This is a genomic window from Kitasatospora sp. NPDC098652 (assembly GCF_044760155.1).
Taxonomy (GTDB): domain Bacteria; phylum Actinomycetota; class Actinomycetes; order Streptomycetales; family Streptomycetaceae; genus Kitasatospora.
In genome coordinates this window covers 227,575-283,278 of record NZ_JBIWAQ010000008.1, presented here as the reverse complement: position 1 = coordinate 283,278, position 55,704 = coordinate 227,575, and the positions used below count along the sequence as shown (strand labels likewise).

50 protein-coding genes (1 of these 50 only partly in view) are annotated in these 55,704 nt (G+C 74.0%); 18 read left to right on the top strand and 32 right to left on the bottom strand.

The window, feature by feature from the left end:
- Positions 1-832: the 3' portion of a methyltransferase gene (locus ACIQWA_RS20100; RefSeq protein ID WP_360237107.1), read on the top strand. It extends 203 nt beyond the left edge of the window; only the last 832 of its 1,035 coding nucleotides appear in the window; the start codon falls outside the window, past its left edge; it ends in the stop codon at positions 830-832.
- A gap of 63 nt (positions 833-895) precedes the next feature.
- Here ACIQWA_RS20100 and ACIQWA_RS20095 read toward each other — a convergent pair whose 3' ends face one another.
- From ACIQWA_RS20095 to ACIQWA_RS20055, 9 genes are all read right to left on the bottom strand, one after another.
- Complete coding sequence (locus tag ACIQWA_RS20095; protein ID WP_402484192.1) at positions 896-1,597, bottom strand: class F sortase; 702 nt, start codon at positions 1,595-1,597, stop codon at positions 896-898.
- Between the two features lie 110 nt (positions 1,598-1,707).
- The gene (locus ACIQWA_RS20090) at positions 1,708-2,157 is read right to left on the bottom strand and encodes a hypothetical protein (protein WP_402484190.1); all 450 of its coding nucleotides are present in this window, start codon (positions 2,155-2,157) and stop codon (positions 1,708-1,710) included.
- A 359-nt stretch (positions 2,158-2,516) separates the two neighbouring features.
- Positions 2,517-2,846 carry a TcmI family type II polyketide cyclase gene (locus tag ACIQWA_RS20085; RefSeq protein ID WP_223885896.1) on the bottom strand — a complete coding sequence of 110 codons (330 nt, stop codon included), beginning with the start codon at positions 2,844-2,846 and terminating at the stop codon, positions 2,517-2,519.
- Entirely contained in the window at positions 2,843-3,298 is a 456-nt protein-coding gene (locus tag ACIQWA_RS20080) for an SRPBCC family protein (protein WP_402484189.1), read from the bottom strand. The genes ACIQWA_RS20085 and ACIQWA_RS20080 overlap by 4 nt, the downstream gene beginning before the upstream one ends.
- Before the next feature lies 1 nt (position 3,299).
- Positions 3,300-3,560: an acyl carrier protein gene (locus ACIQWA_RS20075; protein ID WP_402484188.1), complete on the bottom strand. Its 261-nt coding sequence runs from the start codon at positions 3,558-3,560 to the stop codon at positions 3,300-3,302.
- 44 nt (positions 3,561-3,604) lie between these two features.
- Positions 3,605-4,846 (bottom strand): ketosynthase chain-length factor, encoded by a 1,242-nt coding sequence (locus ACIQWA_RS20070; protein ID WP_402484186.1) that lies wholly within the window; start codon positions 4,844-4,846, stop codon positions 3,605-3,607.
- 5 nt (positions 4,847-4,851) lie between these two features.
- Positions 4,852-6,108: a beta-ketoacyl-[acyl-carrier-protein] synthase family protein gene (locus ACIQWA_RS20065; RefSeq protein WP_360237095.1), complete on the bottom strand. Its 1,257-nt coding sequence runs from the start codon at positions 6,106-6,108 to the stop codon at positions 4,852-4,854.
- Complete coding sequence (locus tag ACIQWA_RS20060) at positions 6,105-6,548, bottom strand: cupin domain-containing protein (RefSeq protein ID WP_402484184.1); 444 nt, start codon at positions 6,546-6,548, stop codon at positions 6,105-6,107. Before ACIQWA_RS20060 ends, ACIQWA_RS20065 begins: the two co-directional genes overlap by 4 nt.
- 32 nt (positions 6,549-6,580) lie before the next feature.
- On the bottom strand, positions 6,581-7,747 hold the full coding sequence (locus ACIQWA_RS20055; protein WP_402484182.1) for a SchA/CurD-like domain-containing protein: 1,167 nt from the start codon (positions 7,745-7,747) through the stop codon (positions 6,581-6,583).
- 302 nt (positions 7,748-8,049) lie between these two features.
- Between ACIQWA_RS20055 and ACIQWA_RS20050 the strand changes: the two genes are divergently transcribed.
- Entirely contained in the window at positions 8,050-9,675 is a 1,626-nt protein-coding gene (locus ACIQWA_RS20050) for an FAD-dependent oxidoreductase (protein ID WP_402484181.1), read from the top strand.
- Positions 9,676-9,793: 118 nt separating this feature from the next.
- On the opposite strand, the gene ACIQWA_RS20045 is transcribed toward ACIQWA_RS20050, so the two are convergent.
- Positions 9,794-11,353, bottom strand: a complete 1,560-nt coding sequence (locus ACIQWA_RS20045; RefSeq protein ID WP_402484297.1) for an APC family permease — start codon at positions 11,351-11,353, stop codon at positions 9,794-9,796.
- A 487-nt stretch (positions 11,354-11,840) separates the two neighbouring features.
- On the opposite strand from ACIQWA_RS20045, the gene ACIQWA_RS20040 reads away from it, so the two are divergent.
- Entirely contained in the window at positions 11,841-12,200 is a 360-nt protein-coding gene (locus ACIQWA_RS20040; protein WP_402484295.1) for an EamA family transporter, read from the top strand.
- A gap of 78 nt (positions 12,201-12,278) precedes the next feature.
- A complete protein-coding gene (locus tag ACIQWA_RS20035; RefSeq protein ID WP_360237083.1) occupies positions 12,279-12,530 on the top strand; it encodes a hypothetical protein in 252 nt (83 codons plus the stop codon).
- Between the two features lie 24 nt (positions 12,531-12,554).
- Here ACIQWA_RS20035 and ACIQWA_RS20030 read toward each other — a convergent pair whose 3' ends face one another.
- Together ACIQWA_RS20030 and ACIQWA_RS20025 are read right to left on the bottom strand one after the other, a co-directional pair.
- Positions 12,555-12,884, bottom strand: a complete 330-nt coding sequence (locus ACIQWA_RS20030) for a hypothetical protein (RefSeq protein WP_402484180.1) — start codon at positions 12,882-12,884, stop codon at positions 12,555-12,557.
- Positions 12,881-13,231 (bottom strand): SAV_915 family protein, encoded by a 351-nt coding sequence (locus tag ACIQWA_RS20025; RefSeq protein WP_402484178.1) that lies wholly within the window; start codon positions 13,229-13,231, stop codon positions 12,881-12,883. Before ACIQWA_RS20025 ends, ACIQWA_RS20030 begins: the two co-directional genes overlap by 4 nt.
- A gap of 413 nt (positions 13,232-13,644) precedes the next feature.
- Here ACIQWA_RS20025 and ACIQWA_RS20020 point away from each other — a divergent pair, with 413 nt between their 5' ends.
- The gene (locus tag ACIQWA_RS20020) at positions 13,645-15,864 is read left to right on the top strand and encodes an NADP-dependent isocitrate dehydrogenase (RefSeq protein ID WP_402484177.1); all 2,220 of its coding nucleotides are present in this window, start codon (positions 13,645-13,647) and stop codon (positions 15,862-15,864) included.
- 69 nt (positions 15,865-15,933) lie between these two features.
- Here the strand turns inward: ACIQWA_RS20020 and ACIQWA_RS20015 are convergent, their stop codons facing one another.
- Together ACIQWA_RS20015 and ACIQWA_RS20010 are read right to left on the bottom strand one after the other, a co-directional pair.
- Positions 15,934-16,572 (bottom strand): YdcF family protein, encoded by a 639-nt coding sequence (locus tag ACIQWA_RS20015; RefSeq protein WP_402484175.1) that lies wholly within the window; start codon positions 16,570-16,572, stop codon positions 15,934-15,936.
- A gap of 121 nt (positions 16,573-16,693) precedes the next feature.
- On the bottom strand, positions 16,694-17,722 hold the full coding sequence (locus tag ACIQWA_RS20010) for a cytochrome c oxidase assembly protein (RefSeq protein WP_402484173.1): 1,029 nt from the start codon (positions 17,720-17,722) through the stop codon (positions 16,694-16,696).
- A gap of 224 nt (positions 17,723-17,946) precedes the next feature.
- Here ACIQWA_RS20010 and ACIQWA_RS20005 point away from each other — a divergent pair, with 224 nt between their 5' ends.
- Complete coding sequence (locus tag ACIQWA_RS20005) at positions 17,947-18,900, top strand: NAD-dependent epimerase/dehydratase family protein (protein ID WP_402484172.1); 954 nt, start codon at positions 17,947-17,949, stop codon at positions 18,898-18,900.
- Positions 18,901-18,916: 16 nt separating this feature from the next.
- Here ACIQWA_RS20005 and ACIQWA_RS20000 read toward each other — a convergent pair whose 3' ends face one another.
- Entirely contained in the window at positions 18,917-20,131 is a 1,215-nt protein-coding gene (locus ACIQWA_RS20000; protein WP_402484170.1) for an RNA polymerase sigma factor, read from the bottom strand.
- Positions 20,128-20,499, bottom strand: coding sequence for a YciI family protein (locus ACIQWA_RS19995; RefSeq protein WP_360237061.1), 372 nt, complete (start codon positions 20,497-20,499; stop codon positions 20,128-20,130). Before ACIQWA_RS19995 ends, ACIQWA_RS20000 begins: the two co-directional genes overlap by 4 nt.
- A gap of 220 nt (positions 20,500-20,719) precedes the next feature.
- Here ACIQWA_RS19995 and ACIQWA_RS19990 point away from each other — a divergent pair, with 220 nt between their 5' ends.
- Positions 20,720-22,231: an MFS transporter gene (locus ACIQWA_RS19990; protein ID WP_402484168.1), complete on the top strand. Its 1,512-nt coding sequence runs from the start codon at positions 20,720-20,722 to the stop codon at positions 22,229-22,231.
- A 134-nt stretch (positions 22,232-22,365) separates the two neighbouring features.
- Positions 22,366-23,268, top strand: coding sequence for a UTP--glucose-1-phosphate uridylyltransferase (locus ACIQWA_RS19985; RefSeq protein WP_360237213.1), 903 nt, complete (start codon positions 22,366-22,368; stop codon positions 23,266-23,268).
- A 37-nt stretch (positions 23,269-23,305) separates the two neighbouring features.
- Here ACIQWA_RS19985 and ACIQWA_RS19980 read toward each other — a convergent pair whose 3' ends face one another.
- The 6 genes from ACIQWA_RS19980 to ACIQWA_RS19955 form a co-directional block, all read right to left on the bottom strand.
- A complete protein-coding gene (locus ACIQWA_RS19980; protein WP_402484167.1) occupies positions 23,306-23,809 on the bottom strand; it encodes a DinB family protein in 504 nt (167 codons plus the stop codon).
- A gap of 65 nt (positions 23,810-23,874) precedes the next feature.
- Complete coding sequence (locus tag ACIQWA_RS19975; RefSeq protein ID WP_402484166.1) at positions 23,875-24,870, bottom strand: 2-hydroxyacid dehydrogenase; 996 nt, start codon at positions 24,868-24,870, stop codon at positions 23,875-23,877.
- 171 nt (positions 24,871-25,041) lie between these two features.
- Positions 25,042-26,067 (bottom strand): 6-phosphofructokinase, encoded by a 1,026-nt coding sequence (locus ACIQWA_RS19970; protein ID WP_360237049.1) that lies wholly within the window; start codon positions 26,065-26,067, stop codon positions 25,042-25,044.
- Positions 26,068-26,480: 413 nt separating this feature from the next.
- Complete coding sequence (locus ACIQWA_RS19965) at positions 26,481-27,209, bottom strand: glutamine amidotransferase (RefSeq protein ID WP_360237046.1); 729 nt, start codon at positions 27,207-27,209, stop codon at positions 26,481-26,483.
- A gap of 46 nt (positions 27,210-27,255) precedes the next feature.
- Positions 27,256-28,518 (bottom strand): MurT ligase domain-containing protein, encoded by a 1,263-nt coding sequence (locus ACIQWA_RS19960; RefSeq protein ID WP_360237043.1) that lies wholly within the window; start codon positions 28,516-28,518, stop codon positions 27,256-27,258.
- Positions 28,519-28,780: 262 nt separating this feature from the next.
- Positions 28,781-29,527 carry a GNAT family N-acetyltransferase gene (locus ACIQWA_RS19955; RefSeq protein ID WP_402484163.1) on the bottom strand — a complete coding sequence of 249 codons (747 nt, stop codon included), beginning with the start codon at positions 29,525-29,527 and terminating at the stop codon, positions 28,781-28,783.
- Positions 29,528-29,749: 222 nt separating this feature from the next.
- On the opposite strand from ACIQWA_RS19955, the gene ACIQWA_RS19950 reads away from it, so the two are divergent.
- The 3 genes from ACIQWA_RS19950 (at position 29,750) to ACIQWA_RS19940 (ending at position 34,931) form a co-directional block, all read left to right on the top strand.
- Positions 29,750-33,706 (top strand): amino acid adenylation domain-containing protein, encoded by a 3,957-nt coding sequence (locus ACIQWA_RS19950; protein WP_402484161.1) that lies wholly within the window; start codon positions 29,750-29,752, stop codon positions 33,704-33,706.
- 121 nt (positions 33,707-33,827) lie between these two features.
- Positions 33,828-34,082: a hypothetical protein gene (locus ACIQWA_RS19945; protein ID WP_402484159.1), complete on the top strand. Its 255-nt coding sequence runs from the start codon at positions 33,828-33,830 to the stop codon at positions 34,080-34,082.
- A gap of 156 nt (positions 34,083-34,238) precedes the next feature.
- Positions 34,239-34,931, top strand: coding sequence for a hypothetical protein (locus ACIQWA_RS19940; protein WP_402484157.1), 693 nt, complete (start codon positions 34,239-34,241; stop codon positions 34,929-34,931).
- Positions 34,932-34,946: 15 nt separating this feature from the next.
- Here ACIQWA_RS19940 and ACIQWA_RS19935 read toward each other — a convergent pair whose 3' ends face one another.
- From ACIQWA_RS19935 to asnB, 4 genes are all read right to left on the bottom strand, one after another.
- On the bottom strand, positions 34,947-35,372 hold the full coding sequence (locus ACIQWA_RS19935) for a hypothetical protein (RefSeq protein WP_360237028.1): 426 nt from the start codon (positions 35,370-35,372) through the stop codon (positions 34,947-34,949).
- Positions 35,373-35,449: 77 nt separating this feature from the next.
- On the bottom strand, positions 35,450-36,880 hold the full coding sequence (locus ACIQWA_RS19930; RefSeq protein WP_402484155.1) for a pyridoxal phosphate-dependent decarboxylase family protein: 1,431 nt from the start codon (positions 36,878-36,880) through the stop codon (positions 35,450-35,452).
- A 140-nt stretch (positions 36,881-37,020) separates the two neighbouring features.
- Positions 37,021-38,160 carry a hypothetical protein gene (locus ACIQWA_RS19925; RefSeq protein WP_402484154.1) on the bottom strand — a complete coding sequence of 380 codons (1,140 nt, stop codon included), beginning with the start codon at positions 38,158-38,160 and terminating at the stop codon, positions 37,021-37,023.
- A gap of 237 nt (positions 38,161-38,397) precedes the next feature.
- A complete protein-coding gene (gene asnB / locus ACIQWA_RS19920) occupies positions 38,398-40,254 on the bottom strand; it encodes an asparagine synthase (glutamine-hydrolyzing) (protein WP_402484152.1) in 1,857 nt (618 codons plus the stop codon).
- 239 nt (positions 40,255-40,493) lie between these two features.
- Here asnB and ACIQWA_RS19915 point away from each other — a divergent pair, with 239 nt between their 5' ends.
- Positions 40,494-40,769 carry a hypothetical protein gene (locus ACIQWA_RS19915; RefSeq protein WP_360237016.1) on the top strand — a complete coding sequence of 92 codons (276 nt, stop codon included), beginning with the start codon at positions 40,494-40,496 and terminating at the stop codon, positions 40,767-40,769.
- Positions 40,770-40,806: 37 nt separating this feature from the next.
- A complete protein-coding gene (glmS, locus tag ACIQWA_RS19910) occupies positions 40,807-42,633 on the top strand; it encodes a glutamine--fructose-6-phosphate transaminase (isomerizing) (RefSeq protein ID WP_360237013.1) in 1,827 nt (608 codons plus the stop codon).
- Between the two features lie 3 nt (positions 42,634-42,636).
- Here the strand turns inward: glmS and ACIQWA_RS19905 are convergent, their stop codons facing one another.
- Together ACIQWA_RS19905 and ACIQWA_RS19900 are read right to left on the bottom strand one after the other, a co-directional pair.
- Positions 42,637-44,220 (bottom strand): serine/threonine-protein kinase, encoded by a 1,584-nt coding sequence (locus ACIQWA_RS19905; RefSeq protein ID WP_402484149.1) that lies wholly within the window; start codon positions 44,218-44,220, stop codon positions 42,637-42,639.
- Between the two features lie 435 nt (positions 44,221-44,655).
- Entirely contained in the window at positions 44,656-46,002 is a 1,347-nt protein-coding gene (locus ACIQWA_RS19900; protein WP_402484147.1) for a DUF2254 domain-containing protein, read from the bottom strand.
- Positions 46,003-46,190: 188 nt separating this feature from the next.
- Between ACIQWA_RS19900 and ACIQWA_RS19895 the strand changes: the two genes are divergently transcribed.
- The gene (locus tag ACIQWA_RS19895) at positions 46,191-46,859 is read left to right on the top strand and encodes a HEAT repeat domain-containing protein (protein WP_402484146.1); all 669 of its coding nucleotides are present in this window, start codon (positions 46,191-46,193) and stop codon (positions 46,857-46,859) included.
- A 26-nt stretch (positions 46,860-46,885) separates the two neighbouring features.
- Positions 46,886-47,908, top strand: coding sequence for a MerR family transcriptional regulator (locus tag ACIQWA_RS19890; protein ID WP_402484144.1), 1,023 nt, complete (start codon positions 46,886-46,888; stop codon positions 47,906-47,908).
- Between the two features lie 60 nt (positions 47,909-47,968).
- On the opposite strand, the gene ACIQWA_RS19885 is transcribed toward ACIQWA_RS19890, so the two are convergent.
- From ACIQWA_RS19885 to ACIQWA_RS19875, 3 genes are all read right to left on the bottom strand, one after another.
- Positions 47,969-49,474, bottom strand: coding sequence for a hypothetical protein (locus ACIQWA_RS19885; protein WP_402484142.1), 1,506 nt, complete (start codon positions 49,472-49,474; stop codon positions 47,969-47,971).
- Positions 49,475-49,759: 285 nt separating this feature from the next.
- Positions 49,760-50,680, bottom strand: a complete 921-nt coding sequence (locus ACIQWA_RS19880) for a glutaminase (RefSeq protein WP_402484294.1) — start codon at positions 50,678-50,680, stop codon at positions 49,760-49,762.
- A 188-nt stretch (positions 50,681-50,868) separates the two neighbouring features.
- Positions 50,869-52,716 carry a TIGR03619 family F420-dependent LLM class oxidoreductase gene (locus ACIQWA_RS19875; RefSeq protein ID WP_402484140.1) on the bottom strand — a complete coding sequence of 616 codons (1,848 nt, stop codon included), beginning with the start codon at positions 52,714-52,716 and terminating at the stop codon, positions 50,869-50,871.
- A gap of 304 nt (positions 52,717-53,020) precedes the next feature.
- On the opposite strand from ACIQWA_RS19875, the gene ACIQWA_RS19870 reads away from it, so the two are divergent.
- Positions 53,021-53,236: a heavy-metal-associated domain-containing protein gene (locus ACIQWA_RS19870; protein WP_402484138.1), complete on the top strand. Its 216-nt coding sequence runs from the start codon at positions 53,021-53,023 to the stop codon at positions 53,234-53,236.
- 98 nt (positions 53,237-53,334) lie between these two features.
- On the opposite strand, the gene ACIQWA_RS19865 is transcribed toward ACIQWA_RS19870, so the two are convergent.
- Positions 53,335-53,895 carry a DinB family protein gene (locus ACIQWA_RS19865; protein ID WP_402484136.1) on the bottom strand — a complete coding sequence of 187 codons (561 nt, stop codon included), beginning with the start codon at positions 53,893-53,895 and terminating at the stop codon, positions 53,335-53,337.
- Between the two features lie 134 nt (positions 53,896-54,029).
- Between ACIQWA_RS19865 and ACIQWA_RS19860 the strand changes: the two genes are divergently transcribed.
- Together ACIQWA_RS19860 and ACIQWA_RS19855 are read left to right on the top strand one after the other, a co-directional pair.
- Entirely contained in the window at positions 54,030-55,004 is a 975-nt protein-coding gene (locus tag ACIQWA_RS19860) for a helix-turn-helix transcriptional regulator (protein ID WP_402484135.1), read from the top strand.
- Positions 55,005-55,152: 148 nt separating this feature from the next.
- On the top strand, positions 55,153-55,632 hold the full coding sequence (locus tag ACIQWA_RS19855) for a DUF4240 domain-containing protein (RefSeq protein ID WP_402484133.1): 480 nt from the start codon (positions 55,153-55,155) through the stop codon (positions 55,630-55,632).
- Positions 55,633-55,704 lie beyond the last annotated feature (72 nt).

Here is a 55,704-nt window from a genome sequence, read left to right as displayed (position 1 = left end):
GCTCACCTGCTACGGGATCTTCGCGGAGACCGGCGACGACCGCTTCGAGCACACCGAGATGTCCCGTCTGCTGCGCGACGACGCCCCCAACTCCCTGCGCCACATCGCCCTCTGGTGCACCGAGCCGTGGACGTGGGAGGCCTGGCCGAAGCTCGACGAGGCGGTGCGCTCCGGCCGCAACGTGTTCCCCGAGCTGTTCGGCAAGGAGTTCTTCGACTACCTGCACAGCGACGCCGGTGACTCGGCGAAGGTCTTCGACAAGGCGATGACCACCTCCAGCCGGCAGTCCGCCCGGGACTTCGCCGACTACCTGGACCTCACCGGCATCGACTCGGTCGCCGACATCGGCGGCGGCCAGGGCCACGTCCTCGCCAGCCTGCTGGAGAAGCACCCGGCCCTCCACGGCACCCTGCTCGACCTGCCCAAGGTGGTCGCCGGCGCCGACCCCCGCCTCCAGGACGGCGGCGCCTTCTCGGCCCGCGCCCGCCTCGTCCCCGGCGACTGCCGGGTGGAGATCCCGGTGCGCGCCGACCTCTACATCATCAAGAACATCCTGGAGTGGGACGACGACAGCACCCGCCGCACCCTCGCCAACGTGGTCGCCGTGGCCCGCCCCGGCGCCCGGGTCGTGGTGGTCGAGAACCTCGTCGACAACAGCCCCTCGATGCGCTTCACCACCGCGATGGACCTGATGCTGATGCTCAACGTCGGCGGCGCCAAGCACTCCGAGGAGAGCATGGTCCACCTCATGGAGGAGGCCGGCCTCGACGTCGCCGCCGTCCGCCCCGTCAACCCCTACCTCCACGCCTTCGAGTCCACCGTCCGCGGCTGACCCCCCGTAGACGCCCGACGGCCGCTGCTCCCCGACCCGGGGGAGCAGCGGCCGTCGGGGTGTTCAGGCCTTGTGGGAGGACTCCAGGTGGGCGAAGACCACCACGTTGTCCAGGTAGTCCCGGCGCTTCTTGTCGTAGGTGCCGCCGCAGGTGATCAGCCGGAGCTGGGCGTCCGGGGTCTTGCCGTAGACCTTCTGGTCGGGGAAGGCGTTCTTGGCGAAGGTCTCCACGTTGTCGACCGAGAAGACGGCGACGGTGCCGTCGGCGCGGCTCACCTCGACCTTGTTGCCGGGCAGCAGCAGGCTCAGCAGCAGGAAGACCGCCGGGCCCTTGGTGGTGTCGACGTGGCCGGCGACGACCGAGCTGCCGCGCTCGCCCGGGGTGACGCCGTCGCGGTACCAGCCGACCAGGTTCTTGTCGTCCGGCGGGGGCGCGTTGAGCTGTCCGGCCGGGCCCAGGGTGAGCTCCGTGAACGGGGCGTCGACGGCGATCTGCGGGATCCGCAGCCGGGTCGGCTTGGACCGCTTGAGCGCCGGTGCGCCCGGCGCGCCTGCTGCGGTGGGCGGTGCCGTGGCGCCGTTGGTGGCCGCCGCCGGGCCGGGGACGGCGGGGGCGGCCGCGGCCGGGGGAGCGGCCTGGCCGGCCGCCTGGCCCTCGCCGGGCCCGGTGTCCACCGAGTTGTAGATCAGCAGCAGGCCGACCGCTGCCGCGCCCATCCCGCCGCGCAGCAGCCGGGGCATTCCGTACCCGGGACCGCCGGTCATTCCTGTCCTCCGCTCGAAGTCCTTCGTCGGGAGCCTGTTCCGCAACGGTCCGCCGCCCCCGTGCGCCCCGCCCGGGAAGGGGGAGCGCCCAGAGGCGGCGGTGGCGGACGTCAGACGGCTGCGGCGCCGGAGGTGCGACGGCCGCGGCGCAGCGCGAACGCGCCGGCCCCGAGACCGCCGAGCAGCAGCACCGCGCCGGAGGCGAGGCCGCCGCCGGACAGGGCCAGGCCGCCGCCGCCGGTGTGCACGCCGCCGTGCGGGGTGTGCTCCTCCTCCCGGCCCTCGGAGCCCTTGCCCTCGTAGCCCTTGTGCTCGTCGGAGCCCTTGCTGTCGGAGCCCTTGTGCTCGCTGGAGCCCTTGTGCTCCTCGGAGGAGCCGCCGGACTTCTTGTCGTCGTAACCCTTCGAGCTGTCGGAGCCGCCCTTCTCGGGCTGCTTCTCCTGCCAGGTGAGGTTCTTGCCCTGGTCCGAGGAGGAGCCGTCGGCGAAGGCCATCGGGGTACCGACGGTGAGGACGGCGGCGACGGCCGCTCCGGCGAGCAGCGTGCGTGCAGAACGCATGAGGATGATCCTTTCGGCGCGGGTCGCGACCGCCGGCACGGTGCCGGTCAGGGGACTCGCGAACAAGTGGCGCCTGATCCACCGTCAACCACGGTGGGGCGGCCTGCCACCCGAGCGTGGCAGCGCGGGCACGGAGAGTGCGCTCTTCGGGTGGAGTCCGGGGCGTGTTCACCCGGGTGGCCCGGCGATCCGGGTGATTCGGATTCGGGACGGGGTGGTAGGGGCCGCGCGCACGGGCCCGTCCCCGGCGCGCGCATGGGCCCGCCCCCGATGCGCGCATGGGCCCGCCCCCGATGCGCGCATGGGCCCGCCCCCGGCGCGGTGCCGGGGGCGGGCCCAGAACGGAGCGGGGACGCGGCTCAGCGGTCCCAGCGGTAGAACTCGCGCGCCATGGCGTCCTTCGGCTCGCGCCAGGTGGCCGGGTCGTAGGCCTGGACGAAGGCGGTCAGGCGGTCGCTGACGGTCCGGAACTCCGGGTGGCCGAGGACCTTGGCGACGGCCGGGCCCGGCGGGCGGTCGGCCTCGATCAGGTGCAGGTAGACGTCGCCGAACTGGAAGAGGCTGCGCCCGGTGACGCCGATCAGGTGCGGCAGCTCGCCGCGGTCGGAGTCGGCGAACACCTCGGCGATGTCCGGGGCGGCCTCGGGCTTCATCCGCGCCACGATCAGTGCGCGGTGGGTGCCGGTCACTGCTCCGCCGCCCGCTTCTCGACCTTCTCGCGGATCAGCTGCATCTGGATCCGGGAGTTCTTGTTGATGTGGTTGACCATGCCGTCGTCGTCGACCGGCGCGGTGGGCTTCATCGCGAAGTCCTGGATCCAGCGCATCCGGGTGCTGGCCGGGACCTCGGCGTACTCCCAGCGGATCTCCATGAACTCGAACGGTCCGGGCTCGACCCGGCGCGCGTTGACCTCCAGCGACGACCGGTCGGTGGTGCGCTCGGAGACCCAGCTCCACACCTGGCCGTTCTCGTCCGGGTGCATGGTGAGCCGGAACTGCACCCGGTCGCCGTCGCGCTCCAGCACCTCGACCGAGGCGTACTCGCTGAAGAGGTCCGGCCAGTTCTCCAGGTCGTTGGTCATCTCCCAGACCAGGTCGAGCGGGGCGTTGATGACGATCTCGTTGTCGGTGTGTCCGGGCATCTCAGGCACCGGCCTTCGCGGAGAGGGAGGTGTTGACCAGCTCCAGGAACTCGGCCGGGGTCTTGGCGGACTCGGCGCCGGAGGTGACCTTGAGGCTGTGCCGGTTCTCCAACTCGCCGACGACGCCGAGGAGTCCGAGCGAGTCGACGCCGAAGTCGTCGAACTGAGCGCCCGGCTGCTCCAGGTCGCCCGGGGTGACGGTGACGCCGGCCCGGGCCTGGAGCAGGGCGGCCAGTTCGGGATAGCTGAGGGTGTTGCTCACGGGGTTCCCTTCGAAGGAGGTCCAGTGGATCGGGGGTGCGGGGGTCAGGTCGGCTCCCCGCGGCGGAGCACCAGCGCGGAGTTGGAGCCCATCAGCCCGCGGCTGAGCACCAGGGCGGTGCGCAGTTCGGCCGGGCGGGCGCGGTCGGTCACCAGGGCGAGGTCGTGGCAGACCTCGGTGACGTTGGGGGTGGGCGGCAGCACGCCGTCCTCCATGGCGAGCACGGCGGCCGTGACGTCCAGCATCGGGGCGCCGCAGTAGGCCCGTCCGGTGCCGGACTTGGGGGCGGTGACCGGGACGCGCTCGGCGGCCGGACCGAGTGCGTCGGCCAGCGCCAGGGCCTCGGCCCGGTCGGCGGCGGGGACGCCGAGCGCGTCCGCGAAGACCACGTCGACCTCCTCGGGCGCGATCCGGGCCTCGTCCAGTGCGATCCGGATCGCCGCGGCCAGTCCCTCCCGGGACTCCTCCCAGCGGGAGGCCCCGGTGAAGGTGGCGCCGTGTCCGGCCAGGTGGGCCCGGACGGTGGCGCCGCGCCGGCGGGCCGCCGACTCCTCCTCCAGCAGCAGCATCGCGCCGCCCTCGGCGGGGGAGAAGCCGCAGGCCCGCGCGGTGAACGGCAGGTAGGCGGCGTCCGGCCGGTCGGCCAGGCTCAGCTCGGGGTAGCCGAGCTGGCAGACCATGGAGTACGGCGCGAGCGGGGCCTCGGCGGCGCCGACCACCACGGCGTCGGTGCCGCGCTCGACCGAGCGGGCGGCGTGCGCGAGCGCGTCCAGGCCACCGGCCTCGTCGCTGGCGACCACCCCGCACGGGCCCTTGTAGCCGCCGCGGATCGAGATCTGGCCGGTGCTGGCCGCGTAGAACCAGGCGATGGACTGGTACGGGCCGACGAACCGCGGTCCCTGGCCCCAGAGTTGCTGGAGCTCGCGCTGCCCGAACTCGCCGCCGCCGGAGCCGGCCGCGGTCACCACTCCGACCGCGAAGGGCCGTTCGGGGTCGGGCCGGAACCCCGCGTCCTCCACCGCCAGGTCGGCGGCGGCCATCGCGTAGTGGGTGAAGCGGTCGGTCTGCACGAGGTAGCGGCTGTCGATCAGCGACTGCGGCTCGAAGTCCCGCACCTCGCCCGCGACCTTGAGCGGCAGCTCCGTGCAGCCCTCACGGGATATCCGGTCGAGGACGCTCACGCCCTGCCTGGTGGCCTTCCAGAAGGCGTCGGCCCCGACACCGTTCGGCGCCACCACGCCGAGACCGGTGATGACCGCCCGGCGGCCCTGCTGACGTGACGTCATGGAACTCACCCCGTTCTGTTGAGCACGACGGCGGACTGGAATCCGCCGAATCCGCTGCCGACCGAGAGGATGTGGCTCAGCGGCAGCTCGCGCGCGGTGCGCGGCACGTAGTCGAGGTCGCACTCCGGGTCCGGAGTCTCGTAGTTGGCGGTCGGCGGCACCACGCCGTGGGCCAGTGCCAGGGTGCAGGCGACCACCTCGATCGCGCCGATCGCGCCCAGTGAGTGGCCGACCATCGACTTGATCGAGCTCATCGGCGTCTCGAAGGCGTGGCTGCCCAGCGAGCGCTTGACCGCGGCGGTCTCGTGCCGGTCGTTCTGCTTGGTGCCCGAGCCGTGCGCGTTGACGTAGTCGACGTCGCCGCGGTCGACCTTGGCGTGGTCGAGCGCGTGGTCGATCGCCCGGGACATCTCCAGCCCCTCCTTGGTGAGGCCGGTCATGTGGTAGGCGTTGCCGAAGGTGGCGAAGCCGCCGATCTCGCCGTAGATCCGGGCGCCGCGGCGGCGGGCGTGCTCCAACTCCTCCAGCACCAGGACGGCGCCGCCCTCGCCGAGGACGAAGCCGTCCCGGTGGGCGTCGAAGGGGCGGGAGGCGTGCTCCGGGTCGTCGTTGCGCTCGCTGGTGGCCTTGATGGCGTCGAAGCAGGCGACGGTGATCGGCGAGATCGGGGAGTCGGAGGCACCGGCGACGCAGATGTCGGCGCGTCCCTCCTCGACCGCCTGGAAGCCGTAGCCGATCGCGTCCAGACCGGAGGTGCAGCCGGTGGAGACGGTCTGCACCGGGCCGTGCGCGCCGACCCGCTCGGCCACCGCGGAGGCCAGGGTGCTGGGCGCGAAGGCCCGGTGCAGCTGGGGCTCGGCGTGCCGGTGGTCCACGTCCCAGCGTGCGCCGGAGGCGCTGACCAGGGCGTAGTCGTGCTCCAGCCGGGTGGTGCCGCCGACGGCGGTGCCGAGCGAGACGGCGATCCGCCACGGGTCCTCGGCGGCCAGGTCCAGTCCGGCGTCGGCGACCGCTTCGGCGGCCGCGACCATCGCGAACTGCACGTAGCGGTCGGCCCGTTGGACCTCCTCGGGGCTCAGCCCGTGGGCGGCCGGGTCGAAGTCGCACTCGGCCGCGATCCGGGAGCGGAACCCGGCCGGGTCGAAGAGCGTGATGCCCCGGGTGGCGGTGCGGCCGGCCGTCAGGAGGTCCCAGAACGCGGGGATCCCGATCCCCCCGGGCGCGACCACACCGATCCCCGTGACGGCGACGCGCCGTGTCACGAGGCCACCTTGGCGTGTTCCGGGGGGCCGGCGGCGGCGGACTCCCCGGCGCCGGCGGTCTCCTCGGTGCTCACGTGGCCCAGGTCGGGGCGCGGCGCGAGCGGGCCGCAGTGGAAGACCATCCGGGCCTCGGTGTCGCCGACGTTGCGGAAGCGGTGGCGCATGTTGATCGGGATCATCAGGCCCTGGTCGGGCTTGAGCGGCCGGGTCTCCCCGTCCAGGTCGACCTCCAGGTCGCCGGAGACGACGAACACGAACTCCTCGGAGTACGGGTGGTAGTGCTCGTTGATCCGTTCCCCGGGCTCGATGATGGCCAGGCCCATGAAGCCGCTGGTCGCCCCGCAGCTGGGAGGGGTGAGCATGGTGCGCAACAGGGCGCCGTGGCGGCGGTTCTCCGGGGCGTCGTCGACGTTGATGATCGGCGGGAACTGCGTGGTCATGATGGCTTTCCTCCGGGAGGGCTGGCCGGGTGTCAGTCGTTCTGCGAGCTGCGGTCGGTGACCGGGCTCATGGCGCGGGCGGCGAGGAACGCGCCCAGGCCCGCGGCGGTGCGCAGGTCCCCGGCGGGGCCGAGGTCCAGCAGGGCGGCCAGCTCGGCGGCCTCCTGGTCGCCGGCCACGCCGAGCGCGGCGGCGGGCTCGGCCTCGGCCGGTACCCGCAGGTCCACCAGGCGCACCACGGTGTCCTCGCGCTGGAAGACGGTGGCCGCGGCGACCGGACCGGTCGGGTCGGCGGTGGCGAGGTTGTCGTGGTCGAAGAGCAGCTCGGCGACGGCCGGCCCCCGGCCCGGACGCACCGGGTAGAGCACGGCGTGCCGGTGCAGCCGCCCGGAGGACGGGGCGCTGGCGATCGCCTGGTGCCGGGCGGGCAGCGCGGCCTTGGCGAAGAAGGCGCGGGCCGACTGCGGGTCGCCCAGTTGCCGGGCCTCCTCCAGGTGCGGGTTGAGCTCCTCCTCGACCGCCCGCACCTCGGGCTGCATCGCCACGTGGCGCAGCGCGTCGCCGAGGTTGCCGACCACCTCGACCGCGCGCACCACCCGGTTGCCGTGCATGAACAGCGAGGTGCGGCGCAGCCGGGTGTGCTCGTCCACCTCGGCCCGGGGCGAGGCGTAGCCGGACAGGATGCGGGCCACCTCGGCCTCGCTGCCGGGCTTGACGGTGAAGGTCAGCGCGTGGCGCACCACGCCGTCCGGGCCGGGGTCGGCCCGGGGCGGGCCGACGTGCCCGGCGGGCTCGCTGGGCGGCAGGCCGGGCGGCACCTCCATCGGGGCCCTGGTGCCGGTGGACCCGGCCGCCGAGGTCTCGCGCAGCACCGCGTAGCGCAGCGAGCGGAAGTTGTCGCTGACGCAGCCGTGCATCGGCTTGACCATCTCGCGGTGGGCGGGGCTGTCGACCCACTGCAGGAAGGTCTCCTGGTCCTGCCACTCGCTGGTGATCAGCCACTGGCGGGGGTCGTTGATGGACTGGCACAGCTGGTCGCTGACATGGCCGGGTACCGAGGCCACCTGGTGGCGCAGTTGCTCGTAGACGTCGAGGAAACGCTGCTGGGCGCCGTCCTGGATCTCCAGCATCAGCACCACCCTCAGCCGGGTGTCGGATTCCTCGTGCTGCTTCGGCTGCGGTTCGGACAGAGTCGTCATGATCCACTTTCTGCTCTTGGCCGCACGCGGCGGGCCGTGGCGGCCGCGTCCGGCGGGTGCTCCCGGCTGGGGGGAGGGCGGTGCGGTGGCGGGCGGCCCGGGCGCTCGGCGCCAGGCCTGAGGTCGATCGTGAGCGGGCGACCGGGCGCGGCGCGAGATTTGCGGGCCATCCGGGCGAAGGGGCGGCACAGACCCCCTCGGGCGGGGGATGGAAGAGCGGGGCCCGGCTGAGCGGGCCCGCCCAGGGCGGCGCCGAGTCCAGTCGCCGGGCCGCGGAATCCCCTTACAGGGTGGAGCAATTGATGAATCCGAAGGTGGACGAACGGGTGCCGGTCCTGATCGTGGGCGGCTCCCTGGTCGGGCTGTCGGCCTCGCTGTTCCTCGGTCGGCTGGGTGTCCGGCACCTGCTGGTCGAGAAGCACGCCGACACCTCGCACCATCCGCGCGGGCGCGGCAACAACGTCCGCACGATGGAGCTGTACCGGGTGGCCGGGATCGAGCCGGCGATCCGTGAGGCGGCCTCGGTGCTGGCCCCGAACCACGGCATCCTGCAGGCGCCTTCGCTGACCGGCGAGGAGCAGGAGTGGCTGTTCCGGGAGATCGACCCGGGCGGGCGGCTGGCCCGGTTCAGCCCCAGCTCCTGGTGCCTGTGCAGCCAGAACGACCTGGAGCCGGTGCTGCTGCGCTCGGCCCGCGACCTCGGCGCGGACCTGCGGTTCAGCACCGAGCTGATGTCCTTCGAGCAGGACGCCGACGGCGTCACCTCGGTGCTGCGCAGCCGGGAGACCGGCGAGGAGCGGGTGGTGCGCTCGGAGTACCTGGTCGCCGCGGACGGCCCACGCAGCCCGGTCCGGACCGGCCTGGGCATCGGCCAGACCGGCAAGGGCGAGCTGTTCCACAACGTCAGCATCACCTTCCGGTCCAAGCGGCTGGCCGACGTGGTCGGCGACCGGCACTTCATCGCGTGCTACCTGACCGACCCGGAGGCGGACGGCGCGCTGCTGCCGGTGGACAACCAGTCCGAGTGGGTCTTCCACGCGCCCTGGCACCCCGAGCACGGCGAGCCCCTGGAGGCCTTCACCGACGAGCGCTGCGAGCGGCACATCCGCACCGCCGTCGGCCTGCCCGAACTGGACGTCGAGGTCACCGGCAAGGCGCCCTGGCACGCCGCCGAACGGGTCGCCGAGCGGTACGGCGTGGGCCGGGTCCTGCTCGCCGGGGACTCCGCCCACGAGATGTCCCCGACCGGCGCGTTCGGCTCCAACACCGGCATCCAGGACGCCCACAACCTGGCCTGGAAGCTGGCCGCGGTGCTCTGCGGCTGGGCCGGGCCCGGCCTGCTGGAGACGTACGGGCAGGAGCGCCGCCCGGTCGCCCAGGTCACCGGCGAGCGCGCCTCGGCCCGCTCCGCCGAGCACAGCCACCCCGGCTACGCGGTCGTCCCGGGCGTCGGGCGGCAGGCCGGGGTGCTGGCGGTGGCGCTCGGCTACCGCTACCCGCGGGGCGCGGTGGTCGGCACCGACCCGCAGGGCCCGGTCGTCCCGGAGCAGTTCGAGTCGGCGGGCGAGCCGGGCAGCCGGGCCCCGCACCAGTGGCTGCTGTGCGCGGGCGTGCGGCTGTCCACGCTGGACCTGTACGAGCAGGCGATGGTGCTGCTCACCGGCCCCGAGGGCGCGGCCTGGCAGCAGGGCGCCCGGCGGGCGGCGGACCGGCTGGCCGTCCCGCTGGACGCGTACCGGATCGGCGACGGCGCCGAGGACGACCTGGCGCCGGAGCCCGGCGGCGACTTCGCCGCCCTGCACGGGGTGGGCCCGGGCGGTGCGCTGCTGGTGCGCCCGGACGGCTTCGTCGCCTGGCGCTCGCCGGGGCCGGTGGCGGACCCGGAGGCCGAGGTGGAGGCCGTGCTGCGGGCGGTGCTGGACCTCTGACGCACGCGGACGGGCCCGCCGGTCGTCACGACCGGCGGGCCCGTCCTGTCACGTCCCGGGTGTCAGGTCCCGGGTGTCATGCGTCAGGAGTCTCGAGGGTCAGGGGGTGCTCAGGCGGTCAGTGACCGCCCGCGTCGACCACCTCGACGTCGGCCACCTCCCGTTCGATCTCCTCGGCGGGCAGCGCCACCCGGATCGCCCAGTAGTAGATGACCAGCGAGAACGCCGTGACCAGCCCGATGTCGTACCACATCGGGATCCGGCCGGTGCCGTTGCCGAAGCCGCCCTGCCAGGAGATCAGGCCGAGGCCCAGCAGGTAGACCGGCAGCCACTGGGCGGCCTTCCAGTTGAGCCGCGGTGCGTTCGGCAGGCGGTTCTTGATCGCGTACGCCGCGTAGCCGCCGAGCAGGGCGTAGCCGAGCACGATGGCGATGCCCAGGCGGGACAGGGTCTGCCAGCCGGCCCAGTAGATGATCAGGCTGGCGACCACGAAGGCGGCCGGGGAGACCACGCCGCCGAGCGGCAGCCGGTAGGAACGCTCACGGTCGGGCAGCCGGCGGCGCAGGGCGCCGAAGGCCAGCGGTGCGCCGGCGTACATCAGCACGCTGGCGGAGGTGATGAAGCCGACCAGCTGCTGCCAGCTCGGGAAGGGCAGGAAGCAGATCACGCCGGTCACGAAGGACAGGATCAGGCCGAACCAGGGCACGCCGTTGCGGTCCAGCTGCTCGAACTTCTGCGGTGCGTAGCCGTTGCGGCTCAGGCCGTAGGAGATGCGCGAGGTGGAGGTGGTGTAGATCAGGCCGGTGCCGGCGGGGGAGATCACCGCGTCGACCTTGAGCACGTAGTAGAGCCAGCCGAGGCCGACCAGGGTGGCCAGGCCGGCGAACGGGCCGTCGATGCCGGGGAAGTCCAGCTTCGCCCAGCCGTTGGCGAAGGCGGTGACCGGCAGGGCGCCGATGAAGACGACCTGCAGCAGGGTGTAGATCAGGGTGCCGATGGCGACCGAGCCCAGCACGGCGCGGGGGATGTCGCGCTTGGGGTTGCGGCTCTCGCCGGCGATCTGGATGGCCTGCTCGAAGCCGAGCAGGGCGAAGATGATGCCGCTGGTGCTGATCGCGGCGAGCACGCCCTTGGCACCGAAGGGGGCGAATCCGTGCGAGGTGAAGTTGGAGGCGTGGAAGCTGGTGATCGCCAGCATGAAGATCGTGAGCAGAGGAACGAAGATCTTCAACCAGGTGGCGATGCTGTTGGTCCGGGCGAGGACCTTCACACCGAGGAAGTTGACCGCGACGAATACCGCCATCAGCAGGGTCGCGACAATGAATCCGCTGGTGGTCAGGGTGCCGTTGGCGTTCTGCAGTCCGCTGGCCCAGGGCACGTCCTTGGCGTACCCGATCATGGCCTCCACCTCGATCGGTGCCACGGTGGCCGCCTGGAGCCAGGAGAACCAGCCGAAGGACATGCCGGCCAGGCCGCCGAAGGCGTAGTGCGGGTAGCGCGCGGTGCCGCCCGAGACCGGGAAGAGCCCGCCGAGCTCGGCGTGCACGAGTGCGAGCAGCACGATCCCGACGGCGCCGATGCCCCAGGAGATGACGGCCGCCGGTCCGGCGGCGGTGACGGCGCTCTTCGCGCCGAAGAGCCAGCCGGAGCCGATGATCGAGCCGACCGAGGCCCACATGAGGCCGACGAGTCCGACGTGGCGCTTGAGCGACCGGTGTGCGGTCCCGGTGGTGCCGGAGCTCTGGCCGGGCGGCGAGATCTGGTTGAGGGAAGCCATGGATGATCTCTCTGTGTGTGGGGGCTCCGGGGTGGGCGGAGCGCGGAGAGTTGCCACACAGTAGGGCTATTCATAGACCTCTGCACAGATTCCATTGCTGAATGTTTACTTTCTTTGCCAGATATCCGTGCAGGTAGGGGGCTGTCTGTTCATGAGCGTGTTACGTGACTCGCGAGTAGGTTCAGTATTTGAGCGTGAATTGAGCTACGCCCTCCGGTCCGGCAATATGGACCGCCCCACTCATTCATGGGAATGACCTGAACCGCATAGCCATGCCGCCGGAGGCGCGTCGCGGCGCTCTGCCTGGCCCTGCTGCCCTCGGGGGCCGGGCGGGCCTCCGGCGGCGGGCGCGGCGCCGCCGTGCTGACCGGCCTCGGGCCAGAGCGGGCTGACCCTGTGGGCCCGGGCCGGTGGTTCGGCCCGGGCCGGGCGGGGCGCCTTCGCCACCGGCCTGCTCTGCCTGCTGCCGTTCGCGGCGCTCCAGGGCGTGCTGCCCAGCACCGGGCGGCCGGCGCTGACCGGGGGAGCCCTGCTGTTCCTCGGGACGGTGCCCACGCTGCTCGCCTACCGGTGGTACTTCTCCGGGCTGACGGCCGTACCGGGCACCACCGCCTCGGTGCTGGTGCTGCTGGAGCCGGCCACGGCGGCGGTGATCGGCGTGCTCTTCCTCGGCGAGCCGGTCACCGCGGGCCTGGTGGCCGGTTCGGCGCTGCTGCTGGCCGCGATCGCGGCCCTGGCCCGGACGTAGGGCGTCGGCGCGGCGGCGTGCACCCGGGCGGGCGAGCTGTGGTCGCCGGGGGCGCGCCGCCGTGCTGTCGTGGGCCGCATGATGACCTCACGCGCGGCCCGGGTGGCCGTCACGACCGCCACCGCCGTCCTGCTCGCCGCCGGGGCCGCGGCCCCCACCGCCTCGGCGGCGGGGGCCGCCCGGCGCGACGTCACCGCCGCCACCTGCCGGGCCGCGGGCGGGCACGTCGAGGGCAGCGGCTACTGCGTGGACGCCGGCGGGGTGGACGCCTGGGGGGCGGAGATCGACGGCCAGGCGGTCAACCCCAACCCGCGCCCCGGGTTCGAGTGAGCCGGTCCGCCGCTGCCGCACCTCTCAGGGCACCGGCCGGAGCGCCACCGGTGCCGGGGTGAGCGACCGCAGCACCAGGTCGATCCGGACCTTGGCGGCGCCCGACCGGTGCAGCGCGGCGGCCACCGCCCGCAGCTCCTCCGGGCCCGTGCAGGCGAGCCGCAGCTCCAGGTCGGCGTCCCCGGCGAGGGCGAGGCCGCTCTGGACCGCCGGGAACTCCGCCGCCAGCCGGTCGAAGTCCAGCGGCACCGGCCCGTGGCTGATCCGGGCGATGGCGTGCAGTGCCCGGGCCTGCTCCGGGCGGCCCGGAGCAGGGTCGAAGCCGTCCGGGACGAGTTGGAGCGGGGCCGTCACCGGTGCTGGAGGCGGGCGGTCGGGGTCGAGGCCGGAGCCGTGGCGGTGGCGGCCCCGAGGGGGGCGGGGGTGGCGGACCCGACGGTGGCGGGGGTGGTGACCGGCGGCGCGACCAGTCCCGGGTCGAGCACCAGGGTGTCGACGCCGAGCGGCCTGGTGAGGTTGCGCAGCGCGGCCTCGCCGAGTTCGGTGTAGGCCTGGTCCGGCCCCAGGAGGGCGGCGAGGGCCTCGGGGCTGGAGAAGCCGACGGCGCAGCGGACGCCGTTGCGCATGCGGAAGAGGCGGAGGGCGGCGGTGCTTCCGGTGCCGGTGGTGGTGACCGGAACGTGCCAGACGACGCAGGCCATGCGGATGCTCCCGAGTGGGGTGGTGGTGACTGCCGGAACTGCTCGTCCCGACGCTAGGCCGGGTCCGGCCGGACGGCGCCGGTCCTGACGCAGCGTTGACCGAATGGGGTGGTGCGTTGACGCACTCCTGACACCCGGCTCACCCGATTGGACTACACCAGTTCCGCATCGGCCCGAATTCGGCCCGAACGGTGTCGTACGACCGCCCCAACCCCGCCCGTCCCGTACGGCTCCGGAGCGCTCCGCTTGCCGTGCGCCGCGCACCGGACCACGGTGGATCGGGCCCCCGGTCGCGCCCCGCGCGGGCTCCCCGATCCGACCGGCGCGCGCTCCGGGGCGGGGGGAGGTGGAGAGCGGGGCCCGGGACGAGATATCTTGACGTCAAGACGTTGGAGACGTGAAGCGGAGTTTCGATGACTGACTCGACCATCATCTATACGCACACCGACGAGGCTCCGGCCCTGGCGACCTACTCGTTCCTGCCGGTGGTCCAGGCGTACGCCTCGACGGCGGGCGTCCGGGTGGAGACCCGTGACATCTCCCTGGCCGGGCGGATCATCGCCAGCTTCCCGGAGCGTCTGACCGAGGCCCAGCGGATCGGCGACGCCCTGGCCGAGCTCGGCGAGCTCGCCAAGACCCCGAGCGCCAACATCATCAAGCTGCCGAACATCTCGGCCTCCGTGCCGCAGCTCAAGGCCGCCATCGCCGAGCTCCAGGCCCAGGGCTACGCCCTGCCGGACTACCCGGACGAGCCGCGCACGGCCGAGGACGAGGACGTCCGCGCCCGCTACGACAAGATCAAGGGCAGCGCCGTCAACCCGGTCCTGCGCGAGGGCAACTCGGACCGCCGGGCCCCGCTGTCGGTCAAGAACTACGCCAAGACCCACCCGCACCGGATGGGCGCCTGGACCGCCGAGTCCAGGACCAACGTCGCCACCATGGGCGAGAACGACTTCCGCTCCACCGAGAAGTCCACCGTGATCGCCGCCGACGGCGCCCTGCGCATCGAGCTGGTCGGCCAGGACGGCACCACCACGGTGCTGCGCGAGAAGGTCCCGGTGCTGGCCGGCGAGGTCGTCGACGCCTCGGTGATGCGCGCCGCCGCCCTGAACGACTTCCTGGCCGCCCAGGTCGCCCGCGCCAAGGCCGAGGGCGTGCTGTTCTCGGTGCACCTCAAGGCCACCATGATGAAGGTCTCCGACCCGATCATCTTCGGCCACGTCGTCCGCGCCTTCTTCCCGCAGACATTCGCCCGCTTCGGCGACGCGCTGGCCGCCGCGGGCCTGAACCCGAACAACGGCCTCGGCGGCATCCTGGCCGGCCTGGACGCGCTGGAGAACGGCGCTGAGATCAAGGCCTCCTTCGAGGCCGAGCTGGCCGAGGGCCCGGCCCTGGCCATGGTCGACTCCGACAAGGGCATCACCAACCTGCACGTGCCGAGCGACGTCATCGTCGACGCCTCGATGCCGGCCATGATCCGCACCTCCGGCCACATGTGGGGCCCGGACGGCCAGGAGGCCGACACCCTCGCGGTGCTGCCGGACAGCAGCTACTCCGGCGTGTACCAGGCCGTCATCGACGACTGCCGCGCCCACGGCGCCCTGGACCCGGCCACCATCGGCTCGGTCCCGAACGTCGGCCTGATGGCCCAGAAGGCCGAGGAGTACGGCTCCCACGACAAGACCTTCGAGGTCGCGGCCGCCGGCACCGTCCGCCTGGTCGACGCCGAGGGCAACGTGGTGCTGGAGCAGGCCGTCCAGCCCGGCGACATCTTCCGCGCCTGCCAGACCAAGGACCTGCCGATCCAGGACTGGGTCAAGCTGGCCGTCACCCGCGCCCGCGCCACCGGCGACCCGGCCGTGTTCTGGCTGGACGCCGAGCGCGCCCACGACGCCGTGCTGATCGAGAAGGTCAAGGCGTACCTGCCGCAGCACGACACCACCGGCCTGCAGATCGAGATCATGTCCCCGGTCGAGGCCACCAAGTTCTCGCTGGAGCGCATCCGCCGCGGCGAGAACACCATCTCGGTCACCGGCAACGTGCTGCGCGACTACCTGACCGACCTGTTCCCGATCCTGGAGCTGGGCACCAGCGCCAAGATGCTGTCGGTCGTCCCGCTGATGGCGGGCGGCGGCCTGTTCGAGACCGGCGCCGGCGGCTCCGCCCCGAAGCACGTCCAGCAGCTGGTCAAGGAGAACTACCTGCGCTGGGACAGCCTGGGCGAGTTCTTCGCGCTGGCCGCCAGCTTCGAGCACCTGGCCACCAGCACCGGCAACGCCCGCGCGAAGGTGCTGGCCGACACCCTGGACCGCGCCACCGGCACCTTCCTCAACGAGGACAAGTCGCCGAGCCGCCGCCTCGGTGGCATCGACAACCGCGGCAGCCACTTCTACCTGGCCATGTACTGGGCCCAGGAGCTGGCCAAGCAGACCGCCGACGCCGAGCTGGCCCAGGCCTTCGACGCGCTGGCCAAGGCGCTCACCGAGCAGGAGAAGGCCATCGTGGACGAGCTGATCGCCGTCCAGGGCTCGGCCGTCGACCTCGGTGGCTACTACCAGCCGGACCCGGCCAAGGCCGCGGCCGTGATGCGCCCGTCGAAGACCTTCAACGAGGCGATCGCCAACCTCGGCTGACACCGGCCGGGTTGACGCACCGGGAGGCCCCCGGGACCGCTGTGGCGGGCCCGGGGGCCTCCTCGCGTCTCAGGCCAGGCCGAGCACCACTCCCGCCCCGGTCAGCAGCAGGAGGGCGGCGCCGTTGGCCCGCGGCAGGGCGAGCGCGGTGCCGACCGCCTCGCGCAGCAGCTGGTACGGGCCATGGGCGAGCGGGCCGTCCGCGCCGAGCACCCGGGCGGGGGCGCCGGCCCGGCGGGCCGCCAGGGCGGAGCGGACGGTGTGGAAGCCGCTGGTGATGACGGCGCAGCGGTAGCCGGGGCGCTCGGCGGCCATCAGGGCGGCGCTGAACCGCAGGTTCTCGGCGGTGTTCACGGCCCGCTCCTCGCGCCGGATCCGCTCGGCCGGGACGCCCCGGGCGAGCAGGTACCGGGCCATCGCACCGGCCTCGGTGCACTCCTCGTGCGGGCCCTTGCCGCCCGTCACCAGCAGCAGCGGCGCGTGCCCGGCGGCCTCCTCGGCGGCGAATCGTTCCAGCGCGGCGTCCAGCCGGGCCGCCAGGGTCGGCGCGGGCTCGCAGCCGTCCAGCGCGGCCCCCAGGACCACCAGGTAGTCGGCCCCGGCGGGCACCGGGCGGCGGCGCTGGAACAGCGCGCAGCCGAGGAAGCCGAGCAGCCAGAGCAGGACGTACCCGCCGAGCAGGACGGCGGGGAGCAACAGGGCGGGCATACCCCTCGAACGCGCCCGGTGGAACGGCCGTTCCACGACATGACGGAGCCCACGTCCTCCGGGGGCGTGGGCTCCGGGGAGGGCGTGGGCTCCGGGGGCTCCGGGCGGGCGGGCCGGGGGCTCAGCCGGCGTCGGCCGCCGGGGTGGGGGCCGGGGTGGCGGTGGGCGCGGCGGCCGGGGCGGCGGCCGGGGCGGCGGCCGGGCGCTGGCCCTTCCTGTGCAGCGAGGCCAGGTAGGCGTTGTACGCCTCCAGCTCGGCGTCGCCGGTGCGCTCCTCGGAGCGGTCCCGGCGGCGGGCCTGCCGCTGCTCGGAGCCCATCCACTGGTAGACCAGCGCGATCAGCACGAGCGCGGTCGGGATCTCGCCGAACGCCCAGGTGATGCCGCCGGCCAGCTTCTGGTCCTCCAGCAGGTCCGTCCCGGGTGGTGCGCCCTGGACGGTGAAGGTGGTCACCAGCGGGTGGCCGGCCATCATCACCGCCACGCCGAAGAAGGCGTGGAACGGCATCCCCATGAACAGCTCGATGATCCGCATCACGTGGCCGGGGCGGTGCGGGCCCGGGTCGACGCCCATGATCGGCCAGAAGAAGGTCAGACCGGTCATGAGGAAGTGCACCATCATGAAGATGTGCCCGAGGCGGTACTGCATCAGGAAGTCGAACGCGGGGGTGAAGTAGACCCCGTACAGGCTGGCGATGAACATCGGGATGGTGAACGCCGGGTGCGAGATCACCCGGACGTACCGGCTGTGCAGCAGTGCCACCAGCAGCTCGCGCGGACCGCGCGGCCGGCCCTTGCCCGCCGGGCGCAGCGCGCGCAGCGAGAGCGTGATCGGGGCGCCGAGCAGCAGCAGGATCGGCGTCAGCATGGACAGCACCATGTGCTGGATCATGTGCGCGCTGAACAGCACCATGCCGTAGTCGTTCAGCCCGCTGCAGGTGACCAGCAGCATGCTGGCGACGCCCGCGACCCAGCCGACGACCCGGGCGATCGGCCAGCGGTCGCCGCGCCGGTACAGCCGGACCACGCCGGTCAGGTACAGCGCCAGCGCGACCAGGCCGCCGAGCAGGAACACCCAGTCGGGGGACCAGGTCCAGACGTTGGAGAGGGTGAACGGGCCCAGCGGGGTCATCCCGCCGTGGTGGTGCATTCCTGACATTCCGTCGCCCATCGGCGGGTCCCGCTTTCCGTCATTGTGGTCCCCGCTGGGGGTCCGGTTCGCCCGTTTTGCTTGGCATACAGCCTAGGTGGGCCTTACCCCGGGCGTGCCGCCGCCCCCTCCGTACGGGTGCGCGGGGCGGTGGTGGGCGGGGCGGCCGGTGAGGGGTGGAGCGTCGCTAGACTGACCGGCCGGTCGGCAGGGAGGAGCCAGGCATGGCGGCGGCACAGCGGCCCGGGGCGCGGCCCGTGGTCGCGCTCACCGGGGCCACCGGATTCATCGGCTCGGCCGTGCGGGAGGCCCTCGCGGCCCGCGGCGTGCCGGTACGGGCCCTGGTGCGCGGCGAGCCCGTCGCGGACGGGCACACCGCCTGGGTGCCCGGCGGCCTCGCCGACCGCTCCGCACTGGACGGGCTGTGCGCGGGCGCGGGGGTGCTGCTCCACCTCGCCTCCCGGGTCGCCGGCGGCGAGGAGGAGTGCGCGGCCGTGAACGACCGGGGCACGGCGGCCGTGATGGCGGCGGCCACCCGGGCCGGGGTCGGGCGGATCGTCCACCTGTCGACCACGGCGGTGTACGGCGAGGGCCCGCACACGGACCTCGGGGTCGGCGGGGCGCCGGCCGCGCCGCTGTCGGCGGCCAGCCGCACCCGGCTGCTCGGCGAGGGGCACGCCCTGGCCGCCGGTGCCGCGGTGCTGCGCCCGGCCCTGGTCACCGGGACGGGCGACCGCTGGGTGGTGCCCGCCCTGGCCGAGCTGGCCCGCAGGGTCCCGGGCCGCTGGGCGGGCGGCACGGCCCGGCTCTCCCTGGTGGACCGGACCGACTTGGCCCGGCTGATCACCGGGCTCGCCCTGGACGCCCCGGACCGGGTGACGGGCGTCCACCACGCGGCCCACCCGGAGCCGGTCCGCAGCGGCGACCTGCTCGACGCCCTCGCCGGGCTCGGCCTGCTGCCCGCCCAGGACGGCCCGGCGCTGCCCTGGGCGGAGTGCCGCCGACGGCTCGCCGCCGCGCCCGGCCTGGTCTCCGAACGGCAGTTCGCCATGGTCGCCCGGGACCACTGGTACCGCAGCGACGCGATCTGGCGCCTCGCCGCCTGCCCGCCCGGCCCGGGCCCGCTGGCCCGCCTCGCCGGGGCGGCGCCCTGGTACCGGACGGCGCTGGGGCTGTAGGGCCGCGTAGGGCCCGTCAGGGCTGCAGCCGGCGGGCCCGGGCCTCCAGGAAGCGCTGCTCGGCGAGGCTCGCGGTGGCCCTGGCCGCGCGGCGGTAGTGGTCGTAGGCGGCCGTCCGGTCGCCGGCGCGTTCCAGCAGGTGGGCCCGGACGGAGAGCAGCCGGTGGTGGTCGGCCAGGCGCCGGTCGGCGTCCAGGGTGGCGAGCAGGTCGAGGCCGGCCCGTGGGCCGTTCAGCTCGGCGAGGGCGACGGCGCGGTTGAGGGTGACCATCGGGTTGGGGGCGATCCGCTCCAGGATCAGGTAGAGCGCGTGCACCTGGGCCCAGTCGGTCCGGTCCGCGGTGGCGGCGTCGGCGTGGGTGGCGGCGATGGCGGCCTGGAGCTGGTACGGGCCCAGGGCCGGGCCGGCCAGGGCGGCCTTGGCGAGGTCGGTGCCCTCGTCGAGCAGCGGGCGGTCCCAGGCGGTGCGGTCCTGTTCGGCCAGCGGGACCAGGTCGCCGGTGGCGGTGGTGCGGGCGGCCCGGCGGGCGTGGGTGAGCAGCATCAGGGCGAGCAGCCCGGTCACCTCGGAGTCCCCCGGCAGCTGGGCGTGCACGATCCGGGCCAGCCGGACGGCCTCCTGGGCGAGGTCGGTGCGGTGCAGTTCGCTGCCCGAGGAGGCGGTGTACCCCTCGTTGAAGATCAGGTAGAGCACGTGCAGGACGACCCGCAGCCGTTCCTCGCGCTCGGTGCCCTCGGGGAGGGCGAAGGAGCTGCCGGCGGCCCGGATCCTCTGCTTGGCCCGGCTGATCCGGGCCGCCATGGTGGCTTCCGGCACCAGGAAGGCGCGCGCGATCTCGGCGGTGGTCAGGCCGCCGACGGCGCGCAGGGTGAGCGCGGTCTGGGAGGCGGCGGTCAGCGCCGGGTGGCAGCACAGGAACAGCAGGACCAGGCTGTCGTCGGTGTCCGGCACGTCCTCGGGCAGCACCTCGGTGGCCGTGGTCGCGTACTCGCGCTCGCGGCGGGCGCGGTCGCTGCGGATCCGGTCGACCAGCCGCCGGGAGGCGACCGTCACCAGCCAGCCGCGCGGGTTGTCCGGTACGCCCTCCTCGGGCCACTGCACGGCGGCGGCGAGGACGGCCTCCTGAACGGCGTCCTCGCAGCCCTCGAAGCGCTCGTACCGTCGTACCAAGGTGCCGAGGACCTGCGGCGTGAGCTCCCGCAGCAGGTCCTCGAAGTCCGGTGCTGTCATGCCTCCAAGTGTCCGTCGGAGAACATCACCTGGCGCACCTCGACGCCCAGCCCCTCGATCGCGGCGTCCGGGATCCGCGCGGCCAGCTCGATGGCCCGCTCCTTGTCCTCGCAGTCGAGCAGGTAGAAGCCGCCCAGGAACTCCTTGGCCTCCAGGAACGGGCCGTCGGTCACCACCGGCTGGCCGTCCCGGACGGTGACCACGGCCGCCTGCGACGGGTCCACCAGCGCCTGGGTGACGATCAGTTCGCCGGAGGCCTTCAACTCCTCGATGAACGCGCCGTGCCCGGCGCCGATCGCCGCCTTCTCCTCGTCGGTCAGCGCGTCCAGCACGGCCGGGTTGATGTGCAGGCTGATCAGGAACTTCATCGCGTACTCCTCGTGGTGGGCGGGCCCCGTGCGGGCCCCTCGACCGTGTGGTCGGAGCCGGGGCCGCCGTCTTGACATCCCCGTCGGAGAAATCTCCCACGGGTTCCGTCCCGGCCCTCGGGTCTCCTCAGGCCCTCGGTGCTCCGATGTCGAGAAGTCCCCGGCCGCTCCGACCGACCGGTGTGCGGAACCCGATCCGAGAGACGATGAGGAGCACGCGATGAGAGCGAACCGGGCCCGGCTGGGGCTGGCCCTGCTGATGCTGCCGACCCTGGTGGTCGCGATGGACGTGACGGCGCTGCTGCTCGCCCTGCCGAGGCTGAGCGCGGACCTGGGCGCCTCCGCCGTCGAACAGCTGTGGATCAGCGACGGCTACGGGCTGATGGTGGCCGGGCTGGTGATCACCATGGGCACGCTGGGCGACCGGATCGGCCGTCGACGCCTGCTGCTGACCGGCGCGGCGGCCTTCGCGGTGCTGTCGGTGGTCGCCGCCCTCGCGGTCGACCCGCTGATGCTGATCGTGGTCCGGGCCCTGCTGGGCGTGGCCGGGGCGACGCTGGCGCCGTCCACGCTGGCGCTGATCACCAACATGTTCCGGGACGAGCGCGAACGCGGGCGGGCCGTCGCCGTCTGGGCGACCTGCCAGTTCGCCGGCGGCGCGCTGGGGCCGGTGCTGGCCGGGCTGCTGCTCCAGCACTTCTGGTGGGGGTCGGTGTTCCTGGCCGCCGTCCCGGCGATGGCGCTGCTGCTGGCGGCCGGGCCGTGGCTGCTGCCCGAGTTCCGCGGCGGGGCGGCCGGGCGGCCGGACCTGGCCGGGGTCGGGTTGTCGCTGGCCGCGGTGCTGCTGGTGCTGTACGGGGTCAAGCAGCTGCCGGCCGGGGGCGCGACCGGTATCCCGGTGGCCGCCCTGCTGCTCGGCACCGGCCTCGGCTACCTCTTCGTCCGGCGTCAACTGGGCATGGAGCAGCCGTTGTTGGACCTGCGGCTGCTGCGCAACCGGCCGTTCGCGGCGGTGCTGGTCTCGCTGGTCCTGGCCGGGACGGCGATGGCCGGCACCGGGCTGCTGGTCACCCAGTACCTGCAGAGCGTGCTGGGCCACTCGCCGTTCGCCTCGGCCGTGCTGTTCGCGCCGATGGGCCTGGCGGTGGCGGCCGGCACCCTGGCCGCGCCGCGGCTGGTCGGCCGGGTGCGGCCGAACAGCGCGATCGCCGGCGGGCTGGCGCTCTCGGCGCTGGGCGCCCTGCTGCTGGTCGCCGTGGACGGGGACGCGGGCTCGCTGCCGCTGGTGATGACCGGCATCGCGCTGCTGGCGCTGGGCACCGGGCCGCTGTTCGCCCTGGGAACCGGGCTGGTCCTCGACGCGGTGCCGCCGGAGCGGGCGGGCTCGGCGGCGGCGATGTCGGAGACCGGCAACTACTTCGGCGGCTCGCTCGGCTTCGCGGTGCTCGGCACCGTCGCCGCGGCGGTCTACCGCGACCGTACCGGCGGCGGCTCCGACTCGCCGGCCGCCGCGGTCGAGGCGGCCCGGCACCTGCCCGCCGAGCAGGGCGCCGAGCTGCTGCGCGGCGCGCGTTCGGCGTTCACGGCCGGGCTGCAGGTCAACGGGCTGATCGCCGCCGCGCTGTTCGCCGGGCTCGCGCTGCTGACCCTGGCGGTGCGGCGGACCGGGGGAGCGGCCGGGGAGACGGTCGCGGAAACGACCGGAGAGGCGGCCTTTACCCGGTCCGGGTGAACGGCCGGTGCGGGGGGCGGCGGTGGCGTCCGCCGCCCCCGACGGGCGGTGATGATCATGGAGTGATCCTTGGTAGCGTCGGTCGCGGCGCCGCTCAACTGCGGCTCAGCACCATCGACATGAGAGAGCATCACATGGCCCCCAGGACCATCCGCCGTGCCGTCATCCCCGCCGCCGGGCTGGGCTCCCGCCTGCTGCCGCTGACCAAGGCCACCCCGAAGGAGATGCTGCCGGTCGGCGACAAGCCGGTGATCGAGCACACCGTGCGCGAGCTGATCGAGAGCGGCATCACCGACATCACCATCGTCGTCAACGGCGACAAGGGCCTGATCCAGGAGCACTTCCGCCCCAACCCGGTGCTGGTCGAGCAGCTGCGCCGGGACGGCAAGGCGGCGTTCGCGGACGCGGTCGAGGAGGTCGGGGAGCTGTCCCGCAAGGGGCACATCAGCTACCTCTACCAGCACGGCCCGTACGGCAACGGCACCCCGGTGCTCAACGCCGCCCGGCACTTCGGCGACGAGCCCTGTCTGGTGCTGTGGCCGGACGACGTGTTCGTCGCCGAGGTGCCCCGCGCGCAGCAGCTGATCCGGGCCTTCGAGCAGACCAACGCGCCGGTGCTCGCGCTGATGCCGATGGCGCCCGAAGACTCCTACCGTTACGGCGTCCCGGTGGTGAAGGAGGACCTCGGCGGCGGGTCGCTGCGGATCACCGGCCTGGTCGAGAAGCCCAAGCCGGTCGACGCCCCCTCCGGGTACGCCGCCATCGGCGGGTACGTCATCACCCCCGGCATCGTCGACGAGCTGCGCGAACTCACCCGCCGCTGGCACGAGAAGCCCGAGGACGAGGTCTACCTGACCGACGCCATCAACGCCTACGCGGCCCGCCGGGCCGTCTACGGGCAGGTCATCGCCGGCACCTGGTACGACACCGGCAACCCCGCCGCCTACCTGCGGGCGCAGTTCGCGGCGGCCCTCGCCAACCCGGAGTACGGGCCCGAACTGCGGCAGTTGGCGGCGGAGTTGGCCCCGACCGAGTAGCCGTCGGCCGAGTAGCCGTCGGCCGAGGCCCCCCGGGTCAGCTCCGGTCGTGGTCCCCGGTGGCGCCGTCGGTGAGTTCGCGCAGGATGTCCAGGTGCCCGGCGTGCCGGGCGGTCTCGGTGGCCATGTGGATGAGCACCCAGCGCAGCGAGACCGTCCGGCCCGACCAGGAGGTGCCGGTGGACTCCAGGTCGAGTTCCGCGATCACCTCGTCGGCGGCGGCCCGGGCGCGGGCGTAGAAGGCCAGCACCTCCGCCGTCGACTCGTGCGGCTCGATCCGCATGTCGGAGCTCTCGTCCGCGTCGAGGTCGAACGGCAGCGGCCCGGTCTCCCGGCCGAAGGTCTCCCGGAACCAGCCGAGTTCGGCGCCGGCCAGGTGCTTGACCAGGCCCAGCAGACTCGTCCCCGAGGGCGTCATCGGCCGCCGCAACTGCTCGTCGTCCAGGCCCTGGACCTTCCACACCACCACGTCCCGGTGCCGGTCCAGGGCCGTGTGCAGGCTTTCCTTCTCGCCGCCGGTGAACGGCACGGTCTTGATCATGTGCGGGACGCTAGCAGATCGCCGGGCCGACCGTCCCGGCCCGGCGAACGACCTCGTCCGCCGGGTCAGCCGCGCGGGACGAGGGTGTTCTCGTTGGTGCGGCCGGCGGCGAAGTCGTCGATGTTGCGGGCGGTTGCGTCGATGATCTGGCCGACGGCGGTCCGGGTGAAGTAGGCCTGGTGGCTGGTGACCAGGACCTGGGGGAAGGTGACGAGGCGGGCGAGGACGTCGTCGGTGATGCCCTGGATGGAGCGGTCGGTGAAGAAGACGCCGGTCTCCTCCTCGTAGACGTCCAGGCCGACGCCGGAGAGGCGGCCGGCGCGCAGGGTCTCGACCAGGGCGGCGCTGTCGACGAGGCCGCCGCGGCTGGAGTTGACGAGGATGGCGTCGTCCTTCATCCGGGCGAGGGCGGCGGTGTCGATCAGGTGGTGGGTGGCCGGGACCAGCGGGACGTGCAGGCTGATCAGGTCGGCGCGGGTGAGGAGTTCGGGCAACTCGGTGTAGTGCATGGCGAGTTCGCGGCAGGCCGGGTTCTCGGCGATGTCCCAGCCGAGGAGTTCGGTGCCGAAGCCGGCCGCGATCCGGGCGAAGCACTCGCCGATCTTGCCGGTGCCGATCACGCCGACGGTCATGCCGTGGACGTCCCGGCCGAGCAGCCCGTCGAGGCGGAAGTCGAACTCCCGGGTCCGGCCGGCGGCGCGGACGATCCGCCGGTTGACGGCCATCGCCAGGGCCCAGGCGTGTTCGGCGACGGCGTACGGGCTGTAGTGGGAGACCCGGGCGACGGTGAGGCCGAGGTCGGCGGCGGCGTCGAGGTCGATGTTGTTGAAGCCGGTGGAGCGCTGGGCGATCAGCCGGGTGCCGCCGGCGGCGAGGACGGCCAGGGTCTCGGCGTCGAGGACGGCGTTGACGCTGCTGCTGACGGCGGGGTGGCCGGCGGCGAGCGGGGCGGTGTCGCGGTTGAGGAACACGTCCAGGCAGCGCAGTTCGTGCCGGCCGGCGAAGGCCCGTTCCAGCAGCGGCCGTTCGTCGGCCTGCACTCCGTACGCCAGGATCTCCATGCGACGTCCTTCCGGGGAGGGCTCCTGCGGCCCACGCTAACGGGGCGGCCGCGGATGTGCCCGTCAACCGCACGACGGGCGCACGCCAGCCGCACGACGGCCCCCGGAGCCGCGGGGTGCGGTCCGGGGGCCGGGGGTCCGGTTGTCGAGCCGGGGGAGGGGCGGCGGCGGTCAGAGGACCGTCTCGGCCTCCTGGTAGCGCTCCTGCGGGACGGTCTTGAGCTCGGCGACGGCCTCGGCCAGCGGCACCAGGTTGATGTTGGTGCCCTGGAGCGCGGTGATGTGCCCGAAGGCGCCCTTGTGGACGGCCTCGACGGCGTGCCAGCCGAAGCGGGTGGCGAGCACCCGGTCGTAGGCGGTGGGGGTTCCGCCGCGCTGGGTGTGGCCGAGGATGACCGGGCGGGCCTCCTTGCCGAGGCGGTGCTCCAGTTCGCGGGAGAGCTGGGTGGCGATGCCGGTGAAGCGCTCGTGGCCGTAGATGTCCTTGGTGCCCTCCTCCCAGTGCATGGTGCCGGGCTCGGGCTTGGCGCCCTCGGCGCAGACCACGATGGCGAACTTCTTCTGCCGGTCGAAGCGCTCGCGGACCACGGCGGTGAGCTTCTCGATGTGGAACGGGCGTTCCGGGACGACGATGGCGTGCGCGCCGGCCGCCATGCCCGCGTTCAGCGCGATCCAGCCGGTGTGCCGGCCCATGACCTCGACGACCATCACCCGCTGGTGGGACTCGGCGGTGGTCTTCAACCGGTCGAGGGCCTCGGTGGCGACCGAGACGGCGGTGTCGAAGCCGAAGGTCACGTCGGTGGCGGCGATGTCGTTGTCGATGGTCTTGGGCACGCCGACGATCGGCAGGCCCGCGTCGCTCATCAGCTTGGCGGCCTTGAGGGTGCCCTCGCCGCCGATCGGGATCACGGCGTCCAGGCCGAGGTCGGAGCAGTACTTCTTGGCCCGCTCGACGCCGTCCCGCAGGTGGCTCGGCTGCACCCGGGAGGACCCGAGGATGGTGCCGCCCTGGGCCAGGATGCCGCTCACCGAGTCGAGGGTCAGGGGGCGGTGGTGCCCTTCCAGGAAACCGCGCCAACCGTCCTCGAACCCGATGATCTCGTCGCCGTGGTCGACCACCCCCCGGTGGACCACGGAACGGATCACCGCGTTCAGGCCGGGGCAGTCACCGCCGCTGGTCAGCACTCCGATACGCATTAGCTTTGCAACTCCCGAGCAGAACCGAGGAAACGGCCGGACTACAGGCTGGGACGACGAGCCGTCACCGCGACGAGGCCTTCCCCACCGGGGTGACGGGGAGGTTGCCTCGGGGTGAAGCACCGGCCGGATCCGGACAGAGCATCCGAAAACGGCCGTGAAGTCGAGCATACGGCCCCTGGTCCGGCCGGGCAGGAGCCGACGCGGGAGCGGCGCCGTCGGCGCCCCCGCGCGGAATTGCAGCCTGCTGCCGAGGAGGGTGTGCAGCCGGCAGCCCCATTGTCGTACGTCCGGGGCCGCCCGCGGGCCGGGTGACCGCATCGCGGGCACCCGGGCGGGGCGTTCGGTCGCACGACGCGGGGTGCGTCGTGAGGGTGGGTACTACGGGGGTACTACGTGGGCACTACGGGGTACTACGCGGGGCGCGCCGTGGCGGCGATGCGCTCGGCGCGCAGCGCGTCGTACCAGGTGGTGTCGGCCGGCGGCAGGGCGTTGACGTCCAGGGCCAGCCTGATCAGCATGTCGGCGACGGCGGGGTTGCGGGCCAGCACCGGGCCGTGCAGGTAGGTGCCGAAGACGGTGTCCCGCCAGGCGCCCTCGGTGCCGTCGCCGGTGCCGTTGCCGCGGCCGACGGTGACGGTCGCGAACGGCTGGACGCCCTGGCCGAGATGGGTGACGCCCTGGTGGTTCTCGAAGCCGGTCAGCTGCGGCAGGCCGAGCCGCGGGTCCACGTCGGCGAGCACGTCGCCGACGCAGCGGGCGCCCTCGCCCCGGGTGGTCCAGACGTCCAGCAGGCCGAGGCCGGGCTCGCGCTCGCCGAGGTCGTTGACGAACTCGTGGCCCATGATCTGGAAGCCGGCGCAGACGCCGAAGATGATCGCGCCGTTCTCGGCGGCCCGCACCAGGCCGCTGTCGGCGCGCAGCCGCTCGGCGGCCAGCCGCTGCGGGCGGTCCTCGCCGCCGCCGATCAGGTAGATGTCCCCGCTGGTGGGGATCGCCTGGTCGGAGCGGACGTCGATCCGGGTCACGTTGAGATGGCGCTGGCGGGCCCGGCGCTCCACGACCAAGGCGTTGCCGCGGTCGCCGTAGGTGCTGAGCAGGTCCGGGTAGACCCAGACCACGCGCAGGCTGCTCTCACTCATCCTCGAAGGCCTTCCGTCACGAAAAGACTGGTGTGCGGGCGCGGCATCAGCCGGCCACGACCTTCCGCAGCTGCTGGAAGGCGGTGTAGTTGGCGATGGCCTCGATCCGGCCGGGCGGGGCCATCCGGACGGCCTGCTCCAGGGTGTCCACGACGTGGAACTGCAGCCCGGCGACCTCCAGGCGGACGGCCAGGTCCAGCTTGCGCTGGCCCATCACGAAGATCGGGTGCCCGGCGAGGCGCTCGTAGTCGACGTCCCACAGCCAGGAGGTGTCGGTGCCGTCGGCGTCGAGGGCGTTGACCGAGAGGATCACCGGGGCCGGCGGGCCGTCGATCAGCGAGAAGGTCTCCAGCCAGCCGGCCGGGTTCTTGGCGAGCAGCAGCCGGATGTCCCGGCCCTGGTACTGCACCACGTCGTAGCGGCCGGCCACGGCGGACACCGAGCGCATCCGCTCCAGGGCGACCTGCGGGGAGACGCCGAACACGGCGGCGACGGCGGCCGAGCTGGTGGCGTTGGCCAGGTTGGCCCGGCCGGGCAGCTGCAGCTGGATCGGCCAGGCGCCGCGCTGCGGGTCGATCACATGGGTGCCCTGGAGCGCCCAGTGCGGGTTGGGGCGCCGGAAGCCGCAGTCCTGGCAGAACCAGTCGTCGCCGGGGCGCTGCATCACACCGCCGCACGCGGGGCAGGACCAGGCGTCCTCCTTCCAGGCCTGTCCGGCGGCCACCCAGACCACCTTCTTGCAGGAGGAGGCGGCCCAGGTCACCAGCGGGTCGTCGGCGTTGGCGATGACCACGGCCTCGGTGTCCTGGAGGCCCTCGCGCCACTTCTCCGCCATCATGCGGGTCTCGGCGGCGCGGTCGAGCTGGTCGCGGGAGAGGTTGAGCAGGGCGATCGCCTTGGGGTGGGTGTCGCGGGCGACCGTCGCCAGGTACTTCTCGTCGACCTCGATCACGCCGAAGCGGGCCTCCGTGCCACCGGCCAGGGCGGAGGTGATGCCGGCCGGCATGTTGGCGCCCAGGGCGTTGGAGACCACCGGGCCGGCGGCGCGCAGCGCCTCGGCGATCAGGCGGGTGGTGGTGGTCTTGCCGTTGGTGGCGCTGACCAGGACGACGTCGAGGTGGTCGGCGAGGGTGGCGAGCAGGTCGGGGTCGAGCCTGAGGGCGACCTTGCCGCCGATCACCGAGCCGCTCCCGCGACCGGCCTTGCGGGACACGGCGGCGGCGACCTTACCGGCCGTGACCGCGATCTTGGCGCGGGCCGGCAGCGAGGCGTCGCGTGCGCCTGTGGGCTCCGATTCGGTGCCTGCCATGCTCAGTGGTTCCTCCTTGCTGCGGCACCGCCTGTCGGCCGGATAACGGGCCGTCGGGCGGCGGGGACGGGGCCAGCCTACCGACTCCGTAGCCCGGCCGGACGATCCGGACCCCACGCCGCCAGCTGCGACGCCGCCGCCAGGGCTGCTGACGGCCCGTCAAGGAGGGCGGTGTACGGAGGGACCGCTGCCGCGGGGAAGGACGCTCCGTCGGCTGCCCCGGGTTCCCGGGACAGCCGGTAAGGATGTGGTGAAGAAATGATCAGCGGCCCGGAGCGGGTGCGGAGGCGGCGGCGGGCGCGGCTCCGGCGGCCAGGGTGGCGGTGATCACCAGGGTGCCGTCCTCGCAGTGGAAGTCCAGCGGCGCGGCCAGCCGGCGCATCGCGGTGATCAGCCCGGTGTTGGCGGCCTGGGTCACCGCGTACACCGTGCCGATCCCGGCCGCCCGGGCCACCGCGGTCAGCCGCCGGAGCAGCGCCAGGCCGAGCCCGTGCCGCTGCCAGGCGTCCTCGACCAGCACGGCCAGTTCCGCCTCGTCCCCGTCCCACATCAGGTGCCCGAGGGCGAGGACCCGCCCGTCGGGGGCGGCCACCACCAGGCTGCGGCCGTGCCGGGGGTCCAGCAGGTGCTCCAGGTAGCGGTCGGCGTCGCGGACCGGGCCGTGGTAGCGCAGCCGCAGCGCGGCGGGGGAGCAGCGCTCGTGCATCGCCAGGGCCGCCGCCTTGTCGGCCGGGCCGGCCGGGCGCAGCAGCAGCTCGGTCCCGTCCGGCAGGGACAGCCGGGACACGTCCAGGGCCGGTGTGGCCTGGGTGGCCGAGGTGACCGGTGTGGCCGGGGTGACCGGTGTGGCCGGGGTGACCGGGGCGGAGTGGCCGCGGGGCGGCCGGTGCGGGCCGCCGGGGTGCGCGGGCGGCCGGTTGGACTGGGCTTCGGGCGCCGCGCACCTGCGGTTCGACCTGCGGAAGGGCCGGTGCCAGAGCCGTTCGAGGCGGGTGCGGGGTGCCGTCATGGGTCCGACGCTACCGAGGGCTCGCTTCCGGCCGGTTACGTGATCGTGAACGCACGAATGCCCGGCCGTGCACCGGCCTCCGGCCGGGACGGACCCGGCACAGGTCCAGACCGGTGCCTCATGCGGCCGGGACGGCGGGCGGCCGACGGTGGAGTCCGTACCCGGCGCTCCTGGTGAGCAGGGCCGCCGGGGTCCGTACGTCCACGCACCGAAGGCTCTCCCATGCGCAACGCCGACCTCGCCACCACCGCCACCACCGGCGCCACCACCGCCACCGGCGGCACTTCCGTCACCCACCTCCCGCACGCCCGCCGGGCCCCGGTCGGCACCTCCCTCACCGGCCTGCTGGACCAACAGGTCCGCACCCGGCCGGTGTCCCCGGCCGTCGTCGGCGAGCACGGCCACCTCACCTTCCTGGAGCTGTCCGAACGCGCCCGCGGGCTGGCCGCGCGGCTGCGCGCGCTGGGCGCGGGCGCGGGCCCGGACGACTGCGTGGGCCTGTACGTCGAGCCCTCGGTGGAGCTGGTCGCCGGGGCCTGGGGCGTCCTGTACGCCGGGGCCGGCTACCTGCCGCTGTCGCCCGAGTACCCGGAGGACCGGCTGCGCTACATGATCGAGGACAGCGGCACCCGGATCGTCCTCACCCAGGAGCACCTGCGCGAGCGGCTGGCCGCGCTGTTGCCGGCCGGCACCGCGGTCCTCACCGTCGAGGAGGCGCCGGCGGCGCACGGGCGGCCCGAGGAGTGGGCGCGGCCGGAGTCGACGGCCTACGTGATCTACACCTCCGGCAGCACCGGCCGTCCCAAGGGCGTACAGATCGAGCACCGGGCGGTGGTCTCCCAACTGCGCTGGCTGCACACCGCCGGGCACCTCGACCCCGGGGTCACCGTGCTGCAGAAGACCCCGATGAGCTTCGACGCCGCCCAGTGGGAGATCCTCGCCCCGGCCGTCGGCGCCCGGGTGGTGGCCGGCACGCCCGGGCTCTACCGGGACCCGGAGGCGCTGGTGGCCGCGGTGCGCCGGTACGGCGTGACCGCCCTGCAGTGCGTGCCGACCCTGCTGCAGGCCCTGCTGGACACCGGGGGCTTCACCGACTGCACCGGCCTGACCGGCCTGTTCTCCGGCGGCGAGGCGCTCTCGCTGCGGCTGGCCCGCGACCTGGCCGCCGCCCTGCCGGGGGCCGCGCTGGTCAACCTGTACGGCCCGACCGAGTGCACCATCAACGCCACCGCCCATGTGGTCGACCCGGCCGCGCTGGGCGACGGCCCCGGCTCGGTGCCGATCGGCCGGCCGGTCGACAACACCCAGTGCTACGTCCTGGACGAACGGATGGCCCCGGTCAGCCTCGGGGACGTCGGCGAGCTGTACATCGGCGGCGTCCAGCTGGCCCGCGGCTACCTGCACCGGCCGGAGCTGACCGCCGAGCGGTTCGTGCCCTCCCCGTTCGCCCCGGCCGAGAAGCTGTACCGCACCGGCGACCTGGTGCACTGGAACCCGGACGGCACCCTCCAGTTCGCCGGCCGGGTCGACAACCAGGTCAAGCTGCGCGGCTACCGGGTCGAGCTGGACGAGATCGCCCGGGCGATCGAGGAGCACACCTGGGTCCGCCGCTCGGCCGCCGTGGTCACCGCCGACGGGCGCACCGGCCACCAGAACCTGGTCGCCTGCGTCGAACTGAACCCGCGCGAGGCCGCCCTGATGGACCAGGGCGACCACGGCGGCCACCACCAGTCCAAGGCCAGCCGGCTCCAGGTCAGGGCCCAGCTGTCCGACCCCGGGCTGCGGCCCCCGGCCCAGCTGGCCGGCCGGGAGAAGGTGGAACTGCCCGGCCGGCGCGAGACCGAGAGCCAGCGGCGGGCCGTCTTCGCCCGCAAGACCTACCGCTTCTACGACGGCGGCCCGGTCACCCGGGACGACCTCACCGCGCTGCTCGCCCCCCGCCCGGCCGGCCCCTTCGGCCGTGCGCTCGGCCTGCTGAGCCTCCCCGAACTCGGCCGGATCCTGCGCTGGTTCGGCCAGTTCCACAGCGAGGAGCGGCTGCTGCCCAAGTACGCCTACGCCTCGCCCGGCGCGCTCTACGCGACCCAGCTGTACCTGGAGACCGGCGGCCTGGACGGGCTGGCCGCCGGGCTGTACTACTACCACCCGGTCGAGCACGCCCTGATCAGGGTCGGCGCCGCCGAGGCCCGCCCGGAGCCGTACCTGACACTGCACTTCTCCGGAAGGACCGGGGCGATCGAGCCGGTGTACAAGAACAACATCCGCGAGGTGCTGGAGTTCGAGACCGGGCACATGCTGGGCGTGCTGGAGGAGGTGCTGCCCGAGTACGGGTTGGAGGTGCGCCCGCAGGGCTTCGACCCGGCCGTCCGGCGGCGGCTGGACGTCGCCGAGGAGGACCACTACCTGGGCAGCTTCACCGTCGACCGCAACCGCGGCCTCGCCCCCGAGGAGCACACCGAGCTCTACGTCCAGGCCCACGCCGACCGGGTGGACGGCCTGCCGGCCGGCCTGTACCGCTACGCCGACGGCGAGTTGACCAGGGTCGCGGACGAGGTGGTGGAGTCCCGGCAGGTGATCGCGATCAACCAGGCCGTGTACGCCCGGGCCGCGTTCGGCATCACCGCGGTCAGCCGGGCCGCCGAGGACTGGCTGGAGTACGTCGCGCTCGGCACCAAGCTGCACCACCTCCAGCGCAACGGCCTGGGCCTGGGCTTCATGTCCTCCGGCTACAGCTCCAAGTCCGGCCACCCGCTGCCGGCTTCGCGCCGGATCGACGAGATCCTCGACGCGGCGGGCATCGCCACCGGGCCCTCGTACTTCTTCCTCGGCGGGAAGGTGAGCGAGGAGCAGATCCGCAGCGAGGGCATGCACGAGGACACCGTGCACATGAAGGGCCCGGCCGAGATCATCAAGGACGAACTCGCCACCCTGCTGCCCGACTACATGCTGCCCAACCGGGTGCTGATCGTCGACGCCCTGCCGCTCACCGCGAACGGCAAGGTCGACCTCAAGGCGCTGGCCGAGTCCGAGGCCGTCCGCGCGGACGGCGCGCGCGGCGAGTTCGTCGCCCCGCGCACCGCGCGGGAACGGTGGCTGGCCGAGGCCTGGGGGCAGGCCCTCAAGTACGAGGAGGTGTCGGTGACCGACGAGTTCTTCGCCGCCGGCGGCAACTCGCTGACCGCCGTGGCGCTGGTCCACCGGATCAACCGGGAGTTCGGGACCTCGCTGCCGCTCCAGGTGGTGTTCGAGTGCCCGAAGCTGGCGGACCTGGCGGCCCGGATCTCGGCCTCGGACGGCGGGCCGGCCTCGCGGCTGGTCCCGCTGGCGCCGGGGGAGCGGGGCGAGCACGGGGAGCCGGGTGAGCAGGGTGAGCACGGGCAGCCGGGCGAGCAGGGGCAGCAGCGCCGGCCGGTGTTCTGCTGGCCCGGGCTGGGCGGCTACCCGATGAACCTGCGGCTGCTCGGCCGGGAGGCGAGCGACGGCCGCCCCTTCTACGGCGTCCAGGCGCACGGCATCAACGAGGGCGAGACGCCGTACGCCACCATCCGGGAGACGGCCGCCGCCGACCTCGCCGAGCTGCGCCGGGTGCAGCCCGAGGGCCCGTACACCCTGTGGGGCTACTCCTTCGGCGCCCGGGTCGCCTTCGAGGCGGCCTGGCAGCTGGAGCAGGCCGGCGAGCGGGTGGAGCAGCTGCTGCTGATCTGTCCGGGCAACCCGGAGGTCCGGCAGGCCGACGGCCGGGAGTACGGCCGGGAGTCCTCGTACGCCAACCCGGCGTACGTGACCATCCTGTTCTCGGTGTTCGCCGGGGCGATCAGCGGGCCCGAGCTGGAGCGCTGCCTGGCCCGGACGGTCGACGAGTCCTCGTTCGTCGCCGAGGTGCACCGGATGCTGCCCGCGCTGGACGAGGAGGTGATCCGCCGGATCACCCGGATCGTCGGGGAGACCTACGAGTTCGAGTACAGCTTCCGCGAGCTGGCCGAGCGGCGGCTGGCGGCGCCGGTGACCGTCTTCAAGGCCTCGGGTGACGACTACTCCTTCATCGAGGGCAGCACCGGCTGGTCGGCCGCCCCGCCCACCGTGGTGGAGCTGGCCGGGGACCACTACGGGGTGCTCAAGGAGCACGGGGTGCTCGAACTCGCCGCCGCCATCCGGGCGGTGGAGCGGCTCACCCCGTGACGCCCGGGCGCTGACGCGGACACGCTCACGGATGGCCCAGGATCCGTGACCGCGGGAGCCCCTTCGGATAGGGATGGCTCGGCTTTCCGCCGAACCCGTCTCGATCCGAAGGGGCTCCCCCATGCTCGCGAAGAACTCCGCACTGGCCACGGCCTGTTGCGCCCTGCTGCTGGCCGTGCCGCTCGCCCTCGCCCAGACGGCGGCCGCCGCCGGCAGCAGCAGCAACAACAACACCAGCATCAACACCAGCAGCAACAACGGCCCGAAGACCCCCCAGGAGGCGGCCGCCTGCAAGAGCGTCACCGGTGCGCTGCTCGGCGGCTTCGGCAGCATGCTGGGCAACGCGGTGTGCGTGGTGCAGCCCTCCCAGGGCTGATTCCGGCCGCAGGACCGGCGGGCGCCCGATCGGGCGCCCGCCGCCGCCATTAACGTCGGCCGGTTCCGAAAGGCGAGTGCGGGCCCTTCGCGTGCTGACGTATCATCCGGCGACCTGTTGAGCAGCTGTTGATACGAGTGGGATGACATGGCGGACATGGCGGACACGGCGGACTTGGAGAGCGAAGAGCCGACCGGGAGACCCACCGGTCTCCAGGCGATCTGGGCCAACACCCTGGAGCCGGTGGCCCCGCTGCCCTGGTACCGCAGGATGTCCCGCGGCGTCTGGATCGGCGGCGCGGTGGTCGTCGCCCTGTTCGCCGGGCTCACCGTGGCCGCCGTCACCGGTGCGGGTGCCCCGCCCGCGCACAAGATCGTGCTGGCGGACCGGATCGGTGACCAGGAGCGGATGCCGGACACCAGCGAGGTCACCGCGGAGCGCAACCGCCTGCATCGGAACCTGACCGCGCTGAGCCGCTACCGGGATGTGTCGGTGGCGGGCTACGGCCCCGCCGGCTCGGGCCGCACCACCCTGCTGGTCGCCGCGATGACGGGGGGCTTCCCGGACGCCCGGGGGGAGTTGGACGCACAGTTCGGAGCGGTCTGGGGCGCCGATTCGACCAGTGACACCCAGGAGCCGGTGCGCAGCCGCCGGGACTACCCGGCCGGGCCGCTCGGCGGAGCGATGGACTGCGCGGTCCTGGGCGATTCCACCGACGCCCGGACCCTCTGCATCTGGGCGGACGGAACGACGGTCGGCGCCGTGATCGACGCGTCGGGCACGGCCCGGCCGGACGACCTGGCGAAGCGGGCCCTGGAGATCCGGACCGCCGTCGAGGTCGAGGACTGAGCGGATCCGCGCCGCTCAGGCGATCCGGGTCGGGGTGTCCTCGACGGTGTGGCCGGTGGTGGTGAGCAGGGCGGTGAGGGCCGCCGGGTCCAGGGAGTGGGGGGTCTGGAGGAAGAGCTCGTCCGCCGTGGGGTGGCGGTGGAGCGAGAGCAGGGTGATCCGGTGGTCGGCGAGCGTGCTGTGGGTGTGGGCGAGGGTGGTGGTGCGGACCCGCCAGACCGTCGTCGGGGGCGGGGCGTGCGGGGACCACCAGGCGTGCAGCAGGGTGACGGCGAGCAGTGCGAGGGCCGAGGTGGCGAGGACGAGCGCGCCGTCGGAGCCGTGCAGGACGACCTTCGCGATCAGGTCGGCCGCGGTGACGGAGAGGAAGGCGGCGGCCAGCTCGACGGTGTCGCGGCGCCAGCGGCGGGCACGGTGGGCGGAAGGCTGCGAGTTCTCCATGGCCTCCACCGTGCCCGACCGGTGTTTCCTGATCGCGACCCGTCCGTGACTCGGTGGTTAAGGTCGGCGCCGGTGTGTTACGACAACAGCGTGCGGGCGGCGGCCCGGACCTCGTCGACCAGCAGGCGCAGGTCCTCCTCGGTGGTCGCGGCGTTGAGCAGGCAGGCCCGGAGCACCTCGTGCCCGCCGAGCCGGGCGCCGGTGACGAAGACCCGGCCGCGCCGCTGGACGGCGGCCGGCAGGTCGCGGTTGAGGGCGTCGCGGGCCGCCGCGTCCAGCCCGGGCGCCCGGTGGCGGAACGCCACGATGGACGTCTGCACCTCCGCGAGCAGCTCCAACTCCCCGTCGGCCGCGACGAGTTCACCGAGCCGTCGGGCGAGTGCGGTGCACCGGGCGATGTCCTGGACGAGGCCGCTGCGGCCGCGGTGGGCGATGGTGGCCCAGACCTTGAGGGCGCGGAACGGGCGGGTCTGCTCGGTGCCGTACTCGGAGAACCAGCCGAGCTCCCCGGCCGTCTCGTCGCGCAGGTAGGACGGGACGAGGCTGAACGTGCCGCGCAGTTCGCCGGTGTCCCGGACCAGGGCGCAGCCGCAGTCCACCGGGACGCCCAGCCACTTGTGCGGGTCGAGGGCGAGCGAGTCGGCGCGCTCCAGGCCCGCGTAGCGGTGGGCGATGGCGGGGTCGAGCCGGCCGAAGGCGCCGTACGCGCCGTCGACGTGCAGCCACAGGCCCTGCTCCTGGCAGAGGTCGGCGATCGGGTCGAAGGCGTCCACCGCGCCGGTGCCGACGGTGCCGGCCGAGGCGACCACCAGGAAGGGGAGCAGTCCGGCGGCGCGGTCGCGTTCGACGGCGGCGCGCAGGTCAGCGGGGTCGAGCAGCCCGTCGGGGCCGGTGGCGACGGTGCGCAGGTGGCGGCTGCCGAGGCCGAGGAGCTCGGCGGCCTTGCGGACGCAGGAGTGGGTCTCGCCGGTGACGTAGCCGACCAGCGGCGGCAGCCCGGCCAGGCCCTCCTCGCGGAGGTCGTGGCCGGCCCGGCGGGCGGCCCGGTTGCGGGCGGCGGCCAGGCAGACGATGGTCGCCATCGAGGTGCCGGAGGTGAGCAGTCCGCCGCCGGCCGGGTGCGGGAAGCCGACCAGTTCGGCGATCCAGCGGACCACGGCGCGCTCCAGGTGGACGTCGGCGTGGTCGCCGCCGGCCGAGCTGGGGTTCATCGCGGCGGCGGCGAGGGTGGCGAGCACCCCGGCGGGGGCGGGCGCGGAGTTCACCCAGCCGAAGAAGCGCGGGTTGCCGTTGCCCATGGGGTGGGGCAGGACGTCCCGGCCGATGGCCTCGACGAGTTCGGCGAGCGGGCGGCCCTCGGCGGGCAGCGGGGCGTCGAGCAGGGCGCCGCGTGCCGCGTCGTCCATGGGCTGCCAGACGGGACGGCCGGGGAGTTCGGCGAGGTAGTCGGAGACGAGGTCGGCGGTGGCGTGGGCGGCGGCGCGGAAGTCGGTCCTGCGGGTGTCCATCGGGCGTGCTCCGGCGGTGTGGGGGAGGCGCGGCGTCCTCGGCGCACCGGGTGGTCAGCCGATGGTACGGAACGGGCCCGCGCCGTGCGGCGCGGGCCCGGGGAGCGGGACGGGGCGGGAGCGGGACCGGTCGGTCGGGGTCAGTCGAGGGAGGAGGAGAGCCCGCCCGCGGAGCGGCAGTAGCCCTGCATCTCCTTGTTGGTGATCTTCGCGCAGAGCCGCCCGGCCGCACCGCCGTCGGTGTAGTTGACCGTGTAGTAGCTGACCAGCCCCTCCGCGCAGGCCTTGCGCTGCCAGCCGTCGGCGGCGGTGGCGCACTGCTGGGCGGCCCAGTCCTCGCGGTCCAGGTTGTACTTCATGGTCCGGGAGCCGACCCCGCGGCTGCAGTCCACCGCCCCGCCGCTGGCCTTGCCGTTGAGGCACCACTTGAGGGCGTCGGCGTAGACCTCGGGGTGGTTCGGGTAGTCGTGCGAGGACAGGTAGAAGGTCGGGGCGTAGAAGTAGCAGGCGGACTGGAACAGCGAGGGCTGGTCCTTGCACGGGTACAGCGGATCCTGGGCGAGCTTGTCGGCGGGCAGGTTGGCCTTGGCCTGCTCGTCCTCCTCGTCCGGGCCGAAGAGCTGCATGAAGAGGCCCTCGGAGCAGCGGATCCGGTTCTGGTCGGAGGTGAACTTGTTGCACAGGTCGCGCGCCTTGGCGACGTCCTGCTTGGCGACGAACATGGTGCCGTGGCCGACGCCGTGGATGCAGGGGCCGCTGTTCTTGGGGGCGCACAGCTTGAGCAGGTCCACCTCGGGCTGGGTGGAGGCGTTGAGCATCTCCTCGACCGCGCCGTGCAGGTAGCCGGCCGCGCAGGTCTCGTGCGGGAAGGAGATGACCTTCTGGAAGTCGGCGTTGAAGCGCTTGACCGCCGCGTGGCCGAGCTCGTGCGCGATCGGGTGGCAGAAGCGCACGGTGTACGGCTTCTCCTTGGTGATCCGGTCGAGGTCGGCGAGGGCGACACCGGGGTCGGTGGCGTCCATCTCGGCCATCATCTTGTTGCGCAGCGTCGAGCGGGTCCACACCGCCGGGTCGCCGGTGGGGGTGGCGCTCGCGGCGCCGGCCGTGACCGGCTGGGCACCGGCACCGGCACCGGCACCGGCACCGGCACCCGCGCCCGGACCGGCGACGGCCGGGGCGGCGGAGGCCGTGGCGGGCTTCCAGTCGGTGACGGCCACCGAGCCCAGGCCCAGGACGCCCAGGAGCACGGCGGTGAGAATCGCGAAGACTCGCGGCTGCATGACGGGATCCCCCGGCGGATCGAGGTGAACGGTTCGCTCCCATCCTGACGGCACCGGGAGCGCGATCCCGTGTTTTCGCCCGCCATTCGGGAGGTGTCGGCGACGCTACCGCATGGCCGGGAGGCCCCGGCGGGCCGGGACGGCTCCCGGCGGGCGGGGCCCCGGCGGACCACCCGTTCGGGGTGGTGCGCCGTGGGCCGGGTGCGCCTCGCGCCCTCCGTGCGGGGGGACGGTGCGTCAGAGTTCCAGCGTCACCCGGTACTCCGTCAGCCAGACGTCGAGGTCCAGCGCCAGGTCGACGCCCAGCCGCACCGACCCGGGGTCGGTGTCGGGGGCGAGCGCGTCGGCCAGCCGCCGCCGGTCCAGCAGCTCCAGCGCCGGGGAGGTCCGTGCGGCGGCGAGCCGGGCGAGGTCGGCGCGCAGCAGCTGCGGGTAGCGCGGGTCGGCGGTGATCGGGTACGGGCTCTTCATCCGGTCGGCCACCTCGGCCGGCAGCAGGTCCCGGACGGCGGCGCGCAGCAGGCTCTTCGGCTGCCCGTCGAAGGTCTTCATCGCCCACGGCGTGTTGAAGACGTACTGGACCAGCCGGTGGTCGCAGAACGGCACCCGCACCTCCAGTCCGTTGGCCCGGCTCATCCGCTCGTTGCGGTCGAGCAGCACGCCGGAGAAGCGGGTGAGGTTGAGGTACGACACCTCGCGCATCCGCCGTTCCACCGGGTCGGCGGCGGGCAGGTGCGGGACTTCGGCGAGCGCCGTCCGGTACTGGGCCCGGCGGTGGCCGGCCAGGTCGAGCTTGCGCAGCAGGTCGGCGTCGAGCAGCTGCTCGCGCGGGGCGGAGCCAGGTCCGGCCAGGCCGCCGTCGAGCCGGGCGGCCCAGGGGAAGTCGTCGGCGGCGATCGCGGCCGGGTCGTGGAACCAGGGGTAGCCGCCGAACAGCTCGTCCGCGGCCTCGCCGGACAGGGCGACGGCGGCCCGCTCCCGGACGCGGCGGAAGAGCAGCAGCAGGGCGGCGTCCAGGTCGGCGAGCCCGCCCGGGAGGTCCCGGGCGCGCAGTACGGCGTGGCCGCGGCGCAGCTCGGTGAGCTCGGCGGCGTCCAGCGCGATCACGTCGTGCTCGGCGCCGACGTGCCGGGCGAGCATCCGGGCGTACGGGCCGTCCGGCGTCGAGCGGGCCGGGTCGGGGTGGAGGTCCTCGTCCCGGCCGGTGAAGTCCACCGCGAGGGTGCGCAGCGGGCCGGCCCCCGTCCGGCGCAGCGCCGCCGCGGCGAGGGCGGTGAGGGCGCTGGAGTCCAGGCCGCCGGAGAGCAGCGAGCAGAGCGGCAGGTCCGAATCGAGCTGGCGGTGGACGATGTCCTCCAGCAGGGCCCGGACGGTGGCGATCGTGGACTCCAGGGAGTCGACGTGCTCGCGCGCCTCCAGCCCCCAGTAGCGGCGCTCCGTGACGCCGCCGCGGCGCACCCGGACCAGGTGCCCGGGACGGACCTCGTGGACGCCCCGGTACGGGGTGGCGCCGGGCGTGCGGGTGAGCGAGAGCAGTTCGCGCAGCCCGTCCAGGTCGACCACCGCGCGGACCGCGGGGTGGGCCAGCACCGCCCCGGCGCCGGAGCCGAACACCACGCCGTCCGGGGTGGGGTGGTAGTGCAGCGGTTTGACGCCCAGCCGGTCGCGGACCAGCAGCAGCTCCTCGTGCCGGGAGTCCCAGATCGCGAAGGCGTACGCGCCGTTGAGCCGCTCGGCCAGGCCCTCGCCCCACTCCAGGTAGCCGAGCAGTACGACCTCGGCGGCGTCCCGGGTGCGGAAGCGGTGACCGGCCGCCTCCAGTTCCGCGCGCAGTTCGCGGTGGTTGTGGACCTCGCCGCCGAAGGCGAGCACGGCCAGTGGGCGGCCGTCGTGTTCGACGGACAGCGGCCGCGCCCCGCCGTCGGCGGCTCCGGCGGCTCCGGGGCGGCGGTGGCCGAGCGCGGCGTGCGGCTCCAGGTGGACGCCGCCGGCCTCCGGGCCGCGGCAGACCTGGGTGGCCGTCATGGCTTCGAGGACGTCCCGCTCGGCGGTGAGGTCGCGGTCGAAGGCGACCCATCCGGTGATCCCGCACATCAGCAAGCCCTCCGGTGTTCGGGTTGGTGTGCTTCGGGCACGTGTGCTTCGGGTTCGTGTGCTTCGGGCACGTGTGGCGGGGGTCACGGTACGGGCGCCCTCGGCTCGGCATCAAGAGCCTGTCCGGAAGGTGACGGCAGGGGGTCCGCGCGGTTACCCGGGCCGAAAGTCGCGAAGCCTGCCCGAATTCGGGCAAGATCTTTGGCTTCGGCGAGCCGGGCGACCTAGAGTTCTCATTCGTGCCGAGCTCACCCCACCCTCACGAAGACCTCCTCGCCCACCTCTCCCGGACCAGCCCGCTCGGGCCCCGGGAGGCGGCGCGGGTCGTGGCGGAGGTGCTGGCGTACTTCTCCGAGACCACCGAGGAGTACGTCCGTCGCCGCCACGGCGAGCTGCAGGCACGCGGCCTCACCAACGAACGCATCTTCGCCCGGCTCGCCGAGGAGCTGCCCGCCCGCCGCGTCGCGGCGCCGGAGCTCTCGGCCCGTCAGCTGCGCCGGATCGTCTACGGCTGAGCCCCGGTTCATTCGCTATTTCTGGAGGAGTCCACGCATGTGCGGAATCGTGGCCTACATCGGCCCCAAGGACGCGACCCCCTTCCTGCTGGAAGGACTGGCCCGGCTGGAGTACCGCGGCTACGACTCGGCCGGCGTCGCCGTCGCCGGGCGCACCGGCGGCATCAAGCTCCGCAAGGTGAAGGGCCGGGTCGCCGACCTCGCCGCCGCCGTGCCGGCCCGCTTCAAGGGCGGCACCGGAATCGGCCACACCCGCTGGGCCACCCACGGCGTGCCCAGCGACGCCAACGCGCACCCGCACCTGGACAACGCCGAGCGGATCGCCGTCGTGCACAACGGCATCATCGAGAACGCCGACGAACTGCGCGCCAAGCTCACCGCCGACGGCGCGGTCTTCCGCTCCGAGACCGACACCGAGGTGCTCTCCCACCTGATCGCCGCGCACACCGCCGAGGGCGTCGAGCTGGAGGACGCCGTCCGCGCCGCGCTCGGCCGGGTCGTCGGCACCTACGGCATCGCGGTGCTCGACGCCGAGCAGCCCGACCGCATCGTGGTCGCCCGCAACGGCAGCCCGATCGTGCTCGGCATCGGCGAGAAGGAGATGTTCGCCGCCTCCGACGTCTCCGCCCTGGTCCGCTACACGCGCCAGGTGGTGCACCTGGAGGACGGCGAGCTCGCCACCGTCCGTGCCGACGGCTTCCGCACCTTCACCGCGGACGCCCGCACCACCCACCGCCAGCCGTCCACCGTCGACTGGGAGATCGACTCCTTCGACACCGGCGGGTACGACCACTACCTGCTCAAGGAGATCCACGAGCAGCCCACCTCCGTCGAGCGCACCCTCAGCGGCCGGCTCGACGAGCGGTTCAGCACCGCCCACCTCGGCGGCCTCAACCTGGACGCCAGGGAGCTGCGCGAGATCCGCCGGGTGAAGATCCTCGGCTGCGGATCCGCCTACTACGCGGGCGAGATGGGCGCCCAGCTGATCGAGGAGCTGGCCCGCATCCCCGCCCACAGCGAGCCCGCCTCGGAGTTCCGCTACCGCAACCCGGTGATCGAGGCCGACACCCTGTACGTCGCGGTCAGCCAGTCCGGCGAGACCTACGACACCCTCGCCGCCGTCCAGGAGATCAAGCGCAAGGGCGGGCGGGTCCTCGGCGTCGTGAACACCGTGGGCAGCGCGATCGCCCGCGAGTGCGACGGCGGCATCTACCTGCACGCCGGTCCCGAGGTCTCCGTGGCCTCCACCAAGGCGTTCACCTCCACCGTGGTCGCCTTCGCGCTGCTCGCCCTGCACTTCGGCCGGATCCACGACCTCTCGCCGGCCGACGGCCGCCGGATCGTGTCCGCCCTCCAGGCGCTGCCCGACCAGATCCGCGAGGTGCTCGACCAGTCCGACGCGATCGCGAAGCTGGCGGCCGAGTACGCCGACTCCGTCGGCATGATGTTCATCGGCCGGGTCCGCGGCTACCCGGTGGCCCGGGAGGGCGCGCAGAAGCTCAAGGAGATCTCCTACGTCCACGCCGAGGCCTACCCGGCGAGCGAGCTCAAGCACGGGCCGCTGGCCCTGATCAGCCCCGAGCTGCCGACCGTGGCCCTCGTCCCGGACGACGAGCTGCTGGACAAGAACCTCACCACCCTCGGCGAGATCAAGGCCCGTTCCGGCCGGGTCATCGCGGTCGCCCACCGCCGGCCCGAGGACAAGCTGGCCGACCACTGCATCCTGGTCCCCAAGAGCGAGCCCGAGCTGGACCCGCTGCTCCTCAACATCCCGCTCCAGCTGCTCGCCTACCACGCGGCGGTCGCCCTCGGCCGGGACGTGGACAAGCCGCGCAACCTGGCGAAGAGCGTGACGGTGGAGTAGCCGTCAGCCGTCGGATCCCCGGGCCCCGGTCGCTGTGCGGACGACCGGGGCCCGGTCCGCGCGCGCCGTCCGGAGGTGCTGCCAGACCAGGGCGGCCAGGGTCAGCACGGCGGCGGCGTGCAGCAGCCACCAGCCGGCCCCGAAGGTCAGCGTGAGGTTCGCCTGCAGCGTGGGCGGCAGCCGGCGGGCGAGGTCGTCGGGGCTCACGGTGAAGTCCACGCCGATGAGAGCGCAGGGCAGCGGCAGGGCGCAGACGTACCCGAGGCGCCTGAGGGCCGGGTACGGGCGGTGCGGCAGGGCGGCCGCGCAGACCAGGGTGAGCAGGGCGGGCACCAGCCACACCCAGGACAGGAAGCCGATGGCCCGCTCCGTGTCGGCGATCCCGAGCGCGGAGTACAGCGGGAAGCCCGATCCGGACGCGTGATTGATGGCGGCGACCGTCTGCGGGGTCACGTTCCCACCGGCCTCGAGGCTGACGGTGCCGCCGGTCAGCAGGAGCGAGACGCCGTACACGGCGAGCAGCCCGGCCGGCACCAGGACGGACGCGAGCAGGCGCCCCCGGCGGCTGGTCGGTGCGGGCAGGCCCGGTTCTCCCAGCCCGCCCGGGAGGGTCGGCGGGGCGACCAGTGGTGCGACCGGCTGGGTGACCGCTTGGGAGACCGCTGGGGAGACCGGTTGGGTGGCGAGCGCGGTCGGCGGGTGCGCGGGCCGGGCCGGCGGCAGCGGCTGGTGCGGTAGTGGTGGCCGGTGCTCGGCGAGCAGGGCGGTCGCCTGCGCGCCGCTGAGGCGGGCGTTCGGGTCCTTCGCCAGCAGGCCGTCGATCAGCGGGGCCAGCGGGCCGGCCAGGGCCATCGGCGGCGGCTGTTCGAACAGCACGGCGGTGAGCGTCGCCACCGGGGTGTCCCGGCGGAACGGCGGCCGGCCCTCGACGGCCTGGTAGAGCGTGGCACCGAGCGAGAACAGGTCGCCCGCCGGGGCCGCGGGGCTGCCGTGGGCGCGCTCGGGCGCGAGGTAGTCGACCGAGCCGATGAAGGCGCCCGAGGCGGTGAGGGCGGTCTGGTCCTGCTGCACGGCGATCCCGAAGTCGGCGAGCAGCACGCCGCCGTCGTCGGCCAGCATGATGTTCGCCGGCTTCACGTCGCGGTGCACGATCCCCGCCTGGTGCGCGGCGCCGAGCGCGGCGAGCACGGCCTCGGCGACCGTCACCGCTTCGGCGGTCGGGAGCGGGCCCTCCCGGGCGATCCGCTCCTCCAGGGAACGGCCGACGACCAGTTGCATCACCGTCCACGGCACGCCGCCGTCGATCACCACGTCGTGGACGCCGACGACGTTCGGGTGGTCGCGCAGCCGGGCCGCGTGCCGGGCCTCCCGCTGGGCGCGCAGCAGCCGCTCGGAGTGCTCCTCGGGCGAGGCGGCGGGCGGCAGTTGGACCTCCTTGACGGCCACGTCCACGCCGAGCACCTCGTCGTGGGCCTGCCAGACGCTGCCGAAACCGCCCGCCCCGAGCCGCCGCGCCAGCCGGTACCGGCCGCCGACCAGCCGCCCCGCCGAGGTCACGGCCGCAACGCCGTCCCCGCTGTCCGCCACCGTCGGTTCCCCCGTTCCCCGGCCTGTACGTCCGCCACAGTCTGGCAGAGCCGGTACGGCCGACGGAGGGGGAGGGTGGGCGAGGGTGGCGCGGAGGCGATGCGGTGGCGGTGCGGTTTTGAGATGCCGACGGGTTGTCATGACTGAAACACCGTCAGGCTGGGCATAACGACGTGGACCCACCGAAGGGCCCGGCTGACGCTCCCCCACGAGCGCAACCGGGCCCCGGGCCGGCGATCGGGCCTGGGCGTGACTCCCCCCACGGAGTGGCGACCAGGCCCGCAGCGTGTTCAACCAGCGATACGCAGAGTACATGTCATATCCACGTAGCGCTACCGAGTTCCGTGCTTCCGTTCCGGGCCCCGGGCGGCCCCTGTCCCGGGCCTCGGGCAGGGCCCCCGGGCAGGGCCCAGGGGCAGGGGTCAGGGGCAGGGGTCAGCCCGACCGGCCGGCCCGGGCGTAGGCGGCCAGGACCGAGAGGTAGCGCCGTCTGACGTCGTCGCGGTCGGCGGCCTCCGGGACGGACTCCAGGTTCAGGCGTTCGATCATCTCCGCCTGTTCGAGCAGGACCCGGCGCTGCTGTTCGGTCCGGGTCTCCGCCATGATCTCGGCCAGCGCGTCCAGCTGGCGGATCAGCACGGCGGGCATGCCGTGGGCGGCCTGGCGGATCTTCTCGAACGACCGCTGGACCAGTCGCTCGTAGCCCACCGGGACGGTCATCACCCGGATGTACCCGGCCTCGTCGCGGTGGACGGGGTTCGGGTCCCAGCGGGCGGCGATCCGGCACAGGCCCTCGCCCAGCCAGTCGATGCAGGTCAGGGCGGTGAAGGTGTCGTTGACCGCGGTGGACAGGGCCCGGATGGCGATCTCCACCAACTGGTCGACGGCGAAGGCGATGTCCTGGGCGAGGGTGCGGGTCGAACCGACGACATGGGCGCGGGCGAAGCTGCGGGCCACCTCGGGCGCGGCCGCGGGCGGCCAGACGGTGGCCAGCTGGTGGCCCTGGACGAGGAAGTGCCCCGGCCGGTGGTCCAGCCGGATGACGGCGTCGAGCTCCGTGGCCATCCGGACCAGCGTGCGGTGCCGGACGAACTGGAGGTAGCCGCTGGCGGGGGCCGGGACCGTCGCCCCCGAGGTGTCCAGCCGGACGTTCAGCTCCGCGGCCGTCGGTCCCGCGCCGCCCCCGGTCGGCCGGTCCGACCTGCCCGCGCCCGCCTCGATCGCCTCCGACAGCTCCGCCGCGATGCTCGCGATCACCCGGGGCAGCTGGATGGAGGTGGCGATGTGGTGGATGAAGTAGATCAGTACGGCGAGGTCGAGCATGACCAGGACCATGCACGCGGTGATCGACAGGTGGGGGACGAAGTCACCCCTCGGGCCCGGTCCGATGACGACCAGCGAGAGGATCGCGAAGACGAACGTCCCGACGAAGGTGCCCAGGGTCATCTGGGTGGTCCGGTCCCGGATGAAGGTGCGCAGCATGCGCGGCCCGAACTGGGTGGAGGCCAGGGTGAGCGTCACGATCATGATCGAGAACACCACGCCGACCACGGTGATCAGCGCCGCCGCGATCGCCGCCAGGATCTGCCGCGCCGAGTCCGCCGTCCCGCTGATCACCCAGGACGGCAGGCCCAGCGTCCCGTCGTAGGCGCCCCGGTCCAGCGCGACCGTGACCGCGAACAGGGCCGCGGCGAACCCGACCTCCAGCACCGGGACGACCCACAGGTTGGTCCGCAGCGCCTCGCGCCGCCACTGTGCCTCCAGGTGGACACCGCGGATCACCTCGCCCACCTCCGTACGCCCGTCCCGCCAGCACACCCCCCTCGGTCACCCACCCTAGGTTCCCGGCGGCCTCCCGGCTCGGCGCCCGCTCGGCGGTGCCGGCCTGCTCGGCCCTGGCCGCTCGACCCCCGTTCGCTTGACCTTGACACTGTGACAAGCCCTTTACTGGCGTCCAGGAGGTGGTCCTGATGACGACGACATCGACCGAGGACGCGAACACCGTGCGAGTGCTGCGGGGGCTGGCGCACGACGACCCGTCGGTACGGCTGCGGGCCGCGCTGGCCGTCGGTACGAACCCCGACCCGGAGTACGTCGACGGGCTGGTCGAGCGGTGCGCCGTCGAGCCCGACTTCCCGGTGCGGGAGATGCTCACCTGGGCGCTCACCCGCCACCCCGCGGCGGTGACCGTCCCGCCGCTGCTCGAGGAGGTCCGCTCGGAGCGCGCCCAGGCGCGGAGCCAGGCGCTGCACACCCTGTCCAAGATCGGGGACCCCCGGGCGTGGCCGGCCGTCACCCCGGCGCTGCTGTCCGACCCCGACGAGGAGGTGGCCCGCAGCGCCTGGCGGGCCGCGGTCGTGCTGGCGCCCGAGGATGAGCGGCCCGCCCTGGCCGTAGGGTTGGCGACGCAGTTCGGGCGCGGCGGCCGGGAGGCGCAGCTGAGCCTCAGCCGGGCGCTGGTCGCGCTCGGGGAGGCGGCGGCGCCGGTCCTGACGGCCGCGACGGCGGATCCCGATCCCCGGGTGCGCGCCCACGCGCTCGCCACGGAGGCGCTGCGCCGCGACCCGGACGCCGGCTTCGGGTCGGCGATCGAGGAGGCGAAGCGGATCGCCGTCCTCGGGACCGACCGGGAGGGGTAGCAGGGCATGTCGATCGGTGGTGGACGGTGTTGATCGGTGAGGTCGCCCGGCGGTCCGGGGTCAGTGCCCGGATGCTCAGGCACTACGAGTCGCTGGGCCTGGTACGGCCGTCGGGCCGCACCGGCTCCGGCTACCGGGAGTACTCCGACGCGGACATCCGGCGGATCTTCCACATCGAGAGCCTGCGCTCCCTCGGTCTGTCGCTGCACGACGTCGGGCGGGCGCTGGACGACCCGGGCTTCACGCCCTCGGGGTTGGTCGACGACCTCGTCGCCCGCACGCTGGAGCGGATCGCGGCGGAGACCGAACTGCTGACGCGGCTGCGCCGGATCGGTGCGGCCGAGCCCGCCGGCTGGGAGGACGTCCTGCGGACCGTCGCGCTGCTCCACGGGCTGGAGTCGAAGAGCGCGGGGGCGCGCCAGCGCGCGGCCCTGGCCGCGGCCGAGGACGCCCCCGTCCCCTTGGAGGCGCTGGCCGAGGCGGTGCTGGCCGAGTCGGACCCGAACGCCGCCGGGGCCCTGCGGTGGGCGTTGGCGCAGGCCGGTGAGGCGGCGGTGGCCGTGCTGGCGCCGGGCCTCGGCTCGCCCTCGGCCGAGGTGCGGGAACGCGCCGTCCGGTCCGTCGCCGAGATCCCGGCCGACGCGGCGACCGCGCTGCTGCGGGACGCCCTGGCCGGCCCCGATCCGGTGGTCCGCCGGTACGCGGCCCTGGCGCTCGGGGCCAGGCGGGTGGCCGACGCCGTCCCGACGCTCATCGACATGATCGTCGAGGAGCGCCACGACGCCGACGCGGCGGATGCGCTGGCCGAGCTGGCCAACGGCGCCGCCGACGCCGGTGACCCCGCCCTGGCGGACCGGATCGCCGGGCGGCTCGTCGAGCGCCTGGCCCGGGACGGGGTCGACCAGCCCGCCCGGCGGCGGCTGACCCAGGCGCTCGCGGACATCCCGGGGAGCACGGCGGCGGGCGCGCTCGCCGGGCTGGCGCGGGACGGCGACCGGGTGGTCGCGCTCACGGCGGCGTACGTGCTCACGCTGCGCGGCGCGCGGTAGCGGACTGCCGCGCGCCGCGCAGCCGAATAGCCGCGCGGCCGAGCGGTGGCGGTGGGCCGGTCAGCCGGCGCTGCTGATCCGCAGGACGCCGGTGGTGGTGCCCTGGTAGACCACGCCGCCGGGGGCGATGGAGCCGACCATCTGGAGGGTGTCGAAGAGGAAGCCCGCGCCGAGGTAGTGGGTGCGGGTGACGCTGCCGGTGCGGGGGTCGATCTCGGCGTAGTAGTACGGATCGAGGATCGAGGTGGCGTCGGTGCCCGGGATGACCGGCCGGCGCAGCACGGTATGGATCAGGCCGTCACCGGTGGACAGCCTCGGCACGGCGGCGGAGCGCACCGAGGTGTCCCAGACGAGGTCGCAGCCGGACCCGTCGGCGCGGACGTCGACCCGGCTGAGGCCGCCGGAGAAGCGGCCGGACGCGGGCACGCTGGACCCGGCGTCGGCGGGCAGCCTGGGGTACGGGTAGCCGTAGGTGCTCGCGACGAAGACGGCGTTCCCGGCGCCGATCGGGGAGTTCTCGCTGCCGCTGCCGCCCGCCCTGAGGACCGGGACGGAGCAGACCTCGGAGCCGTCGGCGGTGCGCTGGACCAGCAGGTGCACGGTCGGCGCGGCGTTGTCGACGACGGTGACGTACTCGGTGCCGGTGCGCGGGCCGAAGAAGGTCGGCGTGGAGCCGGTGCCCCAGCTGAGCTGTCCGGGCTTGCGGCCCGGTCCGCGGTCGTACGTCCGGCGCCAGGCGATGCGCGGAGTGCCGTCGGCCTCGGCGGTCAGCAGGTAGGTGGCGTGGGTGGTGGCCACCAGGGTGCCGGCCGGGGCGGTGGAGATGGAGTTGGCGACCTTCTCCCCGGCCGGGAGGGCGAGGGCGCGGACGGTGCCGGTGCGGTCGTCGGCGGTGCCCACCACCCCGCCGCCGGTGGCGAACCAGACCCGGCCCTGCCAGTCCGGGGACAGGCCGGTCACGGTGTCGCCCTCGGGCACGGCGCCGGCCAGTGACTGCCGGCTGTCGACGGTCAGCGCCCAGGCGCCGGTGGCGGTGCGGTGGTGGCCGATCCGCAGCAGGTCGCGGTTGCCGTCCACCACGACCAGGCGGTCGTCCTGGTCCAGGTAGGCGTACACGCCGCCGAGCAATGAGCCCTTGGCGATGGGGAGTTCGGCGACGGAACCGCCGTCGGCCGGGTCGAGCAGGTGGACCGTCGGGACGAGGCCGAAGATCGTGGTGCAGAGCGCGACCGGGCGTCCGTCCGAGCCGACCAGCACCGTCGGGCAGGCGGACTGGAGGGCCACCCGCTCCGAGTCGAGCGGGCCGGGCCCCGGGCCGGGCAGCGGGGTGGCGTCGGAGGAGCCGGTGTCGCCGTGCATGGTGGCGGTGCCGTCGGGCCCCGCGTACGGGTTGTGCGGCGGGAGCGGACCGAACGGGCCGGCGGCGGACGGGCCGGTGGCGGACGGGACGGTGGAGGACGGGCCGTCGCCGGACGGGACGGTGGCGGCGGACGGGCCGGCGGCGTGGGCCGGGACGGCGAGGGCCAGCAGGGCGGCGGTCACGAGTGCGGGCAGCGCGAGGCGCATGGGAGTCCCCATCGGGAGGAGGAGTGGGCGGCGTGGTGGTGCACGTGATCGCCCGGATGGGGTTCCCGACGGCGCCGGGGGCGCCGGGCTGATCACCGCGTCAGAGCGCGCGGTGACAGATCGCCGAGCACGCGTGCCCGAGGTCGACGTCGAGTCGACGGCTCAGGTGCGTGTGGCGGTTCATGCGGCCAGCATGGACCACTGACGCTTTGTCGTACAAGCACCCGTCCGGCCCGTGGACCCCGCCGGGGTGGCGGGGTCGGGGCGGTGTGGACGTGCTGCTGGTCAGAACACCGAGCAGCCGGAGAGGGTGGTGAGGGTGTCCAGGGCGGTCACGGCGGCGACCGAGTTGCCGGCCTGGTCGAGGCGGGGGCCCCAGGCGCAGACGGCCGCGCGGCCGGGGAGTATGGCGAGGACGCCGCCGCCGACGCCGCTCTTGCCGGGCAGGCCGACGCGGAAGGCGAACTCGCCGGCGGCGTCGTAGGTGCCGCAGGTGAGCAGGACGGCGTTGAGGCGCTTGGCCTCGCCACGGCTCATCAGCCGAGTGCCGTCGGTGCGCACGCCGTAGCGGGCGAGGAAGGCGCCCGCGAGCACCAGGTCACGGCAGCTCGCGGCGATGGCGCAGTGCGCGTAGTAGTGGTCCAGCACGGTGTCGACCGGGTTCCGCAGGTTGCCGTGGCTGGCGATGAAGTGGGCGAGCGCGGCGTTGCGGTGGCCGTGCTCGGCCTCGGAGACGGCGACCACCGGGTCGGTGTCCAGCAGCCGGTTGCCGGACTCGCGGCGCAGGAACTGCCGTACGGCGCCGGAGGCGTCGCCGGTCAGGGACTGCAGGCGGTCCGTGACCACCAGAGCGCCCGCGTTGATGAACGGATTGCGCGGGATGCCGTGCTCGGTCTCCAGCTGGACCAGCGAGTTGAAGGGGTTGCCGGAGGGCTCCCGGCCGACGCCCCGCCAGAGGTCCTCGCCGCCGTCGGCGCTGTAGGCGAGGGCGAGCGCGAGCGAGAACAGCTTGGAGACGCTCTGGATCGAGAACGGCTGCTCCCAGTCGCCGACGCCGTGCAGCTCGCCGTCGACGGTGGCCACGGCCATGCCGAAGGCCTCCGGGTCGGCCTCGGCGAGGGCCGGGATGTAGTCGGCGATGTGGCCCCGGCCCGTGGTCGCCCGGGCGGCCGCCTCGGCGGCGGCCAGCAGGACCGGGTAGTCCAGGTTCTCCACATCGAACAAGGTTCTTCACTCCACGCACGGACGGGTACGGACACGATCCGGCCGGGGGCGCCGTGCGGCGACCCCCGGTCCGACCTGTGATTATCCGTGCTCGGGGGAGTGCTGTGCGCCAGGCGGGGGTGCCGGTGCGTGGCGTACCGGGGTGCTGGCTGCGGTGCGTCGGTCGCGGGCTACGGCGCGTCGGTCGGGGCCTGGACCGGCGGGCCGGTCAGCAGGGTGCCGGAGTCCGTGTAGGGCCAGCCGTTCGGGACGCAGCCGTGCAGGCCCTTGATCTGCTGCATCATCACCGGCGCCGGGGCGCCCGGGCCCGGGCAGTCGACGTGGCCGTTGCCGAGGATGTGCCCGACCTCGTGGTTGATCGCCAGCGCGTGGTACAGCTCCGGTTGGTTCCGGTAGAAATCGGACAGTTCGGTCCAGCGCCTGAGGTTGATCACCACCTGGTGCTGGACGCCGCAGTTGACCCAGCCGCCGGTGTCCAGCCCGTACTGGCCGCAGATCCGGTCGGTGGAGCCCGGGGTCGCCAGGTAGACGGTGAAGTCCACCGGGTCGGCGGCCATCCGCTGGAAGGACGCGGTGTTCCCGGCCGCCCAGCCGCGCCGGGTGTTGCCGAGGACGGCGTCCACCTCGTCGGCGAACTGCGCCGGGCTCTCCGCGATCCCGTCCTCCACCCGCACCTTGTAGCGGTACAGGTGCTCCCCGGTGCCGAAGCGGGCGGAGCCGCCGGGGGCGGTGGTGAAGGCCAGCGGTGCGGGCTCGCTGCGCCAGGGCTGCCACCACAGCAGGCCGGCGGTCACCGCCGCGACCAGCGCCACGGCGAGTACGGCGTGCCAGGGGCGCCGGTGCTGCCAGCGGCGCCAGTGCCGCCAGCGGCGCGGGCGGGCGGCAGCCGCCGTCATCGGCCGCCGCCCGCCGCCGTACGGCCGTGCGGTCGGCGTATTCGGTGGGGCGGGGGCGCGGTGGTGTCGGCCATGGCGGTGGTGCAACTCCTGGGCGGACTCAAAACGGGGTACATCAGGAGGAACGGTCAGGCTGCGGCGGCGGGTCCAGTCCGTCGGTCTGTCCGTCGGTCTGTCCGTCGTTGGGGGCGGGGCCGGAAGCGGCGGAACGGCCAGGGCGTCACGGAACTCCCGGGCGAGGGAGAGGAATTCCTCCGGTGACCGTGCCGCGTGGTGCAGGTCGATCAGCGGCTCCGCGCCCAACTCCCGTACGGCGGCGGCCAGGTAGTCGGCGATCTGGCCGACCGTGCCGCGCTGGGGGGCGTCCCCCGCGGGCGCCGGGTCGGCGGTCACCACCGGGTTGACCCGCAGCACCAGGCGCAGCGCCGCCGGATCGCGGCCGGCGGCCCGGGCGGAGTCCCGGACGCGCTCCCAGAGCGGGCGCAGGGCGGGCAGCGGCAGGCCGACGCCCAGCCAGCCGTCGGCGCGCCGCCCGACCCGCTCCAGCGCGGCCGGGCTCACCCCGCCCAACAGGACCGGCGGGCGCGGCCGTTGGGCCGGGCGGGCCAGGACGGTCGACGGCGGGACGGTCCAGAGCTCACCGGTGTGCCGGACGTCGGTACCCCCGGTCCAGAACGCCTCCAGCACGTCCAGGGTCTCCTCCAGCCGGGCCGCCCGGCCCCGCCACGGGACGCCGACCGCCTGGTACTCGTCCTCGGACCAGCCGAGCCCGAAGCCGACGTCGAGGCGGCCGGCGCTGACCAGGTCGATCGTCGTCAGGGTGCGGGCGAGCAGGGCCGGGGGGTACCAGGGCGCGTTGAGCGTGCTGGTGCCCAGCCGGGCCCGACTGGTCGCGCCGGCGGCGGCGGTCAGCAGGGTGAGCGGGTCGAGGAAGGTCCGGTGGCTCTCCGGGACGGCGCCGCTGCCGCCGGGGTACGGGGTCCGCGGGGCGTTGGCGACCAGGAGCCGGTCGGCCGTCCAGAGCCGGTCGTAGCCGAGCGCCTCGGCCGCGGCGGCGATCCGGACGGTCAGGGCGGCGTCGGCGAAGCGGCCGTACTGGGGGAGGGCGAGTCCGAGGGGCATGGGGTCCTTACGCCTTCCGTGCGGGGGCCGGAGCACCCAGTGTCGGCCGACGGGCGCCCGGAGCGCCAGGCGTCGGGGCTCCTGTCGGGGCTCCCGTCGGGCGGACGCCGCCGCCGGTTCCCGGAACCACTCGAAGGTGCCACCTGTGCGGCGTGTTCCTGGGGATCGCCGTCGGAATCGGCTGTTGTGGTGCGGGTCGATCACGACGACCCGATCACGACGACCCGCACCACGGTCCGCATCATGATCCGCGGTGCGGCCCGCGCTGCAACCCGCACCACGACCCGTAACCGGAGGCACCGTCATGTCCATCACCACCGTCCTCACCGTCGACGGCATGAGCTGCGGCCACTGCGAGAGGACCGTCAGCGCCGGGCTCGCCGCCATCCCCGGGGTCACCGAGGTCGTCGCGGACGCGCTCAGCGGACGGGTCACCGTGGCCTCCGCCCAGCCGCTGGAGACCACTGCGGTGCGCAGTGCGGTCGACGCGGCCGGTTTCACCCTCGTCGACGAGGTCTGACCCCGGACGGGGGTCTGACCCCGGACGGGCCGGGGGCCCGCCGCCCCGGGGCCCGCCGCCCCGGGGCCCGTCGCCCGGGACGGCGGGCCCCACCCGGCTCAGCCCATGCTCTTCGCGCCGTCCAGGGACTCGCGGATGATGTCGGCGTGGCCCGCGTGCTGGGCGGTCTCGGCGATGACGTGCAGCAGCACCCGGCGGGCCGACCACTCGGCGTCCGCCTCGAACCAGGGCGCCTTCGGCAGCGGCTGGGTCGCGTCGAGGTCCGGCAGGGTGGCCACCAGCTCGTCCGTCCGGCGGGCCACCTCGGCGTACGCGGCGAGCACCCCGGCCAGCGTCTCGCCCGGCAGCAGCCGGAACTCGTCGGCGCGGCGGGCGAAGTCGGCCTCGGTCATGGCGGAGAAGTCGGGCATCGCGGACGGGCCCTGCACGATGAACTCCGCCCACAGCCGCTCCACCGTGCTCACGTGCTTGACCAGGCCGCCCAGGCACAGCTCGCTCGCACAGGTCCGCAGGCCGGCCTGCTCGTCGGTGAGGCCGCGGGTGGTGAAGCGCAGGAAGTGCCGCTGCTTCTCCAGCGCGATCAGGAGGTCGGCGCGCTCGCCGGTGACGGGGGCGGGGGTGGTGGGGGTGGTGGTGCTGGGGGTGGTGGTCGCGGTCATGGCTCTGGCCTTCCGTTCGGGTCCTGATCGGTGCCTGCTCGGTGGTGGTCCGGGGCTCGTTCCCCCCTGACGAGAACCACATTACGGAGCATTGCGGCCAGTTCCTGTCCTGAATAGCGGCCAGAATCGGGACCATGGCGAACACCAGCACCCGGACCCTGCGACTGCTCTCCCTGCTCCAGACCCACCGGTACTGGCCGGGCGAGGAACTCGCCGACCGGCTCGGCGTCTCCGTCCGCACCCTGCGCCGTGACATCGACCGGCTGCGCGAGCTCGGCTACCCCGTCGAGGCCCAGCGCGGCGTCGACGGCGGCTACCAGCTGGCCGCCGGCGCGGCCCTGCCCCCGCTGGTCATCGACGACGAGGAGGCGGTCGCCCTCGCGGTCGGGCTCCAGGCGGCCGCCGACAGCCCGGTGGAGGGGGTCGCCGAGGCCTCCGTCCGGGTCCTGGCCAAGGTCGTGCACGTGATGCCGGGCCGGCTGCGCCGCCGGGTCGAGGCGCTGCGCGCCGTCACCGTCCCGGTCGACTGGGGCACCGCCCCCGCCTCCCGCGTCGACCCGGACGCCCTCACCGCCGTCGCCCTGGCCTGCCGGGACGACGAACGGCTCCGCTTCTCGTACACCACCGCCTCCGCGCGGCGCACCGAGCGGCACGTCGAACCGCACCGGCTGGTCTGCCTCGACCGGCGCTGGTACCTGGTCGCCTACGACCTCGACCGCGGCGACTGGCGGACCTTCCGCCTGGACCGCCTCACCGCCGCCGAGGCCACCGGCGCCCGCTTCGCGCCCCGCACCCTCCCGGCCGCCGACGCCGCCGAGTTCGTCCGCGCGGGCCTCAGCGCCATGCCCCGCCCCAACCGGGTCGAGGCCCTGGTGGAGGCCCCCGCCGAGCACGTCCGCGCCCTCGTCGGCCGCTGGGGCGACGTCGAGGCGGTGGACGCCACCCGCTGCCGCCTGCGGATGACCGCCGACTCGCTGGACTGGCCTGCCATGGCCCTGGGCTCCCTGGGTGCCGAGTTCCGGATCGTCCACCCGCCGGAGCTGCGGGCACTGATCGCGGAGTGGTCCACCCGCTTCGGCCGCGCGGCGGAAGCCGGCGCGGAGGCGTAGGAAGTCGGCCCGGCCGACTTCTGGTGCGGGGAGTCGTCCGCGCCGCGCCAGCTGTGAGTGGTTCTGGAGCGCCGGGGGCTGGGGCGCCCGTTGAGCCGGGCGAGGCTGGGGGCTGGGCGGTGTAGGAAGTCGGCCCGGTCGACTTCTGGTGCGGGGTGGGGTTGTCGGCGTGGTGGTCCATGCTGCCGGGCATGAACGAGGACATTTCTGGCGGCTCATCGACGAGTGCCGATTGGCCGGGCCCAACTCGGACCCCGATGCGGAACGGCTCGCCGTCGCTCTGGCGGCGCGGCTGACAGCGGCCGGGCTGCCCGCTGTCATCGGGTTCGCCGAACAGCTGGCCGCCGCCCTGTTCCAGCTCGACCGCTGGGAGTACGGCGCCGACCTGTCGGGTGACGCGTTCCTGTACACCCGCGCGGCCGTCGTCGCAGCGGGCCGGGCCGAGTACGGGGCCGTGCTCGGCGATCCGACCCAGTTCCGCCCGTACGCCCGCGACCTGGTCTGGGCCGAAGCCCTGCTGTACGTCCCGGACCGGGCCTACCGGCGCCTCACCGGGCGCGAGTGGGAGCACTCCACTCGCCACAGCTATGAGTCGTTCTCGAATGCCGAAGGCTGGGCCGACCGTTGAGCTGGGGGGCGTGGGAAGTCGGCCCGGTCGACTTCTGGTGCGGGGGTGTTGCTGTGGCGGCTCGGCGGTGGG

Excerpts from the sequence above, each read along its gene's own strand:
- ACIQWA_RS20095 (WP_402484192.1), bottom strand. The coding sequence starts at position 1,597 with ATGACCGGCGGTCCCGGGTACGGAATGCCCCGGCTGCTGCGCGGCGGG.
- ACIQWA_RS20090 (WP_402484190.1), bottom strand. The coding sequence starts at position 2,157 with ATGCGTTCTGCACGCACGCTGCTCGCCGGAGCGGCCGTCGCCGCCGTC.
- ACIQWA_RS20080 (WP_402484189.1), bottom strand. The coding sequence starts at position 3,298 with ATGCCCGGACACACCGACAACGAGATCGTCATCAACGCCCCGCTCGAC.
- ACIQWA_RS20070 (WP_402484186.1), bottom strand. The coding sequence starts at position 4,846 with ATGACGTCACGTCAGCAGGGCCGCCGGGCGGTCATCACCGGTCTCGGC.
- ACIQWA_RS20060 (WP_402484184.1), bottom strand. The coding sequence starts at position 6,548 with ATGACCACGCAGTTCCCGCCGATCATCAACGTCGACGACGCCCCGGAG.
- ACIQWA_RS20055 (WP_402484182.1), bottom strand. The coding sequence starts at position 7,747 with ATGACGACTCTGTCCGAACCGCAGCCGAAGCAGCACGAGGAATCCGAC.
- ACIQWA_RS20050 (WP_402484181.1), top strand. The coding sequence starts at position 8,050 with ATGAATCCGAAGGTGGACGAACGGGTGCCGGTCCTGATCGTGGGCGGC.
- ACIQWA_RS20045 (WP_402484297.1), bottom strand. The coding sequence starts at position 11,353 with ATGTGGGCCTCGGTCGGCTCGATCATCGGCTCCGGCTGGCTCTTCGGC.
- ACIQWA_RS20035 (WP_360237083.1), top strand. The coding sequence starts at position 12,279 with ATGATGACCTCACGCGCGGCCCGGGTGGCCGTCACGACCGCCACCGCC.
- ACIQWA_RS20025 (WP_402484178.1), bottom strand. The coding sequence starts at position 13,231 with ATGGCCTGCGTCGTCTGGCACGTTCCGGTCACCACCACCGGCACCGGA.
- ACIQWA_RS20020 (WP_402484177.1), top strand. The coding sequence starts at position 13,645 with ATGACTGACTCGACCATCATCTATACGCACACCGACGAGGCTCCGGCC.
- ACIQWA_RS20015 (WP_402484175.1), bottom strand. The coding sequence starts at position 16,572 with ATGCCCGCCCTGTTGCTCCCCGCCGTCCTGCTCGGCGGGTACGTCCTG.
- ACIQWA_RS20010 (WP_402484173.1), bottom strand. The coding sequence starts at position 17,722 with ATGCACCACCACGGCGGGATGACCCCGCTGGGCCCGTTCACCCTCTCC.
- ACIQWA_RS20005 (WP_402484172.1), top strand. The coding sequence starts at position 17,947 with ATGGCGGCGGCACAGCGGCCCGGGGCGCGGCCCGTGGTCGCGCTCACC.
- ACIQWA_RS20000 (WP_402484170.1), bottom strand. The coding sequence starts at position 20,131 with ATGACAGCACCGGACTTCGAGGACCTGCTGCGGGAGCTCACGCCGCAG.
- ACIQWA_RS19995 (WP_360237061.1), bottom strand. The coding sequence starts at position 20,499 with ATGAAGTTCCTGATCAGCCTGCACATCAACCCGGCCGTGCTGGACGCG.
- ACIQWA_RS19990 (WP_402484168.1), top strand. The coding sequence starts at position 20,720 with ATGAGAGCGAACCGGGCCCGGCTGGGGCTGGCCCTGCTGATGCTGCCG.
- ACIQWA_RS19985 (WP_360237213.1), top strand. The coding sequence starts at position 22,366 with ATGGCCCCCAGGACCATCCGCCGTGCCGTCATCCCCGCCGCCGGGCTG.
- ACIQWA_RS19980 (WP_402484167.1), bottom strand. The coding sequence starts at position 23,809 with ATGATCAAGACCGTGCCGTTCACCGGCGGCGAGAAGGAAAGCCTGCAC.
- ACIQWA_RS19975 (WP_402484166.1), bottom strand. The coding sequence starts at position 24,870 with ATGGAGATCCTGGCGTACGGAGTGCAGGCCGACGAACGGCCGCTGCTG.
- ACIQWA_RS19970 (WP_360237049.1), bottom strand. The coding sequence starts at position 26,067 with ATGCGTATCGGAGTGCTGACCAGCGGCGGTGACTGCCCCGGCCTGAAC.
- ACIQWA_RS19965 (WP_360237046.1), bottom strand. The coding sequence starts at position 27,209 with ATGAGTGAGAGCAGCCTGCGCGTGGTCTGGGTCTACCCGGACCTGCTC.
- ACIQWA_RS19960 (WP_360237043.1), bottom strand. The coding sequence starts at position 28,518 with ATGGCAGGCACCGAATCGGAGCCCACAGGCGCACGCGACGCCTCGCTG.
- ACIQWA_RS19955 (WP_402484163.1), bottom strand. The coding sequence starts at position 29,527 with ATGACGGCACCCCGCACCCGCCTCGAACGGCTCTGGCACCGGCCCTTC.
- ACIQWA_RS19950 (WP_402484161.1), top strand. The coding sequence starts at position 29,750 with ATGCGCAACGCCGACCTCGCCACCACCGCCACCACCGGCGCCACCACC.
- ACIQWA_RS19945 (WP_402484159.1), top strand. The coding sequence starts at position 33,828 with ATGCTCGCGAAGAACTCCGCACTGGCCACGGCCTGTTGCGCCCTGCTG.
- ACIQWA_RS19940 (WP_402484157.1), top strand. The coding sequence starts at position 34,239 with ATGGCGGACACGGCGGACTTGGAGAGCGAAGAGCCGACCGGGAGACCC.
- ACIQWA_RS19935 (WP_360237028.1), bottom strand. The coding sequence starts at position 35,372 with ATGGAGAACTCGCAGCCTTCCGCCCACCGTGCCCGCCGCTGGCGCCGC.
- ACIQWA_RS19930 (WP_402484155.1), bottom strand. The coding sequence starts at position 36,880 with ATGGACACCCGCAGGACCGACTTCCGCGCCGCCGCCCACGCCACCGCC.
- ACIQWA_RS19925 (WP_402484154.1), bottom strand. The coding sequence starts at position 38,160 with ATGCAGCCGCGAGTCTTCGCGATTCTCACCGCCGTGCTCCTGGGCGTC.
- asnB (WP_402484152.1), bottom strand. The coding sequence starts at position 40,254 with ATGTGCGGGATCACCGGATGGGTCGCCTTCGACCGCGACCTCACCGCC.
- glmS (WP_360237013.1), top strand. The coding sequence starts at position 40,807 with ATGTGCGGAATCGTGGCCTACATCGGCCCCAAGGACGCGACCCCCTTC.
- ACIQWA_RS19895 (WP_402484146.1), top strand. The coding sequence starts at position 46,191 with ATGACGACGACATCGACCGAGGACGCGAACACCGTGCGAGTGCTGCGG.
- ACIQWA_RS19885 (WP_402484142.1), bottom strand. The coding sequence starts at position 49,474 with ATGCGCCTCGCGCTGCCCGCACTCGTGACCGCCGCCCTGCTGGCCCTC.
- ACIQWA_RS19875 (WP_402484140.1), bottom strand. The coding sequence starts at position 52,716 with ATGCCCCTCGGACTCGCCCTCCCCCAGTACGGCCGCTTCGCCGACGCC.
- ACIQWA_RS19870 (WP_402484138.1), top strand. The coding sequence starts at position 53,021 with ATGTCCATCACCACCGTCCTCACCGTCGACGGCATGAGCTGCGGCCAC.
- ACIQWA_RS19865 (WP_402484136.1), bottom strand. The coding sequence starts at position 53,895 with ATGACCGCGACCACCACCCCCAGCACCACCACCCCCACCACCCCCGCC.
- ACIQWA_RS19860 (WP_402484135.1), top strand. The coding sequence starts at position 54,030 with ATGGCGAACACCAGCACCCGGACCCTGCGACTGCTCTCCCTGCTCCAG.